This window comes from Cutibacterium nasicola (genome assembly GCF_051303185.1).
Taxonomy (GTDB): domain Bacteria; phylum Actinomycetota; class Actinomycetes; order Propionibacteriales; family Propionibacteriaceae; genus Cutibacterium.
The window spans coordinates 337,771-395,441 of sequence record NZ_JBPPGE010000002.1 but is presented as its reverse complement, the minus strand read 5'-3'; the positions used below and the strand labels follow the sequence as shown (position 1 = coordinate 395,441).

Here is a 57,671-nt window from a genome sequence, read left to right as displayed (position 1 = left end):
TCGGGGGATCCCTTTGGACCCACCCCTGGCAGGGATAATCGCGAGGGTTGTCGGACTCACTGGTCCTCCTGTGCGGTGCTCGTCATGCCGTGCTCACTCAGCTCGTGAAGAGCGTCGTCCCAGGCCGACGCTTTGGCTCCGGGTTTGTCCCACCCGGCAACGATGAAGTCCTTGACGGCATTCGGGGTTGACCAGGTCGGCTGGGGAACCCCCAGGCTCTGGGACAACGACATGTCTGCACAGGCGTGATCGATGTCGCCGGCCCGTACCACGTCAACGTGACTGATCCCAGAATCGCGATGAACGGGAGCGCCATCAATGCAGTACTGCGCCAGCTCGGTGAGGGTCGTGCGTACACCGGAACCCGCATTGAGAATCCGCGGGGACCCCAATTGTGGCGGATTGGCGACCGACCAGGCGATCATTCGAGCTAGATCGTCAACGTGGATGAAGTCGCGGGTCTGGTTGCCCTCACCGTAGACCGTAATGGGGCGGTCTTCTTTCAGCATCGCCAGCCATGCAGCTAACACGCCAGTATACGGGTTGTGTAGAGCTTGGCCAGGGCCAATGACGTTTTGTGGCCGGTAGATCGTCACAGGGATGCGATCGGCAACCTCGGACAAAATGGCCTCAGCCTCAGACTTCGTCTCGCCGTAAACACTCAGGGGGCGGTGCAAGTCGGTTTCACAGGAGTCCTCCGGGGTCGCGTCAGGGCTTGAGGGGGTGCCACACTCGACGGTGCCGTCAGGAAGACGCCAACGGCCACCACCATAAACAGCCCGCGAACTCGTCATGATGATGGGACAACCCCACCGGAGCGCCGATTCGGCGGCCAGCCGGGTGCCGTCGACGTTGACTCGACGGTACCGGTCGACCTGATACATTGACTGTGCGGTGCCGGTTTCCGCCGCGAGGTGGATGATGAGATCTGGACGGCTCAGGCGGCTCCATGTCTCGGGCTCGCAAACGTCTTCCTCAACGACCTGCCCGGGGAAACGCTCCCGGTCAGCGTCAACGTCGGTGTGCGTCTGTGGCTCGAGAATATCGAGCGCGATGAGATCATGACCGTGCAGGCGACGAGCCACATACTGGCCGATAAACCCGGCCCCTCCCGTGATGACAATGTTCACTGGTGTGTATACCTCTCGGATGATTCGCGATGGGGTGGATGAGACGGTGAGTGCAGTCGGTGGCTGAGCCGCCGCTGTAGACCTGCGGCGAGGCCTGCCCCTAACCAGCCGCCTGCGGCGTTCTCGACGGCGTTCGACACCAGAGGGCGCCGACCTAGTTGGGAAAAGGCATACTGAATTGATTCAGAGCCAGCCCCGATAATCGTGGCAGCGATACCCCATATCCACCAATGTACCTGTGGCCACCCGAGAGTTGCCAGAAAGGTGAGGGGAAGGAGCATGAACGCGTTGAGGGCGTGATCCCCGATTGCCGCGACCTGTTCTCCGCTGAGTGGACGGTTGCTGATCGGAACGACGCCGCTGGTCAGTCTGTTCCCGATGCGCCACTTGAGGGTCCCGATGTGGGTACCCATCGGGACAAGCACTCCGACGCCGACAGTGACAACGTAAAGACACGTCAGGGCCCGGGCAACTTGCTGGATTCGTGCGACCATCAATACGCCCCTGAGGAGGTGAATACTGCGCCGAACGTCTTCGCGAGAATACTGACATCCTGCAGGATTGACCAGTTGTCGACGTAGTAGAGGTCCAGTCTAACGGTGTCCTCCCAGGACAAGTCGGAGCGGCCGGACACCTGCCACAGTCCGGTGACGCCGGGACGGACGTCTAGGCGCCTGCGGACGTGGGATTCGTAGGCGGCGACCTCATCTTCGAGGGCGGGGCGCGGCCCCACCAGCGACATGTCGCCACGCAGCACGTTGTAGAACTGGGGAATCTCGTCAATGGAGTAGCGTCGGTGGAATTTTCCGCACTTGGTGATTCGAGGGTCGTCCTTCATCTTGAACAGAACACCGTCGGACTCGTTTTTGTCGGCCAACAGCTTGGCCTTGATCTCGTCGGCGTTGACAACCATCGAGCGCAGTTTGTAGCACTCGAAGACTCGGCCTTTGCGTCCGACTCGACGTTGCTTGTAGAACACAGGACCGCCATCCTCATGTTTGATGGCGATAGCAGCGAGAAGGATGATTGGGGAGGTGAGAATGAGTAAGAGCAGCGATCCGATGATGTCGAAGGTCCTCTTGAGCCAGCCACTGGCACGTTCGGCCTGGGGCTTCTCGATGTGCACCAGGGGTAGGCCCGCTACTGGGCGGATATGCATGCGCTGTGTGGAGATGTCGGAGAGGGCGGGAATAATAATAAGTTCGGTGTCGTGGTTCTCGAGAGTGCGGGCCAACCGATTGAACTGATAGGCTCGCGAGAAAGATCCTTCTGTGAAAATCACGGCCGCGGCGTGAGTATATTGGCAGGCGGATACGACATCCTCAGGTTCTCCTAGGACTGGCACGTTGACATTGTGGCACTTTTCTTGCCCGCGAGTTAACACGCCAACGATATCGTATCCCAGCCATTTCTCACGCTGGAGTACTTTGGTCAGATCGTCAATATGGGTGCAGTCGCCGGCGATGATGACGCTGCTACGGAACCGGCCGCGGCGTCTTTCGTGGTGCAACCAGCGCCTCATGAAGAACCGTTCGAGGAGTAGGGCGGGAATGCTGAAGAGGAACAGTAGGAAGTAGAAGCCACGGGGCAGTGGATACATGAACAGGTATGCTGAGACCCCGAGCAGGGCAGCTGTGATGGCAGAAGCCTCGAAAACGGCGCGGTACTGCGCCGCGCCCGCGTCCAAGTATTTCGTCCGGTACGCGCCGGCGATTCCCATGACGACCAACCATGCGACAATGATTCCTCCGGACCACGGAATGACATTGTCCTGAACGTCGGTGTTCTTTGGGAATACGGTCATTGCTGTTCGTGCTCGCACCGCGATGAACGATGCCAAGGCGATGACGATGAAGTCAGCGATGACGATGCGTACCCGGTACTGACCAAGATTGTCTCGGCTGTGGTGTCGCTGTCGTGGACGGGGACTACCGGCTGGATGCGGAGCGACTGCGTGTTTGGGAGGGAGGAGGCTCGGTGATGACATCAGCCAAGAATCTCCTCTCTGATGCTGTGGACGGGATTCGTGATGGGCACACCGTTCGGGGTGTCATGTGCTGCTGGCAGCACAATTCCTCTCAGGCGCAGAGTATCACCTGGCTGCTGATCATCATCATATGTCGATTTTCCACAACTCTGCTTGAAGGCTGAGGCCGTGCGCCGCGCGCATCAGGACCAGGCTTCAGGTCTGTGTGTAGCTGGTCTGAGGGGTGATAGTGTCAACGGGGTGTTCCCTCATGAGGGGTCCGATGGAGAGTTCGGCTACCAGTTTCGTGTGCAGTAAGCTAGCGGCCAGCAGCTGTCACTGGGCACGTGACTTGACAGTCATGGAATGACCATGTGAGGATTTACGCGGTATGTGGCGCGTTGCGTCTGACCCCAATTTGATTCTCGACAGCGTTATCTCGCATCCATGGGAGAGAAATGAACAACAACCTGAGTCGACGTAATGTGGTCAAGGGTGCGGCGTGGGCTGTACCTGCGGTAACTGCCTCGACTGCGCTGCCCTCGGTAGCTGCCAGCCAGGACTGCGTGTACACGGGGGCGCATTGGGAGAAGAGCTTCGTTACCCCCGAGCTGGTGGCACGAAGGGAAGCACGCCCGGGTGCGAAAATCACCACCGGCGGTCTCTATGCATCCAATTTGGATGGCGACATCATTGACCCGCGGGGGCTTGCCAAGGTTAAGAGTGATTACCCTTGGGTCTCCGAACTGATTGCCATCGCTCAGAATGGTGACGGCACTGCTGGTAGTTTGCTGCATGTTGACTTCTCTGGCCCAGCCAGTTGTGTGCAATTCTTGCTTCATGACATCGATTCACAGGGCTCAGGCAAGAAAGATCACTATCGGGATTCTGTGACCGTTACCACTGATGGTGCGCCGATCACGGCGTCGCCTCTTGAGCCAGACTTCCTGCGCGTCACTGGCGATGGAAGTAATCGTGTCAAGGTTGAGTCTCCTTTCGAGCACAAGCTGCTTGACAAATCGCATGAGTGGAATATGGACCGCGACACCAAGGGGACTGTGCTCATTAAGATCAAGGGCCCGATCAATCGTTTCTCCATCCTGTACCTAAATGAGGACACTCTTGAGGATACCGTCCACAATTACCAGCAGATTGCTCTTAGTACCATCCGCTGGTCGAAGGATCCCTGCGGCTGCGAGGTGTGAGAGGCATCGGGCCGACATCATTGATCGGGGATGGCCCCGGATATGAGAATTGGTGCCAGAAAGACGAGGGATGCCCTCGTCTTTCTGTCTTTGTCCTGTCATTGCGGCTGAAGAGATTCGCTCAGTACAGGTAAAGCTCGCGCATGGCGATGATGGCTTCGCCCGCTGAGCTGGGATGTGGTTCTGCGTCTCGGCGTCATAGGGTGAGCTCACACTGCCCACTGGGCATGGATCCCCAGATCAGTCTGGACGACGCACCCTGGGCCACGCAGGGTGAGCGAGCTGTCCTTGACGTCGTGGTTTCCCATCGCCACAGTGTGGGCTGGATCGTCAACCAGACCCGCGACCGTGACAGGAGCATCGCTTCGATTCGCCACGACGATGACACCGGGACGCCTCATGACGACGGCATCGGGGGAGATCACGGTCATCGTCGTGGCCGTCAGGCTATGAGCGACGTGGGGTGGAAGTGATGCGCGGATCCCTAGCAGAGTGCGGTACCAGTCGAGCATCCGTGCGTGTTCTGGGTCGTGACGCTCATCCCACTTCAGTCGCGCTGACCGGAAGGTCATCGTGGCTTGAGGGTCTGGGATGGCCCCCTGCCACGCCATCTTCTGGAATTCTTGACGGCGTCCAGCAGTGATCAAGGGGCCAAGATCAGGGCCCAGGTCGCTGAAGAATGGGAATGGGGTTGAGGCCGCCCATTCCTCGCCCATGAAGATCATGGGAGTGAAAGGCCCCAGCAGGTACAGTGCGGCGGCTGCCGCTTGAAGATTCGGGTCGGCTCCGTTGTGGCCCAGACGGTCTCCGATGGCGCGGTTGCCGATCTGATCGTGATCCTGGATGAAGCTCACGAAGGACGAAGCGTCGTAGTGAGTGCTGTTGACGTCAACCGGGGCTCCCCAATTCTGCTCCCGGAAGGACGACCAGTCGCCGTCGTGGACGAAGACTTTGGTGAAGGCCTTGGCCAGCGTCTCGGCGCTTCCGAAGTCGGAGTAATAGCCGTCAGTCTCCCGTGTGAAGAAGGCATGCAGACAGTGGTGGATGTCGTCGTCCCACTGCATCGTCATGCCGCGGGCCCCGGCGGTGACACCGACGGGAGTGACCATGTCGGCCTGGTTGAGGTCCGATTCAGCGATGAGGGCTAGCGGACGGGCCACGTCGTGCGACCACTCAGCGACTCGGGTCGACAACTCGGCGAGGATGTGGGTGTCGGAGGTGTCAACGAGGGTGTGGACGGCATCCAGCCGCAGCCCGTCAATGCCATATTCGACGAGCCACTGGTGGGCATTGTCGATGACGAATTGACGTACGGGCAGGTTGTCGTCGCCATCGAAATTCACCGCGTCACCCCAAGGAGTCGGGTGGTGATGGTTGAAGTAGGGGCCAAACTGTGCCAAGTAGTTCCCCTCTGGCCCCGGATGGTTGTAGACGACGTCGAGAATGACCCCAAGCCCCTTGGAGTGGGCGGCGTCAATGAACTGTTGGAACGCCGCCGGACCACCGTACGTGTTCTGGGTGGCGTAGAGGCCGACCCCGTCATAACCCCAGCCGCGGGTACCAGGAATCTGGGCGACGGGCATCACCTCAACAGCCTCCACGCCCAGCCCAACGAGGTCGTCGAGGTGGTCGATGGCAGCGGTGAAGGTGCCCTGTTCGGTGAAGGTGCCGATGTGCATCTCGTAGAGCACCCGGCCTTTCAGGTCAATACCCTGCCAGGGGGCTGGCTTGTGGGGCGTGTACACCTGTGATGGCCCGTGGACGCCCTGAGGCTGATAGCGGCTGCGCGGATCAGGCAGCGGATCCCCGCCATCGAGGACAAACTGGTAGTGCTGGCCATCAACGACGGGCTGCGGAAGCGTCCACCATGCGCCGTCCCTGGTCATGTCAAGGAGTTCACCGTCAAGGAGCGTCTGGACGTTCGTGGGGGTGGGGGCCCAGACCGTCACCTGGTTGGTCATCATCGTTTCTCCCTCGCCAGCAGGGCGACGGGCATGTGGTCAAGGAGATCAGCAAGCTTGACTGTGCCTCCCCGCCGCGTCTTTCCGGTGATGACGTCAGTGAAGGTGCCTTCCGGCAGCACGATCTGGTGGTCGGCCCAGCCACTGCGTCCCTCCAACGCCCCGGCGAGTCGGGTGGCCACGGTGATGGCCGTGGGAGGTTCGTCGTCGATTCCGCGGGCGAAGGCCACTGCGTGACCAGTGGTCGTCGCAACGGGTCGGTAGCTTGCGTGATCGCCACGGAAGGCGTCGCGATGTCGGCGTCGCACCTGTAGAGCTCTGTGGACGACAAGCAGCTTTTCCGCGTCCAGACGATCTTCTGGCGCTACTGCATCGAGGCCGTTCTCCACGGTTTGCAGGAGCCGGTGGGAACGACGGTGGTCGACCGGGCGGCGATTGTCTGGATCCACCAGCGACAAGTCGACGACCTCACAGCCCTGGTAGGTGTCGGGTACGCCGGGCATGGTCACCTGCACCAGGGCTCGCCCGAGGATCGCAGCTCGTACCGCGAGGCTGGTCGTCTCGGTGAAACCATCAAGGGCCTGCGCGACGGAATCGTCGGTCAGGCAGAACCGTGCCAGATCCATCAGCGCAGACTCGTAGTCCTCGTCCGGGTCAGTCCAGGTGGTGTGAGATTTGGCCTCTCGAACCGCCTTCGTCAGGTAGGCGACGAGCCTGTCCTCGGTGATGGGCGTGGCTCCCGCAGCCGTCCCGGGTAAGCGCCAGGTTCCGGCCAATGTCTGCCACAGCAGGTTGATCGCTGCACCGTCGAGTAGCTCAGAACGTTGATCAGTGGTGGCCGCCTCCAAGGCGGCGACGGTGTGATCCCAGTCATGCGGGAATTCCGTCAGGCTGGCCAGGCGGGCGCGGACGTCGGTCGACCTCTTCGTGTCATGGGTTGACAGGGTCGTCATGGTTGTCGGAAAGCTCTCGCCAAGATGGCTTGCGAAGTCATGGAAGTCATCAACGGAAATCCCGGCCACCTCAGGGTCACAGCCGACTTCATTGACCGCTGTGAATCGGGTATGGCGATAGAACGTGGTGTCCTCCTTCGCCTTCGCCATGACCGGCCCACAGGTTTGGGCGAAGCGCACCATGAACTCGTCGCGGCTGGCCTGCACCACCGGATCGGTGGAGGGACCGAGGCGTCCACACACCATGTCCACGACCAGCTCGAGGGTGTCGTGCTCCTCTTCTGGTAGCTCTAGACGGGCGAGGCTTGCTGCGGTTTCGATGACCTTGACCTCGCCGGGCCCCGGAACGCGACCGGGCTCGAGGTAGGCGCGGTACCGATCCATCGCGACGAGGAGCTCGGTGATGGCCCTTGTCAGCTGGCGGCGGGTGTGGTCACGCAGCATGATGTCGGAAGCGCAAATGTCCACAGCGACATTTGCCAGCCGGTTGAGTTCGGTGACGAGCATGTCGTCTAAAACCTCACGTTTGGCTGTGTCCAGCGCGGCAGGGAAGGATGCCTTCGAATCGTCGTCAGCGCAGACACGTTCGTAGAGGGTGCCCAGAGGCGCCAATCCAGCCGAGTCGATGAACAGCCCGTCAACGCGCAGCAAGGAGTCATAACCCGTGGTGCCTGCGCACGGAAGCTCGGCCGAGAGGGTCTCGGAGGGGTCCAGGATTTTCTCGATGACGACCCACGCGCCGTCGGTGGCTCGTTGCAGATCTGCCAGGTATGTGCGCGGATTGGCCAGGCCGTCCGGGTGATCGATGCGGAACCCGTCGATGAGTCCGGCACGGTAGAGTTGCAGTAGTTTGGCATGGGAGATGGCAAAAACGTCGTCATCCTCGACGCGGATGGCTGCCAGGGTGTCGACATTGAAGAAGCGGCGATAGTTGAGTTCTTCAGTTGCGACCTTCCAACATGCCAGCCGATACCACTGGTGATCGAGCAGCTCAGCCAGCGGCAGCGACTCGGTACCTGGACGCACCGGAAAGACGTGATCGTAATAGACGACGACGGGCTCGGCGTGGGTTGTGCCGTCGGAGTCGGGGATGTCCCGGGTCTCGACGTGGATGGTGCCGGCAGTCAGTTCCGTGCCGATGCGGTCGCCGAGGATCGCCATGAGAATCGACAGGGATGCAGAGACGTCGACGTCGAACCATGTGGCGTACGGGGAGGAGGGGCCATCGCGCAGTACACTCCACAGCGCGTAGTTGTGCCACAGCGGCGTCGGCACCGCCATGTGGTTGGGGACGACGTCAACGATGATGCCGAGTCCGACATCATGGGCCTTGGCGCAGAGACGATGGAAATCCTCCTCACCACCGCATTCCTGTGAGATCCGGGAATGATCCACGACGTCGTAACCGTGGGTGGATCCGGGCGCGGCCTGCAGAATGGGGGAGCAGAACAGATGGCTGACACCCAAGGCTGCCAGGTAGTCAAGCTGAGCGATGGCGTCAGCGAAGGTGAAGTCCTCGTTGAACTGCAGACGGTATGTTGAGGCGGGTGCGGCGGACGGGGGAGTGGAAGTCGTCACGTTCCCACCTTAAGGGACTCTCCCACGGGTCGGCGCCCTTCCGTGTTCTGAACTGAGCGGTTGTTCGGCGATCACGCGAGATGTTCGGAGGCCCACAACCAGGCGCGCAGCCTGCTCGCCCGCTCGCGCTGGAATTCGCGAAGTTGCGGCATTCCAGCGGGGTCAGGCTTGCGGCATTCGCGCTCTGAGATCCCTAAGACGGCGACGAGAAGGTCGACGATGGGTTCGACGGCTGGTTCGCCATGAGTGGACGGGGAGAACTCGGCTGCGACGTGTTTGACGAGGGCATCGGCGCGATTCCACCGCGGGGCGTCGATGGGATCAGTGTGAATGATGTCGACGATGAGCCCAGCGGCATCGACCCACGCAGGGCCGATCAGAGCGTGGGACCAATCGACGAGGACTGCTCCGTCAGTGCGTAGCAGCACGTTGTCGGATCGGACGGCACCGTGGATGACGGTGTCGCCGTTGGTGTGACGGGTGAGTCGCTCGACCCGCCCGGCGAGGTCGGGCAGGCGCTCAATGAGCCAAGGGTCGAGGTCAGCTGGAGCGTCGGTCATGAATTCTTCCCACACAGATGGTGTGTTGTGCAGGCGTGCCGAGAACGACTCCCACGGCTGGAGGAAACCAGCCGTCACCTCGGCCAAGCGGGACAGGCTCGCCAAGGCGGTGTCGATGTCCTCGTCGGACCAGGGAAGCTGGGGGTGGGGGCCCTCGATGTCTGAGGTGACCAGGCCTACCCAGCCGTCAACGTCGATGCGGCCGAGTAGGCGCGGGGATGGTGCAGTGTCGGGGAGCAGGGACAGCAGGGTGGCCTCGCGACGGTTGAGGCCGGGAATGTCCTCATTGATGGCGCAGTGACCAACCTTGACGAACGCGTGGGAACCGTCAGCGGTGACGACGCGCGATGCCACCCCAGGGGTGGTGCCGTGGGTTTGGAGGGTATCGACGGAAACTGGGGACCCGAGGATTTCAGCGACTCTGTGGTGAACTGAGCCGGGTAATTGATCCCAGCGGACTCGTGACGGTTTCATGGACGCCTCCTCATGACCCTGCCCCTTACGGTAGTTCACGGCGCGGTCGTTGTGGAGGTGACGGTACAGCTGCGTCGAGCGGTGGCAGCCAGCCGACAAAAACGACGACTGAGAAGGCACGGACATCAACCGAGGCCAGCGCGCGAGACGAATGAATCGCCACTGCGGCCCCGGTTGCCTCAGCTCAGTGTGCCCAGCCTTGCGCCGGTGGTCGGACGAGGGTGTTGAGCTGGGCCAAGGCGTCAGGGTGCGTGGCGTAGTAGCTGGTGTGGTTGTCGTAGATGGCGGTCGCGAAGATGTTGCGCCAGTGTTGGGCCCAGGTGGGCCAATCGGGATGGTCGGGGGAGCCTTCGGGAAGGTCGATGGGTCGGGTGTGGAGAGTGACCAGAAGGTGGAGGACTGCCCGGTCGACGTCGTGAGCTCGATGGTTCACACGCACCCGGTGCCCCGATTCGTCGGTGATGACGTAGCAGTTGGGTGTGATGGCCAGCTTCGTGATGCGATGGGCGTCGACTTTGCGACGGAAGATGCCGATGTGAACGGCGATGGTGTCGTCATCGATGTGGGTCCGATACAGCAGGCGGTAGAAGATCATGATGTAGCCGGGAAGCGTGACGGCTAACTGACAGCAGGTTGTGAGAATAGGGTGACTGATGGGTTTGGCAATGACGCGCCACATGAAGGGCGTGGTGATGACGGCGATGATGAGTCCCCACTTCAGCCATTTTCGTGGGGGACGCAGGTGCTGGGGGCTGGCCGGATCCTGGGCCGACGTGTCATCAGGCATGGAAGTGTCAGGCTGACCCCAGGGCTGCGAGGCCCATGGTTGGGAGAATGTGAGGGGTTCGGCGGTCATGGTCATCCTTTTGTACGAGGCAAGGCGCCTCCTGCGTGACAGATCTGTTAGTCATCGTAGTGGTCGGGTGGGCCGATGAGGGTGTTGAGTTGTGCGAGGTGTTGGGGGTGGGTGTCGTAGAAGTCGCGGTGGTCGAGCCATACGTCGGCGGCGAGGAAGTTGCGTCTTTGTTGGGCGTGGTCTTCCCAGTCAGGGTCGGTGATGTCGGCGTCGGGGAGTCGGAGTTTGCGGTGGTGGAGTTCTTCGAGGAGGCGTATGTGGAATAGGGCGTAGTCGAATCGGTCGTATCCGATGTTAATTTTGGTTTTTCCGGCCCAGATTTTGTAGTGTTCTATGCCGATGTCGAGTCGGGTGATGTCGGTGAATCGGATTTCGCGGTGGAAGGGTCCGAATCGGGTCCAGACTTTGTCGTGGTCGACTCCGGGGTGGAGCCAGAGTCCTTGGGATATGGGTATGTATGCTGCGGTGAGGGCTCCGATTGCGACGGCCCATCCGGAGAAGCTGTCTCGGATGCCGTCGCTGTTGTCGATCAGCATCGAAATGAATGACCATGTGAGGCCGGCTGTCAGGGGTAGGAATACGGGGAGCATGAGGTAGGCGAGGGAGAAGACTCGGGGGTGGTGTGGGTTGTGGCTCATGCGGCGTTCCATGCGGGCGATGCCGTAGATGCCTTTTTCCTCGTATTGGAGGGGTGGGTTGTCCATGTCTGCTGCGAGGTAGCGGGGTTCGACGTTCATATTCATCGGCCTGTGTGGTGTAGGTGGGGGACGGTCCAGTTCTCGGCATGTGCACCGGAGAATCCGGCGTTGATGGACTCCCCAGTTGTTTCGGCGCCATTCTGAATAATGGTACTGGGGGTAATGTCTTCATGGTCCATCAGGCTTGACAGACAGTCTCTGGTGACGTTGCCCGCTGCCGACCAGGCTGCCTCGCGGGACGCCTCCCCCAAATGCCGGGCGAACCGGTGAAGCTGAGGATGGGCGGCGGTAGACACTGTGCTTCGCGTGGGAACACTGAGACGTACAGCCAGCCGTGTAGAACCCGGCAGAAGAGCCGAAAAAGCGCTTGCCGTGTTAGCTGTCATGAGGCCGGTCACGGTGAACTTCTTGTGGTTGATGACAGAATCAGAAATATATTCTACGCCGGATCCTAGTGGTTGCGCCACAAGATCTTCAATGAATTCATTGGAAATGTTTTCCGAGACGGCTTTACCCCAACCTTTATTGACGGCCATGCTGAACGCGCGCTGAATCTTTGATGCCCCATTGAGCTGAGCCCAAAGACTATTACCAGCATCGCTGATTTTCTCAATGTTACCGAATTGAGTTACCGCGCTTTTGGCTGTTTCGGACAGTTTAAGCATTTGGGAATTGACGAAATTTCCAGCACCAGCGGTCGCCGCACCAGCGATAGCTCCAATAGCGGCTTGTTTACGCACGTCGGCCCAGTTTACGTCGCCGGTGGAATATTGTTCGATGGCCATGGTTGATCCTCCGCCGATCAAGGCGCCGCTGGATGCTGCTGCGAGGAGGGCGAATCCAGTACCAGCCCCGATGCCGGTGGCCGTCAACCCGATACCGATGCCGATGAGGATTGCTCCGCCGATGAAGTGCTTGGACAAGATGCGGTGTTTGTGGGTGGCCCACCAGTGTCTCACGGGGTGGGTGAGGCCTGCGAGTTGGTCATCTGTGACGGGGTGGGTGCCAAGAGGGTCGGTGAGGGTAAGAGGGTTGTTGTTGGCGTAGTCGTAGGGATTGTTGGCCCATAGCGCTCCGGCGGGCGGAGTTTCTGGGTCGGGGGTCAGGAAGGTGGTGGTGGCGGGGTCGTAGAGGCGTGCTCCCCACCAGGGATGGCCATCAACGACCAGAGTGTTCCCGGCGAGTCTGATGGTGTCGGGGACTCCCTCGATTGCGGCGCTGACCGGTTGGTATGGGTCTTGGGGCTTGACGGGTGTGGTGGCTCGCCAGTGGTCGACCTCATCGACGGGTGTGGTGCCGAGGGTGCGGCCTGCTGGCAGGGCCAAGACGGGGTGGCCATCAATGGAGGTGGGAGCTCCGGTGACGAGGTCCCAGTCAACATGCACGTGCTGGTCCTGGGTAGCGACCCGGCTGGGATGTCCGAGTGCGTCGACGTGGGTTGAGACGGTGGTGGTGTCGGTGGTGACACCGGACAGCCAGCCCCTCGTGTCCCAGGAATATCGTCGATCACCGCTATCGCCTGTGGCGCTGGTGCGTCATCCTGCCGTGTCGTAGCCGTAGTGCGTGGTAGCGGTGTCGCCATGTGCACAGGTGCGGGTGTCGATGAGACGGCCGTGAGCGTCCCAGCTGAATACCGTTTCGCACCGGGCAGCGCCTTCAGAAGTGGTGTGGCTCGTGAGCCGGCCGTAGACGTCATGGGCCCAGGCGTGATGGGTGCGAGGCCCGATTGCTGTCATCAGTGACCCCGCCTGGTTGTAGCTGTAGGACCACACGCCGTCGGGCGTATCCAGCCCGGTTACGCGTCCCTGGTCGTCGCGTGTGATGCGGGTCGTGCGCCCATCATGGGTGTATCTGCACAGCAGGCCGCTGTCGTGGTCCCAGTGGTCGTGGTGGCCGGGTGTGGTGATGTCGGTCAGGCGCCCTGCATCATCCCATGTCAACGTCGCGGTACCCAGTGTGGAATGAGTGATACGGGCTGGCAGTCCATCATCGTGGTAAGCATACGAGACGCTGGTGTGGGTGTCGTCGGCCCGGACCAGACGACCTTCACGGTCCCAGTCCCAGTGGTGGTGGCTGATGACCTGGCCCTCGGCATCGGTGGTGGTGTGGTCGCAGATCAGCCCGCGTACATCGACGCCAATCAGGTGATGAAGCGGGGCTGCAGGGTCGGTATGAGAGGCAAGGCGACCGGCCGAGTCCCAGGTGTAGCGATGGATTCCGCCAGCGGGATCGGTGGATTCGATGATCTGGTCGAGCTGGTTGTACCGGTAGGTAGAGATAGCGTCAGTGCCGGTGGTTGCTGTCACGAGGCGACCACGCTTGTCCCAGGTGTAGCGGTGAACCTGGCCAGCAGCATCAACAGCGCTGATGAGCCGTCCGGCCTGGTCGTAACGGAACGATCGTTTTCCGGCAACCGGATCCCACGTACGTATTGGCCGTCCACAGGTGTCATAGTCGGCGCTGAAGGTGACGCGGCCGCCGACTCGGGTCTCGGCGAGACGGCCGACAGGATCCCAAGTGTAAGTGGTAGCCACCCCGGTTGGATCGACCACCTCAACGAGGCGAGAATCTGCGTCGTAGCGGTAGCAGGTGAGCGCGCCGGTCGGATCAGTGGTGCTCGCCAGACGCCCAGCCTCGTCATAAGAGTACTGCTCTTCCAACCCGGTGGGACTCGTGACAGCTGTTAGGTGCCCGGCCCGGTCGTAGCCGAACCGGATGTCCGCACCGAGAGAGTCAGTGAGCACGGCAGGCAGGCCTGCAGTGTTGTAGTCGATGCGGCTGGTGGCGCCGAACACATCAGTGGCTGAGACGACACGCCCGTAGTCGTCGACTTGAGTGGAGGCGATCACCCGACCGGCCGCGTTGGTGACCTGGGTGTGGTGGTCGGTGGTGGCGGCGTGCAAACTTGCCCCCGTCGGGTCGGTCAGCGAGGCAAGCTCACCGGTGACGGTGTAGGAAGCGCGCCACGTGCCCCCGGCAGGATCTGTTACCCCACACAACCGCGCCATCGCGTCGCGCAGGAATGCCCACCCTGCCCCATCCGGCAGTCCGATCCCTGTCAGGTCTCCGACCTCGTCATACGACAGGGTGGTCGTGGCGCCGGTGGGGTCGGTGATTGTGGTGATCTGGCCATCAGGACCCCACGTGTAGCAGGTGCGCCCACCATCGGGGGCTGTGGCCGTCTCGAGGTGCCCGGCGTCATCGTAGCTGTAAGACCAGCATGCCCCATCGGGGGCGATACGCTCGGTCAGGTGTCCAGCCTGGTCGTGGGCTGTCTGAGTGCGATATCCCAGTGGGGTAAGTATCTGGGTGACGTATCCGGCCAGGTCATGGCTGATGTGCCAGGTGGCGCCGACCCCGTTCGTTATGGCCGTGACCTGGCCATACTTGTCATAGTCGATACCGAGGCTGGTGCCCGTAGCATCGACGACTCTTCTCAATAGACCATGGCGCCACGTCATCGTCATTACGGTGCCGTGGGCATCAGCGAGACGTACCGGTGTGGGGTGGCTACCCTCGTAGCCGAGGCGCACCCGCAACTGACCGCCGCTTGAGACGGAGGTCAGCCGATCAGCTTCATCCCAAGTGTAATCGATGACCCCGCCTGTGGGCAGTGTGGTGTGGGTGCGATGGCCCCGTTCATCGTAGGCGTGACGGATCACTTTGCCTGCCCGATCCGTCGCCCCCACAAGATTGCCGTATCGGTCATACAGCATGGAGGTGCGCTGCCCGTCGGCATCAATGATTCCGACGGTACGGCCCCGCCCATCACTGATCCAGGTATTGCAATGATGACCCTGCCCGTCATCGGCAACCGTCACCCCACCCGGTAGGTATGTGAACCGTGTCAGATGTCCAGTCGCATCCAGCTGGGTGCGAATCCGCCCGAGGTCATCAAACGTGTTGACGCATTGAGCCGCCCCAGATGTATCGATGACCTGGGTCAGCAGCCAGCCATCCCATCGGTAACTGCAGACCCCGTCAGGGCGAGTCGCCTCTACCAATCGACCATGGTTGTCATAGACATAGTCCACGCTGCGACCATCATTGGCCACAGCCTTGACCAGACGTCCCTGCTCGTAGAGCAAATCTATTGATCGGTCCCACTCGGAATGCAAAGCGGCAGCCACACCCTCATGGCGTTCAACCCAAACACCATCACTGGTGTCGGAGCCCGAACCTACCCAGGCGCCAGCAGCGGTGAAGACCCATTTCTCGCCGGCGTTGTTACCGACAATCCACACCGGCCCACTCACGCCTGCAGGTTGAGCCACAGCCACATCGGCGGCGTCGCTGCGCCACAGCCACACATTGTCCTGAACTGCCCGCCACGGCCCATTCTCGTCGCCGTGGCAGACATTGGCTCCGGCGACCTCGCCAGCGCTACCAGGAGTCAGAGAAAACACAATCTCGCGACCATCATCACGCACCCAGCGTGCCTGGTCATCGTCGACGAGCAGGCGCTGATCCAGGATTGTCGACCAGCCAGGCCCCAGCACCCCGCACTGGGCAGAGCCATCGTAGGTGGCTGCCAGCGTCGAGTTGTACATCCGGGACATCACGAGTCGCTGGCTCAGTCCCCCATACGCCAGATCTGTCTCAGGGAGGACGAAATTGCCGGTCGTCGAGTTCACTGGGTCTTCGATGTACCCGGTGGCAGGGTCGATTCCACCCAGGGTTGGCGAGGAGACCTGAACATCCGCTCGAGTCACACTTACCCCGGCCGCCTTCAAACCGGCCTCCAAAGCCACATCGGTTAGCTTCACGGCTCCCGAGCCTCCAGCAGCGGCGAACGCTCGCCCCACGGTCTCCAGCCACGCGACATCGGCATCGTTGAGGCTTATCCATTGCTGGTACTGGCTGAACAGGCCATCCACCGTCAACGATCCATACTGGCAACTGGCGCAAAACTGTTCATACAGAGTTTCTAGGGCTGACGCGGGCAGCAACCCCCGATTTGCTCCATGAATGAGGCGGGCCCCACTGGTCAAGTGCGTCGGAACCGCACTCGAGACACCCCCCGAGGGTCCACGCAGCCCCTGATCGGTGTGGCGCTGGCCTGTCTGAGGCGGGTTCACCCACCGAGGAGCGGGTGGATTTGGCTTCGGCAAAGGCGCAGTACCACCAGTCCCAAACATGAGGTGCTCTACTTTGCGTCCGGCTTCGGCAGCCGCGTCTTCGAGTGCATGCAGTCCATGCTTGAACCAGTTCTCATCGGCGTGGGCGGTCACGTAGTCACGCACTTGCTGCCGTCGCGCGTTCTCCTTGCGAGCCTCTTCAGCCAGGTACTCCACCTCCATGGCGGTCTGGTTGAATGCCTGTGTGAACTCGGCTGCGTCCGTCGAGCACACCTGCATGTTCCGTCGAAACAGGTGCGAGAAGAACCCGCGGAATTCGGTTGACGCCACAGACTCGGCGTGGCCACGTTCACTGTCGAAGACGGTCACCTTGCCTGCAGCGGCGCGGAGCTTGGTCGCGAATTCGGCCGCTACCCCAAAGTCGAAGGTGACAGGATTCTGGTAGTCACCCAGATCACTCGTATCAGACACGGAAACCTCACACTACCGACGCACTACGTTTGGGAAATAATCCCGCGCCTCAAACCCTGGACGGCGCGGATGTAACAATCGTCACTCAAAAGTTTGAAAAGTTTACCGTGACGCCATGTGACGGTTGCATAGCGTGGCATCACTGTGCACAGAAACGAGACAATAGTACGGAGAATGGTGGCGAGATGACGTATCATCTCGCCACCGGGTGAAAGTATCCTTACTGGCCGCCGCCAGCAGTGAAAATGTCCGTTGCGATTTTCTGCAGGTTTGCCCGCAGCTGCTCCAGTTCAGCCTTCGCCTTCTCCAAAGCGCTCCGGGTCTCAGGCCACACCTGACCGCGGAACTGGGCCGCCAAGGGGCCATCCCACACATCAGGGGCAGATTAGTGACGACCGGATCAATGGCACCCGGCGCTGCATTGGCGGTGACCCGTCAGGTGGTTGAGGCCTTGTCTTACGCCCATGGGCGTGGGGTCGTCCATCGTGACATCAAGCCGGACAACATCATTCTCACCAATCCCGACGGCATCCAGAACCCTGGGGTGAAGGTTGCAGATTTCGGAATCGCGAAGATCCTTGGCGAGTCATCGACGGCTACGCACCTGGTCGGAACAGCGCACTACCTGGCGCCTGAACTCATCAGTGACAATGTGGTGAGCCCGAGTGCCGATGTGTATGCCTTGGGCGTGACGCTTTACCAGATGGTGTCAGGTCAGTTGCCATTCGGCACGGGCGATGACAATCCGTACTCCGTTGCTGAGCGCCATGTGCACTCCACCCCGGCGGTGATTCCGGGGCTAGACGGCCAGGTGTGGGGCCTTGTCAGAGGGATGCTCGCCAAGAATCCGGTCGATCGCCTGTCAGACAATGACGTCGTCAACCTGGTGGATGACATCATTGTCGACGTTGAGGGGCAGCCGCCGCTAGCTGTGCCCGAGGGGACATTGGCTCCCCATACCATGACCATGCTTCGGCAAGCGACGTCACTGACGACTCCAGGGAGTGACGAGAAGTCGCTCGCCAAGCTCGACGATGGACAAGCCCCCATCGATCTGGAGCATCTGCGCACCCTTGGTATTTCTGCCTCGGCCACTGTGCTCAAGGCCGGTCCGGGGATAGATGGGGAGACGCTTGATGACCTGCCGGTAGAAGAAGCGACCGAGAAGTCGTGGTGGTCGAGCCGCATACACCGAATCATCATCTATGCCGCAGTAATTCTCGTCATCGCGGCAGTGGTCATCGTATGGATGATGGCTGGCAGCGGCTCGGGAAACGCCGACAAGCAGGGGACGAAAGTGGTTGACGGACTGAGCGCCTCGTTGCCGATGCAAACGTACCCGTCTGGGCTGAATGTTTCGCGAGCAGCGACAGTCAGCAAGGGGACTGTGAAGTACACTCTCACCTATCGCACGATCAAGAAGCCCGTGAGGGGAGATGTGCTCGAGGTGGTCAGCTCAGCCCATTCATGCCCCGATGCAACATGGGACGACACTGTCAAGGTTGCGTCACACAGCCCGGCCCTGACTTCCATCGACGCCAAATGTGGGTGGACAATCACGCTGGAGGCTCTTTCACAGGAAGAGCCGGTGACGGTCACAGCGAAATTTTCGGCAAAGGAAGCCGCGATCAGTAATCAGGAAAACCTGCAGACGTGGCTCCAAGATCAGCAGCAAGCTACCGACAAGGCGTTAAATGATGACGCTGACACCTCGACCTCGTACTCTTTGCAACGGCTGCAGACCATGAGGATCAAAATACCTTCGCGAGTCAAAGAAGGATCGGCGATACCAGTGACGATTCTAGGAACGTGGCCGGCGGGTGAAAATAAGATGACGCCGATCTACACCACGCCTTTCAACTCAAATCCGACGAGCATCCTCACCGACATCACAGGAGGCAAGTTGGAGAACGTTCGGCTCACGGATCGTTGTTCGGGCGCAGTGTCCATCACTCCGGACGGCCACGACGTGAGTGCTCTGCATCCGGCTTCGTGCAGCATCGGTGCAGAGATCGGGAATTATCAGGTGCAGGAGAGCCCGATCACCATTGTTGCTGGTGGATCGTAACGAGGCCGGCCGAAACATGAAGTTTGTGGTTTTTGGGAAGGGTTCCCACGGGCATCGTTGTTGGTATTGATCTGAGAAGCCGTGGCGATTGTGGGAAGCTGGCCGAACCTGATTCCGTAGCGGCTGGGGGGATTGCGGCCAAAATGTGACGCAAGTCCGTGCGAGGCTCTGTGCGGTATCTTGAATTGTGCTATATCGAGGAATTCTCCTTGACTGCCGGTTGGTATATCCCCGTGCAGTCGAGGAACTGAGTCATCGCTACTTCGCACGTCATGAGACTGCCATCACTGATGCCCGCTGCTCGCCAGATTGAGCCGTGAGCGCCACGCTCAAACCTGAAGGCACAGGTCTCCCGTTCATGATATAATATGGGCTATGTTCAATCTGCCGCGCCCGGTGAGGTGCTGTTTGGTGGTTCTGCTTGCTCCTGTCGTCATGGGTGCCGCGAAATTCAACTATGGCATGGAGATTGGAGACGAGGATCACGTCCGCTCCACGTTCGTCTACGGTATCTCTAGAGTAGACGTAGAGAAGGCAGGGAAGAAGCCCTCAGATTTCTCCGATTGCGACAAGATGCTCGATGTGTCTGCCTCAGACAAGCAACGCGGCGCAAAAATTGAGTTCGTCGAGGACGAGGAATACATTGGCTGCAAATACACGGTGACCACCACTGCAGATGACGCGCGGGGCGTTGGATTGGGATTGACTTTTGATGCGGACAAGGTGTCACTGTCCATTGGTAAGAAATTTTTCGACGGTGTTGAGCTTGATAAAAGCACGATAGGTGACTTTAAAGTCTCGGTAACGTTCCCTGGTAAGGTGATTAGCCACTCGGGTTCAAGCAGTGTTGACGGCAATACTGTCACGTGGACTGATTTCAAGGACTCTACATCGGGGTTGAAGGCAGTGAGCGAGCGACCTGCCGGTGCGGCGGCGGGTTCGTCTTTTTGGAGGGGCTACGGGAGACATGGCATCAGAGGGGGCCTCATTGGCCTCATCGTGGGTATTGCCTCCTACTTTGGTAACAAGAGACGTGCGAAGAGGATGCGAGCGAAGTCTGGCGGAGCTCCCGCGACCACTCAGTACCCGGGATATGGGCAACCGCAGCCCCAAGAATGGCAGGCTCCGGGCCAGGACGGTCACCAGTATGGGGAATCGATGAGCTCCGGGGGTAACCAACCTTATATGCAGGATGGTCGTTACATCGGAGACCCGTGGAGTGCAAATTCGACGAACACTTCAGGGTTTAACGAGAAACCCAATCCAAGATAGATGCGCACCGGGGCGTTGCTCGCCCCAGCGTGGTCTGTGGTAATTCCCTGTGGTGAATCGTTGAGTCGTGTCAGCTTCTATGCCGCAGGTGAGTAGGGTTCGGGTTCGTCCACCAGTGATAGCGGATCTAGCAGGGTATTCTCTGCGTAGTTGACGTGCCCTGTTGCGATTTTTTGGTGGATCTTGCTTTTCTCGCGGCTTGCGAAGCTTCCTTTCGCTGTTTGATGTTTGGTTTACTGTTAACGTAGCCATGTTTTGGGGACGATGTGGTGCCACCACTTGGGTACGACGGGTTCGTGGCTGAAGGCCCACGACCAATCATTGAGGATAGTGCGATTCGTGCAGTCGAATATGTCAACATAGTTTGATCCAGTTATCCTGCTTGTGTCATCCACATGATTTATGCGGGTGTAGGATATGGTCTCAGTGCTTGTATATGCGCACAAATTTTACTGACTGTATTGCGTAAATCGGTTTTTGGATATTTAAGAGGAATGGCTCGACCATCTGAATTTCCAGGTGTGTATTCGGAATGTAGTCGTATTTGGATGGCCTAAATGACAGATCTCCTGGCCTTCCGATGCATTCAGAATCGACGTAAATTTCGGACAATTTTCCTATAACGAGCGGTCCGATTTCTGAAAGGCTAATGATTCTGTACGGTGCTTCTATTTCTTCGTTTCCCATTGATTTTTCACCTGCTTGTCGGTGATGAGTATTTGGTTTCCGCCTCCGGGTAATTGGCCTAAGGTGTCTGAGTCTTCGATGGCTTTGACGGGTTGCACTCCGGCTGCACCTTCGTAGAATGGCGCGAATTGTGGTATCTCGTATTCGGAGATGTGGTTAGCCTTGTTGCCCCATTGTGGGGCCAGTGCTAGGTCGAGTTGGGTTTGGAGGGGTCCCGCTGGTCGTGTCCGGGATACGTAGCCGCCGACCTCGTAGTTTGGATTACTCCAGCTACGGTAGGTTGTGATGGGTTTTATGGCGATCTTGCTTTTGAATGTGGCTCCACGGAATGATGTTGCCTCGTTCAGGTTTAACTGGCCATTTCTGTGGTATCGTGCGAGGAAGGTTGTTGGCTCTTTCCTAACTCCAAGGGTTGTGTTATGGGGTCCGAAGTGTCCGGTGGGTATTGAGTCTGGGAGTGTGTCGTATGTTTTTCCTCCTATCGTGGCGGTGGTGCCTCCGAAGGCGGCACCGCTGAGTGTTTCTCCGCCTACTTGCTCTAGGTAGGTTTCGGCGTTGTGGGGCCCGGGTGATGTTATCCAGTGGTAGTTGCCCATCACGTAGCCTTGGGTTGCCGGCTTCTATCCCGCGGGAGAGGAGAGTTTGAGTTCCGGGACCTGCGATTTTGCCGGATATGGGGCCTGCGATGGGTTCCAGGACTCCCGATAAGACAGCCTCTCCGTAGTCGACGTGGCCGTGTGTAATCTGCTGGAAAACCATTTCACTTTCGGCGTTACCAATCCAGTGAGAGAGCAGCACTGTTTCATTGAGTGTGTCGACTATATGCTAATAAAGCCATTTATCAGGAATGAGGTGGTGCCACCAACTAGGCTCTATAGGCTCATGACTGAACGCCCACGACCAGCCATTAAAGAGGCTCCGCTTTGTATAATCCCCTATGTCCACGTAGTGGATTCCTGTTATTTCGCTTCTCTTGTGTCCTTCATGCATGGCGTAGTGGGATATAGGACCAGCGGCGTAGACCCGCACGAACCAAACGGCTTGTATTGCGTATTGCGGCTTTTTTATATCTAGAATAAATGGCTCCGACATCGTTATCGTAAGTCGAGTGTTTGGAATATAGTCATACTTGATTGGAGAGAAAAACAGGTCTCCTGGCTTTCCTATGCATCCGGTGTCCAGATTTATCTGTGTCAAGCTGTTTATAATAATGGGTCCTACTTGGGATATATCGATTTCTCGAAAGGGACGTTCTACTTCTTGGATTTCCATCGGTCTAGTACCTGCTTGTCGATGATGAGTATTTGGTTTCCGCCTCCGGGTAATTGGCCTAAGGTGTCTGAGTCTTCGATGGCTTTGACGGGTTGCACTCCGGCTGCACCTTCGTAGAATGGCGCGAATTGTGGTATCTCGTATTCGGAGATGTGGTTAGCCTTGTTGCCCCATTGTGGGGCCAGTGCTAGGTCGAGTTGGGTTTGGAGGGGTCCCGCTGGTCGTGTCCGGGATACGTAGCCGCCGACCTCGTAGTTTGGATTACTCCAGCTACGGTAGGTTGTGATGGGTTTTATGGCGATTTTGCTTTTGAATGTGGCTCCACGGAATGAGGTTGCCTGTCCGAAGTCCAGTTTGCCGTTTCTTTGGTATTTTCGAATGAACGTCTCGGGCTGTTTACCAACGCGGAGTATCGTGTTATGGGGTCCAAAATGTCCGGTGGGTATTGAGTCTGGGAGGGCGTCGTATGCTTTTCCTCCCATCTTGGCGGTGATGCCTCCGAAGGCGGCGCCGCTGAGTGTTTCTCCGCCTACTTGCTCTAGGTAGGTTTCGGCGTTGTGGGGCCCGGGTGATGTTACCCAGTGGTAGTTGCCCATCACGTAGCCTTGGGTCGTGCCGGCTTCTATCCCGCGGGTGAGGAGAGTTCGAGTTCCGAGACCTGCGATTTCGCTGAGTCCCGAGCCTCCCGTAGGTGCCAACGCTCCGGACAAGGCAACCTCCCCATAGTCGACGTGGCCGCGTACGACTTGCTGGAAAACCATGTCGCCTCCGGCGCCGATCAGCATCGCCCCGGGCACCTCAGCCCCAAAACACATCAGGACTCCTCCGAGGGCAGCCAGACTAACACCCCCGAGAGTCTCCCACGAGAACACGTTGCGGATGTGGCGGTCCCACAGGTTTCGGGTGTCAATAGTGCCAGCGAATTGGCGCATCTGGGCATCAGTGACGGGTCTGAGGCCTAATGGATCGGCTAGCGCAAGGGGATTGGTGGCGGCGTAACCGTAGCTGGCGGCCTCCCACAAGGATCCTGGTGGCGCCGCAAGCGGGTCAATGGTCAGGAAACTCGCCGTGGTGGAGTCATAAACGCGCGCTCCCATCCATGCCAAACCAGCTACACCAAGATGACCTCCCGTCATACTGATGTCCGCCGTCAGGTGTTCTTGGATCAACGTATACGGGTCGAGGGGATCGGTGGCTGGGCGACGCCACGGCTCATCCTGATCGCTGTCTGCGCTCACTGGTGTCAGAACACTGCCGTCGGGAAGTGGCAGTGCTGGTATGCCGCCAACCTGGACTAGCTGAGGTTCACCGGTCGCAAGATCCCACGCAATCGGGGTTCGTCCGGCAGGACCGGACACGTCGGTCAGGCATCCGAAAGCGTCGACATGTGTGGCAAATTCCTGTGAGCGACCTGCTCGGAAAGTCATCACTCCCGCCAGCCAGCCCCGTGAATCCCACCTGAACTCCTCGCGCATCCCAGCCGAGGATGCAGCCTCGATTCGTCGGCCGCATGGGTCGTATCGGTAGTGCGTCTCTACTGTGCTGTCACCAGGCCCCAATTGCGTCACCGTGCTGACGAGTTCGCCGGCGAGGTCGTAGTTGTAGTGACAGGTTTGACTGGTGCCGGCGTCCTGACACGTCGTGGTGACGAGCCGTCCCGCCGTGTCATAAACCCATCGGCGGCTCGATCCATCAAGGCCGTCGGCGGACGTGAGCGAGCCGGAATCGTCATACCCGTACCGGAAATCCCCGTATGGTGCGCTCACCCGGAGTACTCGGCCCATCTCGTCGCGACTGATGGTCGTGGACCCGCGGGAGGAGGTGTGGCTAGTGACGAAACCACCAGTATACCCCCACTGCTGTTGATCCAGAGGAGTGCCTAGCTTCGCGAGACGACCGACCGCGTCCCATTCCAAGCTCACCTCACCCAATCGAGAGTGGCGAATCGACCCCCAATACACCGGTGTTGGTGTATGCGTAATCGATAGAATCACCAGTCAACGTGAGATGACGTACCCGACGCCCCTCGGCGTCGTACCACCACTGTTCGGACGAGGTGAGTGGCCCCTCGTCCACAATCGATTCGTCTCCCGGCACGGGGACGACGCTGTGGGTCAACAGCAGCCCACGAGGGTCGTACCCCAACAGGTGGCGCGACGGGAAAGCAGGATCGGTGTAGTCATCAATAGTGACCGTGCGGGTGGTCGGCGTGATGAGGATACGACTGACCAGCTGGTCATCAATGTATTCCTCGACGCCCTTAGGGCCGAGACGACGGCTGACAACCGTGCCATCCGGGCGGGTGATGGCGGCCAGGGCTCCGGACTTGTCCCAGGTATATTCGGTAATTCGCCCCAGTGGGTCGGTGGCGGCGATTATCTGCCCACACTCGTCATACCGATACGTGGTGAGGCCACCACCCGGATCGGTGCGGGTGACGAGTCGGCCACACCGGTCGTAGCCGTACTGCGAGACGCCACCAGCCGAGTTAGTCGCTGCCACCAGTTGGCCAGCAAGGTCGTAACTGAAATGACGCTGTCCATACACTAGATCGCAACTGAACACGAGTCTGCCGCATGGGTCATATCGGTACTGGCTCACTCCAGCGCCAGGAACATGACTGAGCACAACACGTCCCATGGCGTCATACTCGTAGCGCGCGGTCTCGCCAGTTGGATCAGTTACTGTCGCCACCTGGAAATCTGAGGTGTAGGAATAGCGCGTCACGCGGCCTGCGGGATCGGTGACATCAACCATCCTCCCACACGCGTCATAGCTGTAACTCGTGCGCAGCCCGGTGGGGCTGACGAGGGCCACAATGCGGCCCGCTAGATCGCGCTCCACATGGGTCACCGCGCCAGACTCGTCCTGAAACTCAACCGGTCGGCCACACAAATCACGAGCGACGATCTGCTGGGCGCCAGTGACATCGGTGACGGCAGTAGTAAGACCGTAGGGATCGGCATCGACGCGGTGGAGTTGGTGCCCGTGACTATCCGAGGCGGTGCTGGCAGTGAGACCGTCAATAAAGACCCTGGCGAAACCGGCTGGATCAGTGACGCCGGAAAGATTGCCATCAACGTCATAGGCATACGTCCACCTGGCCTCGTCCGGTGCCACCACCTGCGTCAACCGCGATAGCGCGTCATGGATGAAGCTCCAAGCGCTGCCGTCGGGGAGCTGCATGCCCGCCAGGTTCCCCAAGTGGTCGTAGGAGTGTTCAATGACGCGCCCGAGAGGATCAATGACCCTGGAGATCTGACCGTCTGGGTGATACTCCCACTTTGTGACCCCACTATCGGGGGCAACCAACTCGATCAGATGACCGGCCACATCATAACGATGCTCCCATGTCGCGCCATCCGGTGTGACCACGGCAGCCAGGCGGCCAGCATCGTCGTAGCTGAACCGCGTCGTGGCACCACCCGGCGAGATCGTTTCGACGATCCGTCCCGCCTCGTCACGGATGAGGCGGGAAGCCTCCCCATGGGCATCCTCGACGCGCACCAATTCTGCATGATGGTCATAGGAAAACCTCAGGCTCACCCCGACAGGATTCGTGGCGCGCAGAAGCAATCCATCCTTCCACTCCGCAGCGGTCACGCCACCGCACGGATCCGTGACGCGCACTGGATCACGCTCGGTGCCGTCATACTCGAAGGTGGTCTGGGCACCATTGGCCAGGGTTGTGCTCACAAGCCGGTCCAGATCATCCCACGAACAGTCGATCATGCCCCCAGTAGGAAGGTCCGTGTGCGTCAGTCGCCCCCGCTGGTCATAGCGGTGTGAGGTGACGTTTCCAGCCCGATCGACACAACGCACCATATTGCCGAAGGAATCGTAGGCCATCGAAACCTGGCCACCATGGGCGTCGACCACACCCGTGGTGCGACCGTGAGCATCACATATCCAGGTATTGGCATTGGTGCCATCCGCATCGCTGGCGGCGGTGACGCCCCCAGGCAGATACCTGAAACGGATAGTACGACCGTTAGCGGCTTGTTGGGACGTGATCCGGCCCCGGTCGTCGTAGCTGTTGATGCACTCCGCGTTGCCACATGCATCCACCACGGTCGTGATGAGCGTGTCATCCCACTCGTAACGCCGTGAACCGTCGGGCCTGACCACCTGTACGAGTCGCTCTTGGTCGTCGTAGGAGTACCGGCAGCGACGGCCATCACTGGAAACAGCCGACATCACTTTGGTGCCGTCATACGACACCGAGATCCTGTAGCCCCACGACGTTTCCATCGCGGTCACGCGATCGCCTTCCCGCACGGTATGCACGACGTCTCTTTGCGAAGATCCGCTGCACACCCATGCGCCACCTTCAGTGAAAACCCATCGACCTCCCCGGTTGTCCGAGATCACCCACACCCATTGTGATGTGGCCGGATCGCGAAGGAACTCCGGAAGTTGGGAAGCAGAGACCCGACTGAGCCACAGATTCTCACCCTGAGCTCGCCACTGTTCGACAGGCTTTTCGTCTTCCTCTGCCGGATTGGGTAGCTGATTGGTCGTCGGTAGGACTGCTGTCGGTGCAGCCTCCACCGCGAAGACGATATGCCTGCCATCCTCACGCACCCACTCGACGCACCCCGGCTTGACGAGCAGGCACTGGTCAAGGATGCTGGCCCACCCCGGGCCGAAAACCCCACCCTGTCCCCGAACAGCCTGGATAGAGTTGTACATCCTGCTGAGGGCGAGGGGGGATGACGCTGCCGCGAAGGCCAGATCGGTCTCGGGCTCGATGAAATTCCCGGTTGCCGAGTTAATGGGATCCTCAAGGTACCCAGTGCGCGGATCAATACCCGACAGCCCCGGGGATGTGATGTCGAGATCGGTACGCCACAAAGGGGTTCCAGCAGCTCTCAAGGCGGCTCGCAGGGCAGAGTTAGGCAAAGTAATAACACCAGAGCCAGCAGCTTGAAACGCCTTGGCTACCGCGTGCAACCACTCGACGTCTCCGTCATTGAGGCCCCGCCACCGATCCAGCTGCACGAACAGATCCCCGACCTCCACGGTGCCGTACTTGCACTGGGAGGTGAAGTCGTCGAACCAGCCCGCCAGGACTGATCCCGAGGGTACCTGTGCTGCGGCTTCCCCCAACACCTGTGCGGCACTGGTGAGATCCTTGGGGTCCGCCGCAGATACTCCACCCGATGAGCCTCGGATCGACCGATCTTGCTGACGCTGGCGTGTCAAAGGCAGGCGGAGCAACTGGGGCGGCGGAGGCTCGGCGGGCGTGAGATTGGGCGGGACATCCACACCTGTGAAGAAATCCCGCACATGATCGCCAAAATCGTCATGCTGCGCCGCGAAGTCGCGGACCTTTTGTCGTCGCTCGTTCTCGAGTCGAGCCTGCTCGGTAAGATAGTCCACTATGTCAGCGGCGGCAGTCAATGCCTCCGACAACGCCTCGGCATCCGCCGAGCACACCTGCATGTTCTGCGCGAAGACAGTCGCGAAGAAACCTCGGAATTCTCTTGCAGCAATGGATTCGACACGAGGTGTACGCGCGTGGAAGATATTTATCCGCTGTGAAGTCCACCGTAGCTGGGACGAGAACCCCTCGGCGGTTGAGAAGTTGAATTCCACCGGATTCTGATAGTCGCCGAAAATACTGAAATCGACCACGTCATGATCCTTGCTGATCCGAAAAGTCCTTTAGCTGATGGCGAAAGATTACCACCAGCCAAGACGAGCAGGCCGTGCGCACGCCCATCGCACCAACCCGAAACAAAACGAGCCCGCCCCTGGCGAACCGAGGGGCGGGCTAACCGCGGAGGATACGAGATTCGAACTCGTGAGGGCGTGAACCCAACCCGCTTTCCAAGCGAGCGCCATAGGCCTCTAGGCGAATCCTCCGCCGAGTAAGATACATGGGTTCGGCGCGCGGCGCCAATTTGCCTGCGGGTTGTGCTCCGGGACCGACGATGGACTCTTAGTAATGGGAGTCCCGACCACGGAGCCGATCAATCTCGCGACGGTCCTTCTTGGTCGGTCGTCCAGCCCCACGGTCGCGGCGAGCAAGGGGAGCCGACAGATAGGCGGGTCGGGGAGCCGACAGGTCCTCGTAGGCCTCGACCGCGAGTTTGGCGCCGACCCGCTTGGCGATCGGGTTGACAACCTTGAGAACCCGGTCCCATCCCGGGGTGTGAATGGTGACGGTATCGCCGGGTTTTACGTCGTGGGAGGGCTTGACTGGATCCCCATTGAGGCGAATATGGCCGCCTTTGACGGCGTCGGTGGCCAACGATCGGGACTTGTAAGCGCGCACCGACCATAGCCACACGTCGATCCTCGTCATCATGCCTCCCTTGCTGTGGAAAACGTGTCAGCAATGCTATGGCGAGCCACGCGTTGTTGCAGCCGATGATGATGCGCGCAGCATTACCACGGGTTGTTCCCTGGATAGGGCGTCGGTTAGAGTGGGACTCGGTTCCCCGTGCGGCGGCACCTGACTGAACTCCCCCAGGACCGAGAGGTAGCAAGGGTAGGTTGGCTCTACCGGGTGCGCGGGGAGCCCTTTTCATGTCCGCGGCAGCCGTGCCTCATACGGTTTCGATCAAGGCTCGGGAGGAGGGTCGCCATGGACGATCAGCGACGCATCATCACCACCGATCGTGCCGGTTCGATATGGGCAGGCATCACCTGGTGCTCGCTGCTGCTCTTTGCCGTCGCCGGCATCCTGGGAATGATGGCCCAGACGATGCTTCCGGCCAATCTCGGTTACCCCCAACTCCACGACAGTGGGGTGCCAATGTGGCTCACATGGACAGTCGTCGGCATAGACGTCGTAGCTTTCTTCATCCCCCCGCTGGTGACAACGTCATGCGCTCGTAAAGCCAAGCGCCTCGGCCACCCGGTGCGTTCTGCGGTCCAGATCGCATGGACCACCTTTGCGGTTGTGGCAGTGGTGAGTTTCGTGCTGGTCTTCTTTGGTTGAGTCGCTGTCTGAGGCTGTTTCGCGCCCTCCCCGCAGGACCGATGAGGCTGTGTCGTGGTCGTCAACTAGGGTTTCCCCTGTGGATGAGACGGTGCCTGAGCCGGGCATGGAGGATGAGGCCGTCGAGCCTGAGGCCTTCGAACAAGACGGTCCCGATCTTTTCGGCGACGAGGAGTCGCCGCGTCCCGTCATGCCCCCTGACGAAGCCACCCCTGACGACGACCTGCCCTCTGACCCGCGTGACCCTGGGTTGCTGGACGGTCCCGAGACCCCTGAGGAACCCGATGGTCTCGAGACCGACGAGGATGAGGAGGATGGCGTAGACGTCAACGAGCGAGTCCGGGAACTCATGGTGGAAGACCCCGAGACCATCGTTGATGACGATCTGCCAGAGCCTCCCCTGGCCCTCTACCGGCGTTACCGTCCCGAGGTCTTCGACGAGGTCATCGGTGAGGACCACGTCATTGAGCCCCTCAAACGTGCCATCGCCAACAATCGTGTCAATCACGCCTACCTGTTCTCAGGACCGCGTGGCTGTGGCAAGACAACCACCGCTCGCATCCTTGCACGAGCGCTGAACTGTGAACAAGGTCCGACGCCGACTCCTTGCGGAAAGTGTCAGTCCTGTCGCGACCTGGCCTGCGGCGGCCCCGGATCCATTGACGTCATCGAGATTGACGCGGCCTCTCACGGTGGCGTGGATGACGCTCGGGACCTGAGGGAGCGCGCCTTTTTCGCCCCAGTGCATTCGCGCTACAAGATCTACATCATCGACGAGGCCCACATGGTCACCCCGCAGGGCTTCAATGCCTTGCTGAAACTCGTTGAGGAGCCCCCGCCGCACGTTAAGTTCATCTTTGCGACGACAGAACCAGAAAAAGTCATCGGGACAATTCGCTCCCGGACTCACCATTACCCGTTCCGCCTGGTGCCTCCGAAGGTTCTCGTCGATTATCTGGCTGGGCTGTGCAGCAAGGAGGACATCGACGTCGACCACGCCGTCCTGCCGCTGGTGGTGCGCGCCGGCGGCGGGTCCGTGAGAGACAGCCTTTCCGTGCTTGACCAGCTTCTCGGCGGTGCCGCTGATGGCCATGTCAGCTACGAGCAAGCCGCGGCGCTACTCGGCTACACCCCAGATGCTCTCCTCGACGAGATCGTCGACGCTTTCGCCGCGGGGGACGCCCACCAGGTCTTTGCGACCATCGACAAGGTCATCGAGGTGGGTCAAGATCCCCGCCGTTTCGGCGAGGACCTGCTGCGGCGGATGCGTGACCTCGTCATCATCTCCGCGGTGCCCGACGCCTGCCGGAGCGGACTCATCGACGTGTCACCAGAGCAAGCCACCCGACTTACCCATCAGGTGGCCGGATTCGGCCCAGGCGAGCTCACCCGCGCGGCTGAGGTGCTGGCGACGGGGCTGACACATATGCGAGGCACCACGGCCCCGAGGCTCCACCTGGAGCTGATGTGCTCGCGGATCCTGCTGCCGGGAGCCGACACCGATGGTCGGGGCATCCATGCACGGTTGGAACGGTTGGAGCGGAGAATTGGTGTCTCTGGCCCCGTCGACACTGCCGAAGCCGCCGAGACCACGGCCCAGTCTGCCTCTCGGGACACGTCGCTGCAGGACGATTCTCCGCAGCACCGACAAGCGGAGAACCCGTCAACCCCCGAGCGCCGGTCCGAGCCGGAACACCGCGACGTCCCGGCGGTTGGAAGGCGTCAGTCCGGGCGTCCGCGACCCAGCCGTAAGGATTACCGGCCCAGCAATCACTCGACGGATCAGCCGCCGTCCCCGCAGCACTACCGAGGCCAGCAGAATCAGGTGCCACAGAGGCCAGAGCAGCAGACTGGCCCCTCACCTAGTCAGCAGCAGCCTCAGGCGCAGGACCATCAGCCCTCCGATCATCAACTCGCCGACCACCAGGGTTCCTCGCCAGTTCAGCCCCAGCAGGCTGAAAGTGGCGCTGACAACGCCATCGACATCACGATGCTGCGTCGCGAGTGGCCGCAGGTACTTGAGGCTGTCAAGGATGGCGGGCGCGTCGCATGGATGGTCCTCAGCAGGTACGCTCAGGTGCTCGAGGTCCACGGTAACCAAGCCACGTTGGGATTCAACAACACGGGCGCCCGGGAAAACTTCGCTTCCGGTAATTACCCGAAGATTTTGCACGACGCCGTCGTGAAGGTATTGGGTGTGGACTTGACCTTCACCGCAGTCGTCGGGGAGCCTCCGGCAGCCGTCCGGCCCGAGCCGCAACGTGGCGAGGCCCATCTGCAGGAGGTCCCGCCAGTTGCTCAGGAACCACCCGATGATGGCCCCTGGGAGCAAGGGCCGCACCGCCAAGGACCGAATCGGGGCGATGGCCCGCCGGACCCTACCCGTCCCGGTCGGGATTCCCAGGGCCGACAGGGCAACCGTCAGCCGAGTTCTGACGACGCGCCTGGGGAGGCGCCGGGAACCAGCTCCCATCCCAGCGAGCAAGGGGAGGACGGCTCTGCCCCCGACACCACGACCGAGGACCAGTCCGGAGATGTTCGCGATGACGTCGTCGAATCGGGGCCCGTGACTGGCGCCCTTAGGTGGAGTGAGCGCGCCAAGGGAAGCGTGCGGTCCCTGGAGACGACGTCGCAACCGGTCCAGATGGAAGAACCGCCTGATGACGACGGGGATTGGGACGACACCGTGTTGGAGGAGTCCGCCGAAAGCCCTATTGACCTCATCATGCGCGAGCTAGGCGGGGTCGTCATCGACACTGACGGCGAGACGGCTGGATGAATGGCGGTCGAACAGCTTCGGCTCGCGATCTTGTCGTCGCCGGACGGCTACTGTGGGTCACGACACCGCCCCACCAGCGAGGACCAGGGGCCACACACATACGGGAGACACCATGACCACTGGAGGATTCGACCTCAGCGGAATCGACATGGGCGCCTTGCTCGCCCAGGCTCAGTCCGTCCAGGGCCAGCTCGAGGCGGCCCAGAACCAGCTCGCGGAGAGCAGCTTCGAGGGTACTGCCGGCGGCGGACTTGTCCGTGCCACCGTCACCGGAACTGGCGATCTCGATGCCCTGACGATCACTCCCGAGGCCCTCGAGGGCACCGATGCCGAGATCCTCGCCGATCTCGTCGTGGCTGCCGTCAAGGACGCCACCGAGCAGGCCCACACCATGCAGCAGTCCCTCATGCCACAGATGCCGGGCCTCGGGCTCTGATCCACCCCCACACGTCAGACAGGAGAATTGATGTACGACGGTCCGCTGCAGGAACTCATTGACGCCCTTTCCCGGCTACCCGGGATCGGGCCGAAGGGTGCACAGCGGATCGCCTTCCACATCCTCGACGCCCCGGCAGAGGAGGTCAACGAACTGGCCGACGCCCTGCGCGAGGTCAAGGAGAAGGCTAAGTTCTGCAAGATCTGCTTCAACGTCTCCTCCGACGAGGTGTGCCAGTACTGCCGCGACCCGCGTCGGGACCGGTCAATGATCTGCGTCGTCGAGGAGTCCAAGGACGTCATCGCCGTGGAGCGCACCCGTCAGTTTCGTGGCCTCTACCACGTCCTGGGTGGGGCCATCTCCCCGCTGGATGGCAAGGGTCCTGCTGACCTTCACATCCGTGAGCTGTGCCAGCGCCTGGCCGACGAGACGGTGACCGAGGTCATCCTGGCCATGAACCCGAACCTCGAGGGGGAGGCGACGGCGACCTACCTGTCTCGTCTCATCAGCCCCATGGGTGTGACGGTGTCGCGTCTGGCTTCCGGCCTGCCCGTCGGCGGCGATCTGGAGTACGCTGATGAGGTGACCTTGGGGCGTGCCTTCGAAGGACGTCTCCATGTCGGCGCCTGATCCGCGATGTGTCTCACCAAGTGGTCAGGAGCGGCGATTCCTTGACTAATGGATACCGCGTATGCGACTCTTGACCAAGATTGCATCACGTCACCCGGAGGTCACATGTCCATCAGGTTCGCCATCCTCGCTTTACTGGCTGAGAAGCCCCGTCACGGCTATGAGATCAAAAATGAGTTTGATCGCCGTACAAATCACACCTGGCCCCTCAATATTGGACAGGTTTACACAACCTTGGACCGCCTCGAGCGTGATCGGCTGTGCTTCCGGGGCGACGAGACCCCCGATGGCCGGGTCATTGCCACCATCACCCCGGAGGGTCGCGAAGAGGTGCGCAAGTGGTTCGCCACCCCGATCACCCCGGCAAATCCGCCGCGTAACGAGCTGGCCATCAAGATTGCCCTTGCGGCCACCTCGAAGGAGGTCGACGTCGCTGCCCTCATCCAGGATCAGCGCCGCGCCACCATGCACCAGTTGCAGGAATACCGCCAGGCCCGCCGCGGTGTCGCCGAGGAAGACCTCGCCGGCCAGCTCCTCGTTGACGGAATGATCTTCGTCGCCGAGGCCGAGATCCGCTGGCTTGACCACTGTGAATCCAAGGCCATCCAGACCTCCCGCTGCCGCCATGACGAGCCCGTCGAGGCCGTGACCGAAGAGCCCAAGGTCACCCAGGAGGCCTGAACCGCATGACGTCGACCCCGCCGCGCGCCGCTGACGAGATCACCCTTCCGGCGCCTCGCACCGTCTTGTCCCTGGACCACGTGAGTCGTTCCTTCGGTGAGGGCGAGCAACGGGTCGACGCCATCATCGACGTCAGTCTGGGCATCAATCCCGGTACCTTCGCAGCCGTCATGGGGCCATCAGGCTCGGGCAAGTCCACCCTGCTCGGCCTCGCCGGCGGACTGGATCAGCCCACCTCCGGCACGGTTTCCGTATGTGGAGAGCCGCTGGGGGGCATGTCCCGTGACGACCTGGCACGGGTGCGACGCCGTCAGCTCGGCTTCGTCTTCCAGGATTACAACCTCGTCCCCACCCTCACCGCGGTCGAGAATGTCTCCCTGCCCCTTGAACTCGACGGGGCATCGGCCAAGCGTGCCCGCAATGCGGCTGAGATCGCCCTGGAACGTGTCGGTCTGCCCGACCTTGCTGATCGTCACATCGAGGAGATGTCGGGTGGACAGCGCCAGCGGGTCGCCATCGCGCGCGGCATTGTCGGGGACCGCCGGGTACTCCTCGCCGACGAGCCCACCGGTGCCCTTGATTCTGCGACGGGTGACGACATCATGGCCCTCATCCGGGCGCTTGCCGACGAGGGGGTTGCCGTCGTCCTGGTGACCCACGAGGCACGCCACGCAGCCTGGGCAGACCGCGTGGTCTTCCTGCGTGACGGCCAACTCGTCGATGAGTCCCAGGTCGTCAGCGACCCCATGGAACTCCTCAGCCACAACCCGAAGCGCGGGGAGTGGTGATGGGAACCGAGAACACCCCCGACAGCGGCGCCACCGTCCGACTCTCCGGAGAGGTCGTCGCACGTGGACGATCCCACCGCCGTCTCATCACCCGGTTGGCCGTCCGGGACATCCGCAAGCACAAGGCGCGTTCCCTGCTCATCGTGCTGCTGATAGCCCTGCCCGTGGCCATCATGTCCGGGCTGGGCACGATCTTCGAGGCCGATGGAACCACCACGGAGGGCCAGGCCGTCTCGAAGTATGGCGACGCCGACATGCTCATCATGCCGATTGAGGACTGGGATGGTCATTGCTCCCAGTACGGTCCGGATTCCGCTCACTGTGGCGTCCAGGGATCGCCGACTCCCGAGTTGCACGCTCGTCAAAGGCAGGCGATGGAGAACCTTCACGTCGCGGGCCACGAGCTGTATCCGTTGCGGACCCAGACTGTCGACGTGGCATGGCGATCTGCCACCTTCGAGGTCATCGTCAAGGGGATGGACGTGACCGCCATGCGTCCTGATCGCATGGAGTTCCCGAGTGGCCCGATGCCTCGTGGCAACAGCGTCTGGGTCTCCGGGGACGCCGCGAAGACGTATGGCTGGTCCATCGGCTCACACGTCACCATCGAGGGTCGTCAACGTACCATCACAGGGCTGACGCGGGACCGGTCCAGCTACGAACCGACTTTCTGGGTGGGACCCGAGGATCCACTCGTCATGAATGGGGATCTCATCTATTACGTCAGAGGTCCGCAGCTCGCCAAGGAACAGATCGCGAAACTCAACGCGTCGGGCCTGGGCGTCGAGGACCGGAAATCCGACAGTGCCTCTGACGATGACGGCCTCGTCGCCGGCCAGATCTTCGCCCTGGTCCTGGCTGCCGCCGTTCTCTCCTCGATCGTCACCGCCACCATCGCTGCTGCTGCCTTCTCCATCGGGGCTCGCCAGCAGCGTCGCATGCTCGCTCTGTTGGGAACCACCGGTGCAGCCCGACGAGACCTCATGGGTGTGATGATCGGCCAAGGACTGTTGCTCGGCTCGATGGGCGCGGTGCTCGGAGTAGTGCTCGGCATCGGAGTGGCCAATGCGTTCGTGGCCATCGGACGCCGAGCCAATCCCGGATACCTCCTGACCTACAGCGTCGACTGGGAGTACGCAATCATCGGCCTGGTCATCGGTCTGTTGGCAGCGGTGGTCGCCTGTTGGTTCCCGGCGCGGGAGGTGGCTCGGCAGGACGTCCTCATGGGGGTTCAACATGCTGAGGCAGCTGCCCCTCCAGCACGTCGTCCGATCGCAGCGACCGTCGTGGCGATCGTTGGAGTGCTCGTTGGGATCGGTGTCGTCGTCTACGATCTCGTCCACGTGTCGGGCTCCGACGACGTCATCCCTCTCAACATCGGGATCGTCGTCACCATCGTCATCTTGTATCTGGCCGCGATCTTGGCTCTGCCGCGGCTTGTTGACAGGCTGTCTGGGCGGCCGTCCTCGCGACTGTCGCTCCGCTTTGCGCTGCGCGATCTCAACCGGAATCGGGGAAGGGCGGTTGCCGGAGCAGCGGCGTCGATGGCCATCACCGTCCTGGCATGTGCCTTCGTGACGTTGGCGGACGGCATCGCCATCCAGGAGCGAAACAACTACCAGCCGACTTATGCCGCCAACGTGGCGGTGTTGGCTGGGGACGACACCGGTGGGCATCATGTTTCTGGAAAACGCATGAGCAAGGAGATCAAGCAGGTTGAGGCAGTCTTCGGGCCATCCGTGAAGTACCAGCGTGCGGTGGAACCTGTCACCTGCGACAAGGACGGACAGAACTGCAGCAACAGTCTCGATATGAATGTGAGCAATCTGTACATCCCATCGGTGGTCATTGACGATGGCACCCTCTACGAGTTGCTGACTGGGCAGGATGCCGATGATGAGGTCATGAAGGCCCTTGACGAGGGCATCATCCTCTTCCAACCCGATGCGCGAGAACGATCCCGGGAATCAGTCTTCCAGGACGGTGGACCGAATGGGGCCCATGACCTCGAGGTGACGGCGATCAGGGCCCCCGAGAACTCTCTCGGCCTCCAGATGCCAGCCCTCATCGGACGCAACACTGCTGCCAAGGTGCTGGGAGTCAGTCCCGACGACATGAAGACCCAGACGACGGACACGTGGCTTCGTCTGCCACACCCCCCGACCTCGGAGGAGGGGGACCGTCTGCAGCGCTCCCTGATGGACATCACCGGAAGCACCTCCGACTTTTTCTGGGAAGAGGGATACGCGGACATCTCGGGAACCGTCGTGCGCTGGGCAGCGATCATCGGGGCGCTCCTGGCCACCTTTGTGGGAGCCGTGGTACTTGCCCTGACCTTGTCGGACTCTAACGCCTCGCGTACTGCCATCGCATCGGTGGGAGCCTCCACCGCGACGCTGCGACGCATGGTTGCGGCACAGGCCTTCGTCACGACAGGTATCGGCCAGGTGCTCGGGTTGATCGTGGGATTCGTGCCCATCGTCATCATGATTGCGTGTGCCGACACGGTGCAGCCTGTCGCATGGCCACTCGGCTGGCTGGCACTCATCGTGGTCGTCCCGCCGGTCCTGCTGGGGCTCGTGGCCAGGTGGTGTGTCCCGGTGCCCAAGGCCCGGATGACCCGGGTGGACTGAGGACGGCGTCGGCCAGGCGCGCTACCTCGCCCAGGTTCCCGTCATGGACGGGTCGTTGTCGGGATTGTTGAGAGCCGGATGACGCGGATCAGCCGGGGGCTGGGACCGACGGCGACGCCGTTCGCGCGGAACGGCCTGGCCGGCACCCCAGGAAGCCAGGGTTGCCAGCCGGGAGCGCAGATCCTTCGGCAAGGTGAACGGGCGAGTGATGAGGGCTCCGAAGCTGCCGCCCACGGCCAGCGCCACTCCCACCAGTAGGGCCTCCAGAAAGAGGGCCCAGCCGTTGTCCGTGGTGACGCCGGTCTCGTTGCGGGCGTTGACGATCATGTACAGCGCTCGGTACATCATGACACCGGGCATCAGGGGGACGATGGCGATCGTCACCAGACCGAGTTGCGGCACCTTCCAACGTCGGGCCCCCAGGGCGGCGATGATGCCAGCAACCATGGCGCCGAGCCCCGAGGCTGCCGCTACCGACGTCGTCAGGTGCATCCCCAGCAGGTAGCCTGCCCAGGCGATCGCGCCAAGGGCAGCGCAAATGGCCAGAGTACGGTATCCGGCATGGGAGGAAATGCCGAAGGTCACAGCGATGACTGCGGCAGCGACCATCTGGAGGATCGGGTTGGTGGAGAATCCCAGGGAGGGTGAGATGTACCCGGGCACCCCGAGTCTCAGCCCGATCCACATCGCCGTAATGACGCCAAGAATGATGCCTCCGGTTTGAACAAACCCCTCCAGGAATCGGCCGGAACTTGTGACGACGTAGCCGTCGAGGGCGTCCTGGGAGGCCGCGACGAAGGAACCGCCTGCCAGCAACGAGACGATTCCAGCGGCGACGATGAGAGACGGAGACAGTGACAGCGGGTGATCGGCAGCTGCCATGTACACCATGACGACAAGGGCGAATGCGGTAGCGATAGCACCACCGGCTGCCTGGGCGAAGAAATTTGCGATCCTCTTGCGCGCCATCGCCTGGACGGTCGCGTCGACAAGGCACGTCGAGAAGAAGCTCAGCACACCGTCCAGCGCACTACCGCCAAACAGGGTGGACAGTCCCGCCCCCATGAGACCGATGTTCATCGTGACAAACCACTGACGGTACAGCCGTGGGCTGCGCGTAATGGCAGCCAGGCGGTCAGTGGCCTCCTCAAGGTCAACGGTCTTGTCGCAAATGTCGTCAACGAGTAGCTGTAGCTCGCCGAGGCGCTGGTAATCGCTGCTGCGGGAGCGGACCACCCGCAGCCCAGTGATGGGGTCCTCGTCGAGTCCGCGATGCTGGGTGACGATGACCGACGTGTTGGTGATGTCGATGTGGACGGTCACCCCGTAGGTTGCGGTGATGCGGAGGGCCATTGCGACGGCCTCAGAAGCGGATTCTCCCACCGAGATCGCCATGACTGCGATCCGGGTGACGAGGTCGACGACACGACGGGCCTGCATGGCCGCCATCTCGGCGTTGCCCAGATTGAGGGCCAGGGTGGGCTCCACCGGCGTCTTGGCCCGGAACAATTTCTCCAGCGGCACGTGTCGTGCCCGGTGTGCTTTGGGCGGCCTGGAATGGTGGGATTTCGCCTTGCTGTTTCGTGGAGTGACCGTACCAGCGCGGGTCAGCGGCCATGACGTCGACGCGTGGCGTAATGAGGCCATACGCGTCGCGTTGTCCTCCTCGACCGGGGGTTCGGGAGGGGTAGCGGGCTGCGCAGAAGGCTGGCCCGGGCGGAAGATCCGGGCGTCGATCCCGTCAGCAGTTCGCGGGATGGGATCGTCGTTGCGCCAGGGGCGCGGATGGTTTCGGGACGTGAGTCCACCACGAGCACCCGATCGCTTCTCCGCCATCTGACACCCTCCTCACGTCGCGCAGGATTGCCCTGCAACACCATTGTGGTCGCCCGCACCGACGGTACCCAAACGAGGACGGATTCTGGACTTCTCGGTAGGGTGGCGGCGTGCTCATTGCGACCGATCTCGACGGAACGTTCCTCAGCCTCGATGCCACGGTGTCCCCTCGAAACCGGGTCGCTGTAGAAGCCGCTGAGGCAGCGGGTATTCGCGTCGTTCCGGTGACGGGGCGTGCCATTGGCGGGCTGCGGATAATTGGGCCGGTCTTTCACCAGCATTCCTTGGTCTGTAACGGTGCCGTCGGGGTAGACATGTCCACTGGCGAGACACTCTTCACAGCGACGATGCCGGTCCACACCGTGAAGTCCTACGTCGACCAGGTGACCGCCGAGCTTCCAGGGACGGTGTTTTGTGCGGAAGTGGGGGACTCGTCGGTGTTTCTCGTTGAGAAGGGGTACGACGACATCGTCCCCGCCTTCGAGTCCGAGAATGATCCTGCCGAGCACGTCCGCGTCAGTCGCGAGGAACTATGTTCCACCGAGGCTGTCAAACTCATGGTCGTGCACCCGACAGTGCCTGCTCAAGACATCTACCAGGCATCCCAGCGTCTGCAGGTACCCGGAGTTCATGCTACCTGGTCCGGGTTCACAGTGGCTGAGGCCGGGCCGGCAGGTGTGACGAAGGCGAGCGGTCTCGAACGTATCTGCCACCTCCTCGGGGAGGATCGCGCAGACGTTGTCGCCTTGGGGGATGGCGCCAATGACGTGGAGATGTTGCAGTGGGCTGGGACCTCCTACGCGATGGGCGGTGCCCAGCCGGAGGCTATCGCTGCCGCTGACAGGCGCGCTCCCTCCTGTCAGGAGGACGGTTTCGCCGTTGTCGTCGAGGAGCTACTGGCATCTCGATAACCTCGCAGTGTGCTCATCGCAACAGACCTTGACGGAACCCTCCTGACCACCGACGGCACCATCAGCCCTCGTACTCGCGATGTCATTGATGCCGCGGAGAGAGCCGGAGTGCCGGTGGTGCCGGTCACGGCCCGGCAGATTTATGGCATTGAGAGATGGCAGGACGACCTGGGTCGCTGGGCACTGTGCTCTAACGGCGCCATCTGCTGGGACCTTCAGGCCCACACAGTGCTGTTTCGTCAGCTCATGTTAGCCACCGTGGCAAACGAGTTTGCTCATCGCCTCCTTGCTGTGGCTCCTGGCATCCGCTTCCTGACGATCAAGGATGACGGCCTGACCTTCGCATCTCAGCGCGGCTATGCCGAGCTGACGACCTTCGCCGATCATTCCCGTGATCCGTCCGAGATGCCTGCCCTGGATTTGGACGAGGTACTTGACGGAGACTGCCTCAAGATGGTTGCTCGCCACCCGGACCTGCCCATTGAGGAGATCCTTGCCCGCGCCGAGAGCGTCGGGATGACTGATGAGGTGCACGTCACGACCTCGGGGAAACCGATGCTGGAGATCAGTGCCAGAGGGGTTACCAAGGATTCCGGTTTGTCGATGCTGTGCGATCACCTAGGTATTGACCGAGGGGACACGGTGGCTTTTGGCGATGGAGCCAATGACGTCGAGATGCTCGCTTGGGCAGGGGACTCCTACGCTATGGCCAATGCGGTGCCGGTGGCGGTCGCAGCAGCTCGTCACCGGGCGCCGTCGAATGCTGAGGACGGGGTTGCGCAGGTCATCGAGAAGTTGCTCGCGGCGAGGGGGTTCTGAAGCGCACCGCCCTGGGTTGGTGCGGTGCTTGAGACACCAGGTCGGTGGGCGACCTGCTGCGTGTGGTGTTTCGGTGTGTGATGGGCCTTGGTGACACCTGCGGTGGCATCGGCGATGCGTTGCTACACAATTGCCACGGCGGCGCCCCTTGGGTCCGCCGCACTCGTCCTTTCGTGGAGTAGGATGCTTGCGACCGCAAGGCAGTGATGGGGCGATCACCCCGGAGTCGCCGGAAGAACGGGCGAGTGCATGTACCGCCTCAGTAGAACCAGCAGCGATCGACGAACCGAGAGGCCGACGTCGTTGACGTCGTGCAAGGAGGGTGGTACCGCGGGTACCCGGAGAATCCGGTGTGCTCGTCCCTCGGAGACCCGAGACGAAGGACCCACCCGCCGCGATGACCGATGTGAACTCAGTCCGCCCTGACACCTGCCGGCAGTACAACTGCGTGCCGCCGCAGATTGACCTTCCCGCGATGGACCACGAGATCATGGATCTGTGGGCCCGGGAACACACTTTCGAGAAGACCCTGGAAGCCACCAAGAACGGCCAGCCGTGGACCTTCTTCGAGGGCCCGCCGACCGCCAACGGTCAGCCTGGCACTCACCACGTCGAGGCCCGAGTCTTCAAGGACGTCTTCCCCCGTTTCAAGACCATGCAGGGATTCCGTGTCGACCGCAAGGCCGGTTGGGACTGCCACGGTTTGCCCGTCGAACTGGCCGTGGAGAAGGAGCTGGGATTCTCCGGCAAGCCCGACATCGAGAAGTACGGCGTTGAGCCCTTCAACGCCAAGTGCCGTGAGTCCGTCACCTGTCACGTTGACGCCTTCAGTGAGCTCACCGAGCGGATGGGTTACTGGGTCAACATGGACGAGGCGTACTGGACGATGAACCCGTCCTACGTCGAGTCGGTGTGGTGGGGCCTCAAACGGATCTGGGACAAGGGTCTGCTCGGCGAAGACCACCGCGTCGCCCCGTACTGCCCGCGTTGCGGTACCACCCTGTCCGACCACGAGCTGGCCCAGGGCTACCAGGACGACCGCGACCCGTCCATCTATGTGCGCTTCTCGGTGACCTCCGGTCCGCTGGCAGGCCGAGCCAAGCTGCTGGTGTGGACGACCACCCCGTGGACCCTCATCTCGAACACCGCCGTCGCGGTGCACCCCGAGGTGCGTTACGTTGTCGCCCACCAGGATCCGGTTCCGGAGGGTTCCGACGCCGTCGCCACCACGTCCGGGGATGACCCGGTCTCCGAAGACCTCGTCATCGCCGAGCCGCTCTTCGAGAAGGTGCTGGGTGAGGGCTGGAGCCTCACCGGTGAGTCCTTCATGGGCAGCGAGATGGAGTTCTGGACCTACGAGCGTCCGTACGACTTCCTGGAGTGGCCCAAGACCGAGCGCGTCACCACCGACGGTCGTCCCACCCCGGCTGACGCCAACTTCATCATCCTCGCCGACTACGTCACCACCGAGGACGGTACCGGTCTGGTGCATCAGGCTCCGGCCTTCGGCGCCGATGACCTGCTGACCTGCCGCAGCTACGGCCTGCCTCTGGTCAACCCAATCCGTCCCGACGGCACCTTCGAGGACTCCGTGCCGATGGTTGGTGGGCAGTTCTTCAAGACCGCCGACAAGGCACTGTGCGAAGACCTCGACAAACGCGGAATCCTCTTCCGCCTTGACATGCACTGGCACTCCTACCCGCACTGTTGGCGGTGCGACACCCACCTCATCTACTACGCCCAGCCGTCGTGGTACATCCGCACCACTCGCGTCAAGGAACAGCTGCTCGAGCAGAACGAGGGCACCACGTGGTACCCCGAGACCATCAAGCACGGCCGCTTCGGCGATTGGCTGGAGAACAACATCGACTGGGCCGTCAGTCGGTCGCGTTACTGGGGCACCCCGCTGCCGCTGTGGCGCAACGACGACGATCCTTTCGACATCATTTGCGTGGAGTCGCTCGCGGAGCTGTCCCAGTACGCCGGACGCGACCTCACCGGAATGGACCCGCACCGTCCGTTCATCGATGAAGTGACCATCACCCGTGACGGTCACACCTACCACCGCGTCCCCGAGGTGGCTGACGCCTGGCTGGACTCGGGCTCGATGCCCTTCGCCCAGTGGGGCTACCCACACGTGCCGGGTTCGAAGGAGAAGTTCGAGTCTCACTATCCGGGCGACTTCATCTGTGAGGCCATCGACCAGACCCGCGGCTGGTTCTACACCATGATGGCGGTCGGAACCCTCGTCTTCGACGAGACCTCGTACCGCAACGTGCTGTGCCTGGGTCACATCCTCGCTGAGGACGGCCGCAAGATGAGCAAGCACCTGGGCAACATCCTGCTGCCCATCCCACTCATGGACGCCCACGGTGCCGACGCGGTGCGCTGGTTCATGGTGGCCGACGGGTCCCCGTGGAGCGCTCGTCGTGTCGGTGACGACACCATCCAGGAAACGGTCCGCAAGGTGCTGCTGACCTATTGGAACACCGTCAGCTTCCAGGCCCTGTACGCCCGCGCCAACAGGTGGTCCCCCGACACAGGTCTGCAGCGCGATGCCGTCCCCGCGAGGGGGTCCGGGGGGGTTGTCCCCCCTGCTGTCGCACAGCGTCACGTGATGGATCGTTGGTTGGTCAGCGCCACCAACGTCCTCGTCCGTGAGGTTACCGAGGCATTGAACAACTTTGACACCCAGCGCACCGGAACCCTCATCGCTCAGTTCGTCGACGAGCTGTCCAACTGGTACGTGCGTCGTTCCCGTCGTCGCTTCTGGGATGGCGACCAGGCTGCCCTGTGGACTCTACACGCGACTCTCGAGACGCTCACCCGTCTGATGGCCCCAATGGTGCCGTTCATCACGGAGCGCGTCTGGCAGGACCTCTTCGTGACGACGAATCCGGAAGGCCCGAAGTCGGTGCACCTGTCGACCTGGCCGGTTGCCGACGAGTCCGTCATCGACGAGTCCCTCACCGAGTCGATGGACCTGGCCCGACGCATCGTCGAGCTGGGGCGTGGCGCTCGTGCTGAGGCCAAGGCCAAGATCCGTCAGCCGCTGTCGCGCGCCCTCATTTCGGGGGCCGCTCTGGCCAAGCTGAACGCGGACCTGCAGGCCGAGATCCGCTCCGAGCTCAACGTCATGGCTCTGGACTCCTTCACTGCGGCCGGCGACCTCGTTGACCACTCCGCGAAGGGCAACTTCCGCTCACTCGGCAAGAAGTACGCCAAGGCCACGCCGAAGGTTGCTGCCGCCATCGCCGCTGCCGATCCGGAATGGCTGGCCTCCGAGCTGGCCTCCAACGGGTCGGTCGAGTTGGAGGTGCCTGAGGTCGAGGGCGGGAAAGCGGTCGTGACCGATGACGACGTCATCATCTCCGAGCGTCCGCGCGAGGGCTGGAGTGTCCTCAACGAGCAGGGTGAGACGGTGGCTCTGGACCTGGAGGTCACCCCGGAGCTGGCCCGCGCCGGTCAGGCTCGCGAGGTCATCCGGTTCATCCAGGACAGCCGGAAGAAGGCCGGCCTGGACGTCTCCGACCGTATTTGCCTGTCCTGGCAGGCTGATGATGAGCTCGCGGGGGCCGTCGAGGAGCACCTCGACGAGATCTCCGGCGAGGTGCTGGCCACCTCCGTCAACCGCTGTGAGGCCGACGACCAGTGGTTCCGTGACGAGGAGCTCGGTCTGGCCGTGAAGGTCGAGAAAGCCTAATCGCACCCCTGATGGACCCATGACATCGGGCGGCCACCTTTCGACGGTGACCACCCGATGCGCGTTGTCGATGCGTGACCGTCAGGACGGCAGCTCGGTGTCGTCGTGATTCTCGACGCCGAGCTGGTCGAGGATGGCTGCCATCGTGCGAGCCACCGCCAGGGTGTCGTCCAGCGGCATCGTCCGGCTCTCGGTGCGCCCAGCCCGAAGGCACTCGCAGACCTCGATGAGCTCGTGGGCATAGCCGCGTCCCAGGGCAGGGGTGTTGTGGACCTCCGGGATGACCCCGCGACGATGGATGAGGATGCGACTGGGATGATGGAACCGCGGCTCCACCTCGATCCATCCGTCAGTGCCCTGGATCGTCATGCGTCCTGGACCGTCAGAGGTCAGAGAGATCGCCAGCGTGGCGAATTTGTTCTTCGGGAAGGTCAGCAGCATGGAGGCGTCAGAGTCGACGCCGTTGGGGAAGTGCTTGCCACGAGCGATGACCTCGGTGGGTTCGCCGAAGAGCCGGATAACGAAATCGAGGACGTAGACACCGAGGTCAAGGGTCACTCCGCCGCCCAGCGCAGGGGAGAAGAGACGGTCCTCCGGGTCGTAATCGCGCAGGGCAAACAAGTCCCCCTGAACACCCGTCGGCTCCCCGATCGCACCGCTGTTGACGGCATCGATCATCTCCGTGACGACGGGGAGGAATCGGGTCCAGATTCCCTCCATCGCAAAGACCCTGTGGGCCCGAGCAGTCTGCGCCATTTCGGTCGCGGCCTCGGCAGTGGCGGCGAAGGACTTCTCGACCAGGACGGCCTTGCCCGCCTCGATGGCCGCCAGGGCTATCGGGCGGTGCTGAGGATGCGGAGTTGCCACATAAACGACGTCGACAGCGGGGGTGGCGATCATGTCGGCATACGAATCGTGAGCGTCGGGACGTGGTGTGCCGAGCTTCTGGGAGACGAGATCGGCGAAGGCATTGGCACGCGCGGGCGACCTCGACGCGACTGCGCAAATGCGTGCCCCAGGCACGTGTGCGAAGTCGTCGAGAACCGTGCGGGCGATGCGTCCGGTGCCTGCGATTCCCCATCCAGTGGTGGGCGTGGTGTCCATGACACAACTTTAGACTCCAGTGTGGGCACCACCACGAGTTGACCCGCTGTGCGGTCGATTCGGAGGTGCCGTGCCTTGTCAAGAGGCATCCTTACCGCGTACCGTGAGGTTCGTGGGAAGCAACGAAGCTGACGATTGGACACTCCGGGCGAATTGTCGCGGAATGGCAGATGCCCTCTTCCCGGACGGGAAGGAGCAGCGCCGCGCCCGGCGGATCTGTACTGGCTGCCGCGTGCGTCCGGAGTGCCTTGCCGAAGCCCTGGACAACCGACTTGAGTGGGGGGTCTGGGGAGGAATGACCGAGCGCGAGAGGCGACGCCTGCTGCGCGAGCGTCCGGACGTGACGAGCTGGCGTGACGTGTTGCTGGCCGATCAGGGCTCTCAACCGAAAACCGCCAAGGTGACGTCATGACCCGGTGGGAGTACTTCACGGCACCAATTCTGGTGCACGCCTCGCAGCAGATCCTCAACAACTTCGGAGCCGACGGCTGGGAACTCGTCCAGATCGTTGCAGGCCCCAACCCGGAATCACTGGTGGGCTACTTCAAGCGCCCGCTGCCTGAGCAGGAGTAGTCCCGATGAGTGCCACGACGAAGTGCGCTGAACTGGGAATCACCCTCCCGCCGGTCGCGGCTCCGGTGGCCGACTACGTGCCGGCCATCCAGACCGGGTCACAGATCCTGACCTCTGGCCAGCTGCCTCTCGTCAACGGCGGGCTGACCGCTGTCGGCAAGGTGGGCGACACCGTCTCTGCGGAGCAGGCCACCGAGGCCGCTCGTACTGCGGTCCTCAACGCGATCGCGGCTGCCTCTGAGGTCGCCGGTGGACTTGATGCCATCAAGCGTGTCGTCCGGGTTGTCGTCTTCGTCAACTCCGCCCCGGACTTCACCGGCCAGGCCGGGGTCGCCAATGGCGCCTCTCAAGTGCTCGGACAGATCTTCGGCGACCAAGGCCGTCACGCCCGCAGCGCCGTCGGTGTGGCCACCCTGCCACTCGGATCGCCCGTCGAGGTTGAGCTGACTGTCGAGGCCTGATCACTCACAGATCAATGAGCATCCGGGGCCAGGTTTTGTACTTGGACCCGGACGTTTTCGCTGTTCTGGGAATGTCTGCGTCCCCGGAGGGGCAGACATTCAACTGGGCCTGTCACTGTGCGCGTGCCGCCAGCTTCTCGGGCTCCATGATCGTGACGACCTTGGGACGTACGGCGATCCAGCCGCGCGCGGTGAAGTCGGTGAGAGCCTTGTTGACGGTCTCGCGAGAGGAACCAACGGCTTGGGCGAGCTCGTGCTGGGTGAGGTCATGACGGACGACGATGTGGCCCGTCGACGGGTTCTCGTTGCCGAACCGGTGTGCCAGGTCGAGCAAGGTGTAGGCCAGACGGCTGGGAACGTCACCGGAGACGAAGTGGGCGGTGTTGTCGTCAGCCCGACGCAGTCGTTCCGACAACCGACCCAGCATGGCTAGGGCAACATCGTGGCGGGTCTCGACGAGTTCGCGCATCTGCAAGCCGGGTGCCTTGAGCAAGCTGCAGCGGGTGAGGGCGGTGGCCGTCGTGGAGCGCATGCCACCGTCGACCAGTGACAGCTCCCCGAACATGTCGCTGGGGCCCATGAGCCACAGCAGCGAGTCTCGAGGGGTGAGGTCTTCGGCAGTGGTGGAGCGGGTGAGCTTCACCTTGCCCTCGACGACGAGGTAGAGGTTGTCGGCTGGATCGCCGGCCTCGAAGATCACCGTGTTTCGCGGACAGACCAAGGCCTCGCACATCGCCATGAGTCGGGCGGCAGAGGCGGGGCCGAGAGCTGCGAAGAACGGTTGGGTCGCCGCTGCTGCCACCACATTTGTCATTCGAACGTCTCCCCTCACGAGCATCTGCATCGTCCGACCATCGGCGGCCGGATCACCGCATACATGTCCCTGTATTGTGGCAGGTGTCACATTTTGCGATGGCACTGGGGGCCATTTCCCCCTTCTATGCTTGGAATCATGGCAGCCACATCTACCACCTCAGTGCGTCGGGATCAGTGCAGGAGGCACGCTGACGAGGTGGCCGAGTTGTTGGTCGAGGCCTACCCCGATGCGTGCTGCGAGTTGCACCACGACAGCCCCTACCAGCTCCTTGTCGCCACCGTGCTGTCGGCTCAGACGACTGACCGACGGGTCAACACCGTCACCCCCACCCTGTTCTCTCGCTGGCCCGATCCGCAGACCCTCGCGAGCGCTGATGTCGGCGAGGTCGAGGCGGTCGTGGCACCCTTGGGATTTGGGCCGACCCGCGCGGTGCGGCTGGTGTCAATGGCAGCACAACTGGTCAACGAGTTCGGTGCCGACGTCCCCGAAGACCTCGACTCCTTGGTGATCCTGCCGGGCGTGGGCCGCAAGACCGCCAATGTCGTCCTCGGCAATGCCTTCGGAGTTCCCGGGATCACCCCCGACACCCACGTCATGAGGGTGGCGCGACGACTCGGGTGGACTGACGCGACGACTCCGGCGAAGGTGGAAAGCGATCTTGCCGATCTCTTCGACCCGGGCGACTGGGTGATGCTGTGCCACCGCCTCATATGGCACGGTCGTCGTTGCTGCCATTCGCGACGACCAGCATGTGGGGTCTGTCCAGTGGCCGAACGATGCCCCTCCTATGGGGAAGGTCCAACCGACCCCGAGGAGGCCGCCGCCCTCGTCAGGGAGCCGCGACGATGAGGAGGACGGCAATTCTCGGCGCGGTCATGACTGGTTGCGGTGGAGACGCCGACATGGTCATCGGGAGGACGTCATGAGCCATCTGAGTACCCTCATTGCCAGCCTGGGTCGCGACGACCCCAGTTTCTCGGTAGGCCGTCGTCCCGGTGGTGGACGGTCCTCAGCAGTACTCGCCCTCGTCAGTGAGACCGACAATGACATCATCCTGACACGGCGCCCACTGTCCCTGCGCCACCACGCCGGTCAGGTGGCCCTCCCGGGCGGATGCGCGGAGGAGGGCGACGACACCATCGTCGACACGGCCTTGCGTGAGGCCCGTGAGGAAGTCGGGCTGGACCGAGGTCTCGTCACCGTCAGGGGAGTGCTCCCGGCGGCCCACGTCGCTGCCAGCCAGTCCGACGTCACCACCGTCGTGGCGACCTGGTGTGGGGAAGGGGATGTCGGCGTCGTCGATCCTGCCGAGGTTGCCTTGGTGCAACGCGTCAGACTGGCAGACCTGGCCAATCCGGCCGCTCGCGCCACGACCTGTCACCCGTCGGGGTATCGCGGGCCCGCTTTCGTGCTTCCCGACCTCTTCATCTGGGGATTCACCGCGCACGTCCTTGACACCCTCCTCGACCGCGGTGGCTGGTCGCGTCCGTGGGACCGTGAACGAGTGGTGGAGATTCCGGAGAGCTATCTGGGGGCTCGGCGTCTGCCGGAGGGCACCACCCCCTGACGACATCGCCTGATCCGCGAGGTCAGAGCACGAGATCAAGGTACACAAAACGACGCTGGCCCTCTCACATTGCCGTGGGAGGACCAGCGTCACACCTGAGTTCAGTGGCGGGTAGCCGTGGCGCCGCTGGCGCGGCGAGGAGCGGCTTCAGACGAGGATGTCTCGACGGCGTCGATGCTGTTGCGGGCAGTGGCGTTGTACTTGCCACGGGCGAGGGCCGACTTGACGGCCTCGAGGGTGGACCTGGCCTCGTCGACGACGCCGGTTGGAGCCTTGACCCGGGAGATCTGACCCTTGCCGATCAGGGCGAGGATGCCGGCCAGGATGAACATGACGACGGCCATCGTCGCGAAACCGACGACTAGGGACAGCAGGATGCTCCAGTCACCGATGTGCTGCCACATGAGGGAGAAGGCGAAGGCGCCGCACAGCCAGAGCAGCAGTGCGCCGATGATGCCGAAGTAACCAGCACCGCCGAACATGCCGGCACCAATCCCGGCGTGCTTGGCGGCGGGCTTGATCTCCGCCGTCACCAAGGACTTGGAGTCCTGGACGAACTTCTGGCCGTCCGTCTTGAGGTTGTCGATCGTGTCGCCAACCGGGAGCTTGTGTGCCATGGGATGCCTCCGCGTCATGAATGTGGTGATCTCAGCCTAACGGGAATCGGATCGATCTGCTGGATTCGGGTTGAGTTGTCGTCGAGGGAACGGGTCAGCCGCTGGTGTTCGAGGTACCGGCAGCCACCGGAACCTCGTGAGGATGCTTCTCCTGCCACAGACTGTGTCTCTTGCCGCGATGGTGGAGCAAACCACCCCCGAGGATGGCTGCCAGGAAGGAGGCCACGAGCACGGAGGCCTTGGCCTCGTCGGCGAAGTCGTGGTCCTTCGGGAAGGACAGGTCGGTCATGAGCATCGAGACCGTGAATCCGATGCCGGCGAGTATGGCGACTGCGATGATGTCGCGCCACACCACACCTCGACCCAACTCGGCTGAGGTGAATCGGGCAGTCAGCCAGGAGCCCAACGTGATGCCGATGACCTTGCCGCCGATGAGGCCGCAGATGATGCCCAGGGAGATGGGGTGGGTCCACAAGCCGAGGAAGGTTTCCTTGCTGACCTGCACCCCGGCGCTCATGAGGGCGAAGAAAGGGACGACGGCGCCAGCTGACCACGGTTCAACCTTGTGCTGCCAGCGGTCGATGGGGTCGTCGAGGACGTCCTCCTCGGTGCGGGTGAGCAGACCGAAGGCGACACCGGCGATGGTGGCGTGGACACCGGAGTGGAGCATCGACCACCAACCGACGATGAAGATCGGGACGTACCACCAACCGTTGTCGACGTGGAAGTGCTGCATGAAGCCCCACAAGGCGATACAGGCAATCGCGCCCAGGAGCCACCAGATGTTGATGCCGTGGGAGAAGAAGACCGCGATGACGATGATGGAACCGAGGTCGTCAGCGATGGCCAGTGTGAGCAGGAAGGCTCGTACTGCTTGTGGCAGACCAGATCCGACGATGGCCAGCACCGCCAGGGCAAACGCGATGTCGGTGGCCATCGGGATGGCCCACCCTGCTGGATGTCCGTCAGAGGACAGCACGTTGAACAACGCGTAGATACCAGCTGGGAACACCATTCCGCAGACGGCGGCGACGATGGGAACCAGGGCGTCGGCGGGTCGCGACAGTGACCCCTCGACGAACTCTCGCTTGAGCTCGAGACCCGCGATGAAAAAGAAGATCGTCAGCAGACCATCAGCTGCCCATTCCTCGAGGGTGAGCGGGCCAACGGACAACTCGCGGAAGAAGTGGTACGAATGCTGACCGAAATTGGCCCACAAGAGGGCTGCGACCGTGGCTGCCAGCATCAACATGCCGCCGGTGGTCTCGTTTCGGAAGATGTCGGACAGGTGAAGGGCGTTGGGGCCCGTCACCGGCCGGAGGATGCTCATGCGAGGCCGCTTGTTCTTGTGGGAATCCGTCATGAATGCCTTTCGCGCACCCGTGGCACAGGCTCAGCGGGGATAGGGGACACGGTCACGCCGACCAGACTTCCCGGCACACCTCGCTCAGAAACCTACCAAATGGGTGTGGCGGCACCCACCGATGCTCATGTCGTGGACTGACGGAATCGTCACGTCACAGGTCGAGGTCAGAGGGTGATGGTGAGCCCGTTGTCGTCAGGGCGGATGGGGGTGGTGAGTTCGTCGTGGTCGACCCAGGCCCGCCAGCATTCCAGCTGGTAGGGCAACCTCAAACCGCTCGTGCCGGCAGAATCGTCAGCAAGGGCAGCGACCTTGGTCAGCAGCTCGGAGCGCGAGTCGGCGTCAAGGTCCTGGACGGCAGGAAGATTGGCCGCCATGGTGATGAGGACGTCCCGGTCGACCGGGACCCAGAGGCGCTTGGTGGTGTGTTCGTCGTCGGGGAAGTACGTGTTCGAGATCAGGCCCTGCACCGACTCGGTGCCGTAATCGCCACTCATGGCGTTCTCGTCAATAGTGCGCAGCAGGGCTGCCAGCCTCTTGACCCATGGAACGGTGTCGTCGCGCACCAGCCAGGAGACGCCCAGCACGCTACCGGGTCGTAGGACACGTGCGACCTCGGGCAGGACGAGCCCGGGAGCGAGCTCGTGGAATCCCTGATGTACCAGGACGGCGTCGAAGCTGCAGGGGTTGAGCGGCAAGGACTCAGGCGATCCGCAGACAGCCATGACGCCGGGGATCCGGTTCAGTCTTGCTGCCGTCCCAGGGTCGCGATGGACGGCCATCACGTCGACCCCGTGAGCGGCCACGGCCCGGCAGTAGGTGATGGTTGGACACAGCACGATGACGCGATGGCCCGGTTCCAGGCACCCAGCAGTCAGCCATTCGAGCGTGCCACTGGGCAAACGCGGGGTGGAGGAGACTGCCATGGGCCCGATTGTAGGGGGAACTGCTGCGGTCGGGGTTGTCCACAGGGGTTCCTCGGCGGTTTGCCACGGTTGTCCACAGGTCCAGGATTTGGCGACGGATTTCGAGTCCTGCGACGAGAACTGAAGGTATGAGGATTCTTGGAGAAGGACGGGACACGGCGCCGCGCCGGCCTGCCGAGGACGTTACCTCCGTGACCTTGGTGAGCCGAGACAACCGATTGTCCGAAGTTGTCGGGTCGGTGGCGGCCAGTGGCGGGGTGGTCGTCGAGGTCGTGGCGGATCGGGACGCCGTGTCGCGGGCATGGTCGCGGTACGGCCCGCTGCTCGTTGGCGCCGACATGGCCGGGACAGTGATGGCCTGGGGCCTGTCGTCTCGGCCGGGAACCCATGTCGTCGGTTTCGACGCCGAGGAGGCTGCGCGGTGGTCGGCAGGCCTGTCGGCCAGTGTCATCGTCGTGCCGCGGGCCAATCAGGTACTCACCGAGATCCTCCATGACGACATGGTCGCGACCTCGAAGGCCACCGTGGTGCAGGTGGACTCGAGTGGCGGCGGCACCGGGGTGAGCACCCTGGCGGCCGGATTGGCGTGGGCCGCTGCGAGATCAGGGATGAAGGTTGGACTGGTCGAACTCGATCCCCACGCCGGCGGGATCGATCTGTTGTTGGGCATCGAGAGGACGGACGGATGGCGGTGGCCTGAGCTGGCCTCGGCGCGCGGGGTGACGACCGATCTGGGCTCCCACCTGCCGTCCATTGACGGCGTCGAGGTGGTCAGCGCGGGGAGGGCGGGTGCCCAGGTGCCTCCAGCGGCACGCCGGGCTGTCGTGGATTCCTTGGCGGGGGATCACGATCTCGTCGTGGTGGATCCGGGACCCATCTCGGCTCCGGAGGTGTCCCTGGACGTGCGGGTCGGTGTGGTCGCGGGCGATCTCAGGTCCGTCATGACGGCGAGAGGCCAGGACCTTCCCAACCTGCTGGTGACCAGACGTGGCCCAGGGCGATCGATGCCGGACGAGGACATCGAGTCGGTACTCGGAGTGCGACCGGACCTCGTGGTGAGGGATGACCGCCGGCTGGTTCGTGGGCAGGGTCATGCGGAGGCACCGTGGGTGGTGGCTTCGCGGCGATGGTGTCGTCGATGCCAGGAGCTGGCTGAGTTGGTGATGGGCTCATGAGTGGCAACGAGTCAGACCCTCAGTTGGTCGAGCAGGTGCGCCGGCAACTGGCCGGTCTTGGCCGCGACTGGACGCCGATGGACGTAGCCCACGCGATCCTCGACTGCGGTCAGGTGGCCTCCGACAAGACGGTGCTGGCCGTCGTCGAGGAGCTGCGGCGCACCAGTACCGGGGCCGGTCGCCTGGAGCCTTTGCTGGTGATGGACGGGGTGACGGATGTCCTCGTCAACGGTCCGGATCAGGTGTTCGTCGATCGCGGCAAGGGTCTGGAACTGACTGATGTCACCTTCAGCGGGCCGGAAGAAGTGCGGGCGCTTGCGGTGCGCCTGGCGGCTGCGGTGGGACGCCGCCTTGACGACGGCAACCCGTGGGTGGATGCCCGGCTGCCCGACGGCACCCGAGTTCATGCCGTCCTCGACGTTCTGGCCCGGCCGGGAACCTGTCTGAGTCTGCGCGTGCCGTCGCGACGTCGTCTTTCCCTTGATGACTGGGTGTCCTGGGGGTCAATGACTCCGGGGTGCAGACGGATCATCGACGAGGTCCTGGCTCGCAAGCTGGCCTTCCTGGTGACCGGTGGCACCGGAACCGGCAAGATGACCCTGCTGTCGGCGATGCTGACGAGCCTGCCGAGGGATCAGCGGCTCGTCATCGTCGAGGACTCCCGGGAGATCTGGATAGACCACCCTCACTGGGTGTCGATGGAGGCTCGGGCCGCCAATTCCGAGGGCAAGGGTTCGGTCACCCTCACAGATCTTGTACGTCAGTGCCTGCGCATGAGGCCAGATCGGATCGTCCTGGGAGAGGTGCGAGGGGCGGAGTTGCGGGACCTCCTCATGGCCTTCAACACCGGCCACGAGGGCGGATGTGGCACGGTGCATGCAAACGGTGTGGCCGAGGTGCCAGCTCGGCTGGAGGCCCTGGCGGCCCTGGGCGGCTTGTCACGAGAGGCGGCCTCGGCCCAGATCACCGCGGCCCTGCAAACCGTCATCCACCTGGAACGGGGACCGGCAGGGCGACGAGTGGCCGAGATCGGGGTTTTCACCGACGTCAATGACCGAGCGGTCGTGGTGCCAGCCGTGCGATGGGACACGAATGGTGCGGCAACCCTTGAGGCGGGCGCGGGGAAACTGTCTGAGCTGCTGGGGATGGAGGTGGCCCCATGACGATCTTGATGGCCGCGGTGCTCTTGGGCGCGGCGGTGTGGATGGTGATCCCGCCGCCCATGAGGCGACGAGAGGGACGACGTATTCCAGCGTGGTCGGCGGTGCCGGCCGGGATTGTCGTCGCCGGGTTGGTGTGGGGTGCCAGCGGTGTGGCGTGGGCCGTCATGGCCACCGCCGTGGGTGAGACGGTGTTCATCGTCGTGCGCAGGCAGCGGCGACGAGCCCAGACCCTCAAGGGCGGACGGGAAGTGGCTCGGGCCACGAGGGCTCTGGCGGGCCGAGTGTCGGTTGGGGAGATTCCGTCGGCGGCCCTGGACCACGTTGCTGATGACGTCGAGGTGCTGGCCCGGGCCAGGAGGGCCCAGGCAGTGGGCGGAAGTGTTCCCGACGCCCTCATCGCCACCGCTCGGCAGCCGGGCATGGCGGGCTTGGTACCTCTGGCCCATGCCTGGCAGTTGGCTGCGACGACGGGTGCTCCGCTGGCCCCGGCTGCCAAGTCAGTCGCGGAAGGAACCACCCGACGGGCTCGTCTGGAAGCCACCCTGGACTCCGAGCTCGCTGCGGCCAGGGCGTCTGGACGGATCATGGGCCTGCTGCCCTTCGTCGGATTGCTCATGGGACACCTCGTCGGGGCACGCCCGACGGTCTTCCTGACAACCACCTGGTTGGGCAGGGCCTGCCTGGTCGGCGCGACCCTGCTGGCCTGCGCCGGGGTGCTGTGGAGCGAAGCGCTGGCGGATCGCGTGGCGAGGGAGGCCTTGCCGTGACGAGTATCAACATGGGAAGAGTGCTGATCGCGGCGATGCTGATGGCCGCGGCGGCGGTCTGGCTGGTCATCCCGCCAGCGGTGGACATTCGAACGGAACGTCGCACACCTCTGCCAGCCTGGCTCGCTCCTCGCAGTGGAGCCCCCGGGCCCGAGGTTCGAGTCGTGGCAGGCCTGGTAACGGGTTGCGCAGTGATGGCAGCGGTTCCTTGGTCTGTGTCTGTGGCAGTTGCCGTGGCCGTGCTCGCCGGAGCCGTGGTGTGGTGGGGATCCGGTCAGCTGGAGTCCTCGGCCCATCGTCGGGAGGAGCAGCGCCGGGCTGCCCAATTGCCGGAAACCCTCATGATGCTCTCCAGCGCGATGGAAGCCGGCCTGCCGCTGCGATCGGCAGTGAGGACAGTGGCGGAATCCGTGGAGGGGCCCTGCGCGGAGGACTTGAACCGGTTGGCGTCATCCTTGGCCGCTGGGGTGCCGGACTCCACGGCGTGGAGCACCCTCGCATCGGTGCCGGTGTGGCGGGATCCGGCCCAGGACGTCTCACGTGCCGTTGACTCCGGGGAGGGGATCAGTGAGCTGTTGTCGGCTCACGCCGCACAACTGCAGACAGCCGCCGCCGAACAGGCCGAGAAGAAGGCACGCAAGGCCGGTGTTGACGCCATCGGCCCGCTGGTCTGCTGTCACCTCCCGGCCTTCCTGCTGGTCGGGGTGGTTCCGATCATCGCCGGGATGGTTCTCGGCGTGTTGTGACGAGGGCGATGGCCGTGTCCGAGGACGCGGTCGGCATCGTCATGCCCGTGGCAAAAGCGGTTATCCACAAGGGGCTGAGAGGTTCGTGCGGAGGTTGTCCACAGAAATGAAGAAGATGACGGATTTCGAGGGTACCGACGACAACTGAAGACGTGAGGCGTGGGCCTCGCGGCGGTCGGGAGTGGCCCGGACGCACGAACAGACAGGAGACGACAGTGTCTGAGAAGAACCCAACGGCGGAACCCGTCATCTGTGCCAGGTCCCTCGACCTGGTTGGCGCCACCGAAGCTGCGGTGGAACCACCCGCTCACCGGCGATGTCGAGTGGTCCGCAACAAGATCGTCGATCGTGGCATGGCCACCGCGGAGTACGCCGTCGGCATGCTTGCAGCCGTCGCGCTCGCATTGGTCTTGCTCAAGGTCATCACCCATCAAGAAGTTTTCACGAAGCTCCTCAAGCTAGTTGTCAGCATCATTGGTAAGGCGGGAGGCATGCTGCCGTGACCAACCTGACTCGTCGTGGTGGGCGTCACGGGGCGTCCGCCACGCCGGGTCGCTCCCCGTGGCGATCCGGTCAGCGCGCGTCGCGGGGAATGGTGACGGTCGAGATGGCCGTCAGTCTCATCACAGCTGCCTTGATTGTCGTGACCAGTTGCTGGGTGGTGGGATTGATAGTCGTTGAGGACGCCTGCCGTACGACGGCTGCTCAGGTAGCACGCCAGATGGCTCGTGGGGACACCGCGTCCGCTCGTCAGGCCCAGCAGCACGCACCCTCTGGAGCACAGGTGTCAACTACGACGTCGAGCGGCTGGGTCAATGTGACAGTTGAGGTGGAACGCTCGTTGGGACGGATAGGTCCAGTGCATCTGCGCGGTCAGGCCCGATCTCCGATGGAACCGGGACAGACATGACCACGTCAGCATTGCGGCCCGGGTCAACGCTGCAGAGTCATTCACGTGCCGACGCGCGTCGGGAGCGGGGCTCAGGAACCCTGTTGCTGGCAGCTGCAGCGGTGGGGTTCATTGCGGCGGTATGGCTGTCCGTCGTTGTAGCAGGCTGGTGGTCAGCTGGTCATCGGGCCGAAGACGTCGCCGACATGGCCGCCTTGGCGGCTGGACGAGCTGAGGCCACTGGTGAGGCCGCATGTCTGGTGGCTGAGCAGACAGCCAGGGCAAACGGGACGCAGCTGATCTCGTGCCAGGTGCACACCGCACCGACGGGGTTCACGGTCACCGTTGAGATCGGGATGCACGTCCATCGCGGATGGGAGCTTCCTGGCATGCCTCGGATGGTGGTGAAAATGGCCACAGCTGGCCCGATGGAATGAAGGAGCGCGAAGCAACACAGAGATGGAGGCATGCCGGTACAGGGCTCCGCGCGCCGAAACTCGCCGGTGAGCCTCATGATCGTCGCGGAGCTTGCCGAAATTGGAGCGCACTCCGGAGCTGGTGGGAACACGCCGCTTGATGGCGTCATGGAGATTCCACGACGGTATTCGTAGGATCAGTCCTCGCCAGCTCGTCAACCTTGCGTCGGCACATGCACCGATGTCATGGCTCATGACGGTCGTCGTGAGGCATTCGGCAGGTGGTCAACCCGAGGCCTGAGTCACGATTCGGATGGTGCGAGATGACTGACCAGGCCAACGGGTCCAGGGCCGCCGTCAGTGCGGCGGCCCCGGCTTTGTCGAGCCGTTGGTTGGCGTTACCGCACTTCGGGGAGACGACACATGCCGGGCATCCAGTCTCGCACGTACAGTGCGCCAGCCGCTGCGCGGTGGCGTGCCACCACATCTCAGCTTTTTCGAAACCGGCCGCAGCGAATCCCGCTCCACCGGCCTGACCGTCGTGAATGACGATGGTGCATGCCCCCGTGTCGGGCAACATCACAGTCGACACGCCGCCAATGTCCCAACGATCACATGGTGAAAACATCGGCAGTAACCCGATCGCGGTGTGCTCTGCCCCATGGGCCGCTCCCGCCAGACGAACAGGATCCA

44 protein-coding genes, 1 tRNA gene, 1 other RNA gene and 5 pseudogenes (2 of these 51 only partly in view) are annotated in these 57,671 nt (G+C 62.3%); 28 read left to right on the top strand and 23 right to left on the bottom strand.

What is annotated here, in order from left to right; genetic code table 11:
- From ACSJJT_RS05710 to ACSJJT_RS05700, 3 genes are all read right to left on the bottom strand, one after another.
- Positions 1-60: the 5' end (the start) of an acylneuraminate cytidylyltransferase family protein gene (locus ACSJJT_RS05710; protein WP_435917357.1), read on the bottom strand. Its footprint begins 669 nt before the window's first position; the window shows 60 of its 729 coding nt (coding positions 1-60); the start codon lies at positions 58-60; its stop codon lies beyond the left edge, outside the window.
- Positions 57-1,130 carry an NAD-dependent epimerase/dehydratase family protein gene (locus ACSJJT_RS05705; protein WP_435917356.1) on the bottom strand — a complete coding sequence of 358 codons (1,074 nt, stop codon included), beginning with the start codon at positions 1,128-1,130 and terminating at the stop codon, positions 57-59. Before ACSJJT_RS05705 ends, ACSJJT_RS05710 begins: the two co-directional genes overlap by 4 nt.
- 493 nt (positions 1,131-1,623) lie before the next feature.
- Entirely contained in the window at positions 1,624-3,117 is a 1,494-nt protein-coding gene (locus tag ACSJJT_RS05700) for a sugar transferase (RefSeq protein ID WP_435917355.1), read from the bottom strand.
- 437 nt (positions 3,118-3,554) lie between these two features.
- Between ACSJJT_RS05700 and ACSJJT_RS05695 the strand changes: the two genes are divergently transcribed.
- Positions 3,555-4,301, top strand: a complete 747-nt coding sequence (locus ACSJJT_RS05695) for a twin-arginine translocation signal domain-containing protein (RefSeq protein WP_435917354.1) — start codon at positions 3,555-3,557, stop codon at positions 4,299-4,301.
- Positions 4,302-4,510: 209 nt separating this feature from the next.
- Here the strand turns inward: ACSJJT_RS05695 and treZ are convergent, their stop codons facing one another.
- The 6 genes from treZ to ACSJJT_RS05665 all read right to left on the bottom strand — a co-directional run bounded on the left by treZ (position 4,511) and on the right by ACSJJT_RS05665 (position 12,550).
- On the bottom strand, positions 4,511-6,265 hold the full coding sequence (gene treZ, locus ACSJJT_RS05690; protein ID WP_435917353.1) for a malto-oligosyltrehalose trehalohydrolase: 1,755 nt from the start codon (positions 6,263-6,265) through the stop codon (positions 4,511-4,513).
- A complete protein-coding gene (gene treY, locus ACSJJT_RS05685; RefSeq protein ID WP_435917352.1) occupies positions 6,262-8,793 on the bottom strand; it encodes a malto-oligosyltrehalose synthase in 2,532 nt (843 codons plus the stop codon). Before treY ends, treZ begins: the two co-directional genes overlap by 4 nt.
- Positions 8,794-8,864: 71 nt before the next feature.
- Positions 8,865-9,827 carry a phosphotransferase gene (locus ACSJJT_RS05680; RefSeq protein ID WP_435917351.1) on the bottom strand — a complete coding sequence of 321 codons (963 nt, stop codon included), beginning with the start codon at positions 9,825-9,827 and terminating at the stop codon, positions 8,865-8,867.
- 184 nt (positions 9,828-10,011) lie between these two features.
- Positions 10,012-10,614, bottom strand: coding sequence for a hypothetical protein (locus ACSJJT_RS05675; protein ID WP_435917350.1), 603 nt, complete (start codon positions 10,612-10,614; stop codon positions 10,012-10,014).
- A gap of 116 nt (positions 10,615-10,730) precedes the next feature.
- A complete protein-coding gene (locus ACSJJT_RS05670) occupies positions 10,731-11,420 on the bottom strand; it encodes a hypothetical protein (RefSeq protein ID WP_435917349.1) in 690 nt (229 codons plus the stop codon).
- 2 nt (positions 11,421-11,422) lie between these two features.
- Positions 11,423-12,550 (bottom strand): RHS repeat-associated core domain-containing protein, encoded by a 1,128-nt coding sequence (locus ACSJJT_RS05665; RefSeq protein WP_435917406.1) that lies wholly within the window; start codon positions 12,548-12,550, stop codon positions 11,423-11,425.
- Here ACSJJT_RS05665 and ACSJJT_RS05660 point away from each other — a divergent pair.
- Positions 12,533-12,823: a hypothetical protein gene (locus ACSJJT_RS05660; protein WP_435917408.1), complete on the top strand. Its 291-nt coding sequence runs from the start codon at positions 12,533-12,535 to the stop codon at positions 12,821-12,823. The genes ACSJJT_RS05665 and ACSJJT_RS05660 overlap by 18 nt on opposite strands.
- A gap of 93 nt (positions 12,824-12,916) precedes the next feature.
- Here the strand turns inward: ACSJJT_RS05660 and ACSJJT_RS05655 are convergent, their stop codons facing one another.
- Positions 12,917-16,930, bottom strand: a complete 4,014-nt coding sequence (locus ACSJJT_RS05655; RefSeq protein ID WP_435917348.1) for a DUF6531 domain-containing protein — start codon at positions 16,928-16,930, stop codon at positions 12,917-12,919.
- Positions 16,931-17,138: 208 nt separating this feature from the next.
- Between ACSJJT_RS05655 and ACSJJT_RS05650 the strand changes: the two are divergent.
- The 3 genes and pseudogenes from ACSJJT_RS05650 to ACSJJT_RS05640 all read left to right on the top strand — a co-directional run.
- Positions 17,139-17,798: pseudogene (locus ACSJJT_RS05650) on the top strand (serine/threonine-protein kinase); the annotation flags it as partial.
- A gap of 459 nt (positions 17,799-18,257) precedes the next feature.
- Entirely contained in the window at positions 18,258-18,998 is a 741-nt protein-coding gene (locus ACSJJT_RS05645; protein WP_260320468.1) for a hypothetical protein, read from the top strand.
- A gap of 411 nt (positions 18,999-19,409) precedes the next feature.
- Positions 19,410-20,270, top strand: coding sequence for an LppM family (lipo)protein (locus tag ACSJJT_RS05640; RefSeq protein ID WP_435917347.1), 861 nt, complete (start codon positions 19,410-19,412; stop codon positions 20,268-20,270).
- A gap of 239 nt (positions 20,271-20,509) precedes the next feature.
- Here ACSJJT_RS05640 and ACSJJT_RS05635 read toward each other — a convergent pair.
- The 6 genes and pseudogenes from ACSJJT_RS05635 to ACSJJT_RS05610 all read right to left on the bottom strand — a co-directional run bounded on the left by ACSJJT_RS05635 (position 20,510) and on the right by ACSJJT_RS05610 (position 28,539).
- Positions 20,510-20,957: pseudogene (locus ACSJJT_RS05635) on the bottom strand (hypothetical protein).
- Positions 20,939-21,728, bottom strand: a pseudogene (locus ACSJJT_RS05630) (hypothetical protein); the annotation flags it as partial. The pseudogenes ACSJJT_RS05635 and ACSJJT_RS05630, both read right to left, overlap by 19 nt.
- A gap of 54 nt (positions 21,729-21,782) precedes the next feature.
- On the bottom strand, positions 21,783-22,229 hold the full coding sequence (locus tag ACSJJT_RS05625) for a hypothetical protein (protein ID WP_082863957.1): 447 nt from the start codon (positions 22,227-22,229) through the stop codon (positions 21,783-21,785).
- A pseudogene (locus ACSJJT_RS05620) lies at positions 22,211-27,866 on the bottom strand (DUF6531 domain-containing protein). The gene ACSJJT_RS05625 and the pseudogene ACSJJT_RS05620 overlap by 19 nt, the downstream one beginning before the upstream one ends.
- A 146-nt stretch (positions 27,867-28,012) precedes the next feature.
- Positions 28,013-28,097, bottom strand: a tRNA-Ser gene (locus ACSJJT_RS05615).
- Positions 28,098-28,173: 76 nt separating this feature from the next.
- Positions 28,174-28,539, bottom strand: coding sequence for an RNA-binding S4 domain-containing protein (locus tag ACSJJT_RS05610; protein ID WP_002549519.1), 366 nt, complete (start codon positions 28,537-28,539; stop codon positions 28,174-28,176).
- Positions 28,540-28,666: 127 nt separating this feature from the next.
- Here ACSJJT_RS05610 and ffs point away from each other — a divergent pair.
- From ffs to ACSJJT_RS05570, 8 genes are all read left to right on the top strand, one after another.
- Positions 28,667-28,763: signal recognition particle sRNA small type (gene ffs, locus ACSJJT_RS05605), an RNA gene on the top strand.
- 58 nt (positions 28,764-28,821) lie between these two features.
- Positions 28,822-29,178, top strand: coding sequence for a hypothetical protein (locus tag ACSJJT_RS05600; RefSeq protein ID WP_435917346.1), 357 nt, complete (start codon positions 28,822-28,824; stop codon positions 29,176-29,178).
- Between the two features lie 106 nt (positions 29,179-29,284).
- Positions 29,285-31,957 carry a DNA polymerase III subunit gamma and tau gene (locus ACSJJT_RS05595; RefSeq protein ID WP_435917405.1) on the top strand — a complete coding sequence of 891 codons (2,673 nt, stop codon included), beginning with the start codon at positions 29,285-29,287 and terminating at the stop codon, positions 31,955-31,957.
- Between the two features lie 112 nt (positions 31,958-32,069).
- Positions 32,070-32,393, top strand: a complete 324-nt coding sequence (locus ACSJJT_RS05590; RefSeq protein ID WP_016666831.1) for a YbaB/EbfC family nucleoid-associated protein — start codon at positions 32,070-32,072, stop codon at positions 32,391-32,393.
- Between the two features lie 30 nt (positions 32,394-32,423).
- Positions 32,424-33,023 carry a recombination mediator RecR gene (gene recR, locus ACSJJT_RS05585; protein WP_016666832.1) on the top strand — a complete coding sequence of 200 codons (600 nt, stop codon included), beginning with the start codon at positions 32,424-32,426 and terminating at the stop codon, positions 33,021-33,023.
- Between the two features lie 105 nt (positions 33,024-33,128).
- Positions 33,129-33,704, top strand: coding sequence for a PadR family transcriptional regulator (locus tag ACSJJT_RS05580; protein WP_016666833.1), 576 nt, complete (start codon positions 33,129-33,131; stop codon positions 33,702-33,704).
- A gap of 5 nt (positions 33,705-33,709) precedes the next feature.
- Positions 33,710-34,492 carry an ABC transporter ATP-binding protein gene (locus tag ACSJJT_RS05575; RefSeq protein WP_435917345.1) on the top strand — a complete coding sequence of 261 codons (783 nt, stop codon included), beginning with the start codon at positions 33,710-33,712 and terminating at the stop codon, positions 34,490-34,492.
- Positions 34,492-37,125 (top strand): ABC transporter permease, encoded by a 2,634-nt coding sequence (locus tag ACSJJT_RS05570; protein ID WP_435917344.1) that lies wholly within the window; start codon positions 34,492-34,494, stop codon positions 37,123-37,125. The genes ACSJJT_RS05575 and ACSJJT_RS05570 overlap by 1 nt, the downstream gene beginning before the upstream one ends.
- Positions 37,126-37,146: 21 nt before the next feature.
- On the opposite strand, the gene ACSJJT_RS05565 is transcribed toward ACSJJT_RS05570, so the two are convergent.
- Positions 37,147-38,613 carry a threonine/serine exporter family protein gene (locus ACSJJT_RS05565; RefSeq protein ID WP_435917404.1) on the bottom strand — a complete coding sequence of 489 codons (1,467 nt, stop codon included), beginning with the start codon at positions 38,611-38,613 and terminating at the stop codon, positions 37,147-37,149.
- A 458-nt stretch (positions 38,614-39,071) separates the two neighbouring features.
- On the opposite strand from ACSJJT_RS05565, the gene ACSJJT_RS05560 reads away from it, so the two are divergent.
- From ACSJJT_RS05560 to ileS, 3 genes are all read left to right on the top strand, one after another.
- The gene (locus ACSJJT_RS05560) at positions 39,072-39,872 is read left to right on the top strand and encodes an HAD hydrolase family protein (RefSeq protein WP_435917343.1); all 801 of its coding nucleotides are present in this window, start codon (positions 39,072-39,074) and stop codon (positions 39,870-39,872) included.
- Positions 39,873-39,881: 9 nt separating this feature from the next.
- Positions 39,882-40,691 (top strand): Cof-type HAD-IIB family hydrolase, encoded by an 810-nt coding sequence (locus tag ACSJJT_RS05555; protein ID WP_435917342.1) that lies wholly within the window; start codon positions 39,882-39,884, stop codon positions 40,689-40,691.
- Positions 40,692-41,088: 397 nt separating this feature from the next.
- Entirely contained in the window at positions 41,089-44,394 is a 3,306-nt protein-coding gene (gene ileS / locus ACSJJT_RS05550) for an isoleucine--tRNA ligase (RefSeq protein ID WP_435917341.1), read from the top strand.
- Positions 44,395-44,475: 81 nt separating this feature from the next.
- Here the strand turns inward: ileS and ACSJJT_RS05545 are convergent, their stop codons facing one another.
- Positions 44,476-45,498: a Gfo/Idh/MocA family protein gene (locus tag ACSJJT_RS05545; RefSeq protein ID WP_435917340.1), complete on the bottom strand. Its 1,023-nt coding sequence runs from the start codon at positions 45,496-45,498 to the stop codon at positions 44,476-44,478.
- Positions 45,499-45,610: 112 nt separating this feature from the next.
- Here ACSJJT_RS05545 and ACSJJT_RS05540 point away from each other — a divergent pair, with 112 nt between their 5' ends.
- From ACSJJT_RS05540 to ACSJJT_RS05530, 3 genes are read left to right on the top strand one after another with little or no spacing between them, the layout of a single operon-like run.
- Complete coding sequence (locus ACSJJT_RS05540; RefSeq protein WP_435917339.1) at positions 45,611-45,910, top strand: WhiB family transcriptional regulator; 300 nt, start codon at positions 45,611-45,613, stop codon at positions 45,908-45,910.
- On the top strand, positions 45,907-46,071 hold the full coding sequence (gene sp36 / locus ACSJJT_RS05535; protein ID WP_435917338.1) for a Sp36 family protein: 165 nt from the start codon (positions 45,907-45,909) through the stop codon (positions 46,069-46,071). Before ACSJJT_RS05540 ends, sp36 begins: the two co-directional genes overlap by 4 nt.
- Before the next feature lie 5 nt (positions 46,072-46,076).
- Complete coding sequence (locus ACSJJT_RS05530; RefSeq protein ID WP_435917337.1) at positions 46,077-46,532, top strand: RidA family protein; 456 nt, start codon at positions 46,077-46,079, stop codon at positions 46,530-46,532.
- Positions 46,533-46,644: 112 nt separating this feature from the next.
- On the opposite strand, the gene ACSJJT_RS05525 is transcribed toward ACSJJT_RS05530, so the two are convergent.
- Positions 46,645-47,376, bottom strand: coding sequence for a Crp/Fnr family transcriptional regulator (locus tag ACSJJT_RS05525; RefSeq protein ID WP_435917336.1), 732 nt, complete (start codon positions 47,374-47,376; stop codon positions 46,645-46,647).
- A gap of 96 nt (positions 47,377-47,472) precedes the next feature.
- On the opposite strand from ACSJJT_RS05525, the gene nth reads away from it, so the two are divergent.
- Both nth and ACSJJT_RS05515 read left to right on the top strand, forming a co-directional pair.
- The gene (gene nth, locus ACSJJT_RS05520; protein WP_435917335.1) at positions 47,473-48,198 is read left to right on the top strand and encodes an endonuclease III; all 726 of its coding nucleotides are present in this window, start codon (positions 47,473-47,475) and stop codon (positions 48,196-48,198) included.
- Positions 48,199-48,271: 73 nt separating this feature from the next.
- On the top strand, positions 48,272-48,916 hold the full coding sequence (locus ACSJJT_RS05515) for an NUDIX hydrolase (RefSeq protein ID WP_435917334.1): 645 nt from the start codon (positions 48,272-48,274) through the stop codon (positions 48,914-48,916).
- A 101-nt stretch (positions 48,917-49,017) separates the two neighbouring features.
- Here ACSJJT_RS05515 and ACSJJT_RS05510 read toward each other — a convergent pair whose 3' ends face one another.
- From ACSJJT_RS05510 to ACSJJT_RS05500, 3 genes are all read right to left on the bottom strand, one after another.
- Positions 49,018-49,533, bottom strand: a complete 516-nt coding sequence (locus ACSJJT_RS05510) for a phage holin family protein (RefSeq protein ID WP_435917333.1) — start codon at positions 49,531-49,533, stop codon at positions 49,018-49,020.
- A 94-nt stretch (positions 49,534-49,627) separates the two neighbouring features.
- Positions 49,628-50,896, bottom strand: a complete 1,269-nt coding sequence (nhaA, locus tag ACSJJT_RS05505; protein WP_435917332.1) for a Na+/H+ antiporter NhaA — start codon at positions 50,894-50,896, stop codon at positions 49,628-49,630.
- A gap of 167 nt (positions 50,897-51,063) precedes the next feature.
- Positions 51,064-51,822 carry a class I SAM-dependent methyltransferase gene (locus tag ACSJJT_RS05500; RefSeq protein ID WP_435917331.1) on the bottom strand — a complete coding sequence of 253 codons (759 nt, stop codon included), beginning with the start codon at positions 51,820-51,822 and terminating at the stop codon, positions 51,064-51,066.
- 128 nt (positions 51,823-51,950) lie between these two features.
- On the opposite strand from ACSJJT_RS05500, the gene ssd reads away from it, so the two are divergent.
- From ssd to ACSJJT_RS05465, 7 genes are all read left to right on the top strand, one after another.
- Positions 51,951-52,997: a septum site-determining protein Ssd gene (ssd, locus tag ACSJJT_RS05495; protein WP_435917330.1), complete on the top strand. Its 1,047-nt coding sequence runs from the start codon at positions 51,951-51,953 to the stop codon at positions 52,995-52,997.
- Positions 52,994-54,160: a TadA family conjugal transfer-associated ATPase gene (locus ACSJJT_RS05490; RefSeq protein WP_435917329.1), complete on the top strand. Its 1,167-nt coding sequence runs from the start codon at positions 52,994-52,996 to the stop codon at positions 54,158-54,160. Before ssd ends, ACSJJT_RS05490 begins: the two co-directional genes overlap by 4 nt.
- Positions 54,157-54,927, top strand: a complete 771-nt coding sequence (locus ACSJJT_RS05485) for a type II secretion system F family protein (protein ID WP_435917328.1) — start codon at positions 54,157-54,159, stop codon at positions 54,925-54,927. The genes ACSJJT_RS05490 and ACSJJT_RS05485 overlap by 4 nt, the downstream gene beginning before the upstream one ends.
- An 11-nt stretch (positions 54,928-54,938) precedes the next feature.
- Positions 54,939-55,673 (top strand): type II secretion system F family protein, encoded by a 735-nt coding sequence (locus ACSJJT_RS05480; protein ID WP_435917403.1) that lies wholly within the window; start codon positions 54,939-54,941, stop codon positions 55,671-55,673.
- A 215-nt stretch (positions 55,674-55,888) separates the two neighbouring features.
- Positions 55,889-56,176 (top strand): DUF4244 domain-containing protein, encoded by a 288-nt coding sequence (locus tag ACSJJT_RS05475; protein WP_435917327.1) that lies wholly within the window; start codon positions 55,889-55,891, stop codon positions 56,174-56,176.
- Positions 56,177-56,265: 89 nt separating this feature from the next.
- Positions 56,266-56,583, top strand: coding sequence for a TadE family type IV pilus minor pilin (locus tag ACSJJT_RS05470; RefSeq protein WP_435917402.1), 318 nt, complete (start codon positions 56,266-56,268; stop codon positions 56,581-56,583).
- Entirely contained in the window at positions 56,580-56,999 is a 420-nt protein-coding gene (locus ACSJJT_RS05465) for an Rv3654c family TadE-like protein (RefSeq protein WP_435917326.1), read from the top strand. The genes ACSJJT_RS05470 and ACSJJT_RS05465 overlap by 4 nt, the downstream gene beginning before the upstream one ends.
- A 313-nt stretch (positions 57,000-57,312) precedes the next feature.
- Here the strand turns inward: ACSJJT_RS05465 and ACSJJT_RS05460 are convergent.
- A pseudogene (locus tag ACSJJT_RS05460) lies at positions 57,313-57,671 on the bottom strand (DEAD/DEAH box helicase) (its annotated part continues 1,945 nt past the right edge of the window); the annotation flags it as partial.

Bases quoted from the DNA above. Each gene is read 5' to 3' on its own strand.
- ACSJJT_RS05700 (WP_435917355.1), bottom strand. From the start codon at position 3,117: ATGTCATCACCGAGCCTCCTCCCTCCCAAACACGCAGTCGCTCCGCAT.
- ACSJJT_RS05695 (WP_435917354.1), top strand. From the start codon at position 3,555: ATGAACAACAACCTGAGTCGACGTAATGTGGTCAAGGGTGCGGCGTGG.
- treZ (WP_435917353.1), bottom strand. From the start codon at position 6,265: ATGATGACCAACCAGGTGACGGTCTGGGCCCCCACCCCCACGAACGTC.
- ACSJJT_RS05680 (WP_435917351.1), bottom strand. From the start codon at position 9,827: ATGAAACCGTCACGAGTCCGCTGGGATCAATTACCCGGCTCAGTTCAC.
- ACSJJT_RS05675 (WP_435917350.1), bottom strand. From the start codon at position 10,614: ATGCCTGATGACACGTCGGCCCAGGATCCGGCCAGCCCCCAGCACCTG.
- ACSJJT_RS05670 (WP_435917349.1), bottom strand. From the start codon at position 11,420: ATGAACGTCGAACCCCGCTACCTCGCAGCAGACATGGACAACCCACCC.
- ACSJJT_RS05660 (WP_435917408.1), top strand. From the start codon at position 12,533: ATGGCCATCAACGACCAGAGTGTTCCCGGCGAGTCTGATGGTGTCGGG.
- ACSJJT_RS05645 (WP_260320468.1), top strand. From the start codon at position 18,258: ATGCAAACGTACCCGTCTGGGCTGAATGTTTCGCGAGCAGCGACAGTC.
- ACSJJT_RS05625 (WP_082863957.1), bottom strand. From the start codon at position 22,229: ATGGAAATCCAAGAAGTAGAACGTCCCTTTCGAGAAATCGATATATCC.
- ACSJJT_RS05610 (WP_002549519.1), bottom strand. From the start codon at position 28,539: ATGACGAGGATCGACGTGTGGCTATGGTCGGTGCGCGCTTACAAGTCC.
- ACSJJT_RS05600 (WP_435917346.1), top strand. From the start codon at position 28,822: ATGGACGATCAGCGACGCATCATCACCACCGATCGTGCCGGTTCGATA.
- ACSJJT_RS05595 (WP_435917405.1), top strand. From the start codon at position 29,285: ATGGAGGATGAGGCCGTCGAGCCTGAGGCCTTCGAACAAGACGGTCCC.
- ACSJJT_RS05590 (WP_016666831.1), top strand. From the start codon at position 32,070: ATGACCACTGGAGGATTCGACCTCAGCGGAATCGACATGGGCGCCTTG.
- recR (WP_016666832.1), top strand. From the start codon at position 32,424: ATGTACGACGGTCCGCTGCAGGAACTCATTGACGCCCTTTCCCGGCTA.
- ACSJJT_RS05580 (WP_016666833.1), top strand. From the start codon at position 33,129: ATGTCCATCAGGTTCGCCATCCTCGCTTTACTGGCTGAGAAGCCCCGT.
- ACSJJT_RS05575 (WP_435917345.1), top strand. From the start codon at position 33,710: ATGACGTCGACCCCGCCGCGCGCCGCTGACGAGATCACCCTTCCGGCG.
- ACSJJT_RS05570 (WP_435917344.1), top strand. From the start codon at position 34,492: ATGGGAACCGAGAACACCCCCGACAGCGGCGCCACCGTCCGACTCTCC.
- ileS (WP_435917341.1), top strand. From the start codon at position 41,089: ATGACCGATGTGAACTCAGTCCGCCCTGACACCTGCCGGCAGTACAAC.
- ACSJJT_RS05545 (WP_435917340.1), bottom strand. From the start codon at position 45,498: ATGGACACCACGCCCACCACTGGATGGGGAATCGCAGGCACCGGACGC.
- sp36 (WP_435917338.1), top strand. From the start codon at position 45,907: ATGACCCGGTGGGAGTACTTCACGGCACCAATTCTGGTGCACGCCTCG.
- ACSJJT_RS05530 (WP_435917337.1), top strand. From the start codon at position 46,077: ATGAGTGCCACGACGAAGTGCGCTGAACTGGGAATCACCCTCCCGCCG.
- ACSJJT_RS05525 (WP_435917336.1), bottom strand. From the start codon at position 47,376: ATGCAGATGCTCGTGAGGGGAGACGTTCGAATGACAAATGTGGTGGCA.
- nth (WP_435917335.1), top strand. From the start codon at position 47,473: ATGCTTGGAATCATGGCAGCCACATCTACCACCTCAGTGCGTCGGGAT.
- ACSJJT_RS05515 (WP_435917334.1), top strand. From the start codon at position 48,272: ATGAGCCATCTGAGTACCCTCATTGCCAGCCTGGGTCGCGACGACCCC.
- ACSJJT_RS05510 (WP_435917333.1), bottom strand. From the start codon at position 49,533: ATGGCACACAAGCTCCCGGTTGGCGACACGATCGACAACCTCAAGACG.
- nhaA (WP_435917332.1), bottom strand. From the start codon at position 50,896: ATGACGGATTCCCACAAGAACAAGCGGCCTCGCATGAGCATCCTCCGG.
- ACSJJT_RS05500 (WP_435917331.1), bottom strand. From the start codon at position 51,822: ATGGCAGTCTCCTCCACCCCGCGTTTGCCCAGTGGCACGCTCGAATGG.
- ssd (WP_435917330.1), top strand. From the start codon at position 51,951: ATGAGGATTCTTGGAGAAGGACGGGACACGGCGCCGCGCCGGCCTGCC.
- ACSJJT_RS05490 (WP_435917329.1), top strand. From the start codon at position 52,994: ATGAGTGGCAACGAGTCAGACCCTCAGTTGGTCGAGCAGGTGCGCCGG.
- ACSJJT_RS05485 (WP_435917328.1), top strand. From the start codon at position 54,157: ATGACGATCTTGATGGCCGCGGTGCTCTTGGGCGCGGCGGTGTGGATG.
- ACSJJT_RS05480 (WP_435917403.1), top strand. From the start codon at position 54,939: ATGGGAAGAGTGCTGATCGCGGCGATGCTGATGGCCGCGGCGGCGGTC.
- ACSJJT_RS05470 (WP_435917402.1), top strand. From the start codon at position 56,266: ATGGTGACGGTCGAGATGGCCGTCAGTCTCATCACAGCTGCCTTGATT.
- ACSJJT_RS05465 (WP_435917326.1), top strand. From the start codon at position 56,580: ATGACCACGTCAGCATTGCGGCCCGGGTCAACGCTGCAGAGTCATTCA.